Below are 55,156 nucleotides of genomic sequence, written 5' to 3' on the forward strand. Positions count from 1 at the left end.
GAAGAACACGCAACCGAGCGTCGCGCGCAACGGCGCCGGTGGCAGGTCCTGCATGGCAATGGCCAGGGGAGGCGCGCCCGCGGAGGTGATCGTGCCCATGAGACCCGAAGCGACGCCCGCCGCGGCACTCGCCCTGGGGGTGACGCTCACGACCCAGCCACGCACGCTCAGCCCCACGCCGGCGAGGATCAGCAGCGCGAACAGGATGGAGAGCGTCGGCCCGGAGAGCACTTGCAGCACCGCGGTCGCGAGCGCCGCACCGACGGCGCGCCCCGCCAGCGTGTAGCCGGCGGTGCCCCATTCGATGGCACTGAACTCGCGCAGTCCGGCCAGCAGGGCGAGCGGGCAGCCCAGGGCGAGGATGGGGCCGGGAACGAGTTCGGGGAAGAGCAGCAGCGCCACCGGCGCGCAGAACATCGAGAAACCGAGCCCGCCCACGCCTTGCAGGCAGGCGCCGCCGAAGACGAGCGCGCCCATGGCCGCGTACCGGCCCGCCTCCATGCCGGCCGGCCACAGCGCCGCGAGTGCCATCCCGTCGCTCACCACGTCACCGCAATGTCGCCCAGCACGAAGGTCTGGCAGGCCATGCGGAAGCCCTGCGCGAGCTGTTCGTCCGAGAGGTGCTTGCGCTCCTTGGCCTTGACCGCATCGGTGTTCTCGATGCCCAGCACGATGCGGCACTTGCACGTGCCGCAGACACCGCCTCCGCATTTGAAGGGAATGCCGCCCTGTTCGCGCAGGGACACGCGCAGCAGGTTGCTGTTGTGGGCTGCGCTCACCCGCCGCTCGTTCTGCGGCACGAAGGTGACGTGGACGCGCGCTGGCGTGGGCGCGGGCGGCGGGGCCTCGTCGGCGAGCGGCTGGCGCACCAGGGTCGCGTCGAGGTCCCCGAAGCGGATCAGCGCCTCGAGCTCCGCGCGTGCGGCCTCCAGTGTCTTGAAGGTGGGCAGGAACTTGGCCGGCACGCTGTTCACGGCGCCGTCCGGCCCGTCTTCCACGATGCGCACGCGCGCCGCACCCTGCACCTCGGCGATGAGGAAGCGCGCACGCACGCGGCCGCAGAACTGGTAGTCGTATTGCTCGCGCGCGGACAGGCCGACGCCGGGCTCGCTGCGGTACTGCCCGGGCTTGCTCGTGAGGATGGCGTACATGGTGATCGCTCCTCAGGCGGCAACCGCCGGCGCTTCCTGGACCAGCTCGATGTCGTGCTGCAGCCAGAGCTGGCACACCAGGCGAAAGCCCTGTTCCAGCCGCTCGCCGAGCTGCTTCTTTTCCTTCCAGTTCGGCGGGGGCAGGTGCTCGGCGCCGGCCAGCACCTTGCATGCGCAGGTCGCGCACTTGCCCATGCCGCACTGGTAGCTCAAGTGGGGATACGGGAATTGCCGGATGCCGGCCCGCACCACCAGGTTGGTGTTGGGCAGGACCTCCTCGCGGAAGACCTGGCCGTGCTTGTGAAAGGTGACGAGAGGCATGGGCGTGCGGTTGAAGTTTCAGCGTCTTGGATATAGTATACCGGCTGTTCCAAATATCGCTCCGCTCGCAAGAGAGTAGCACTAAGCGTTTACCCGATCTTGAGCGTGATCAATCGTTGGGATACCGTATACCAACTTCGACGCCAACGACGTCCCTTTCCTCCAGGAGAACCTGAATGCCCGACCTCATGAATCGCGACCAGTTCCGCACCGCCCTCGAGCGTGCCATCCAGGGCAAGAGCGCCAACAAGTCGCCTTTCAGCATTGCCTGGGCGACGGGCAAGCTCAGCCGCGCCCACCTGGCCCGCTGGGCCGAGAACCACTACCACTACGTCGGCCCCTTCGCGGACTACCTGGGCTACATCTACGCCCGCACGCCGGACCACATGACCGAGGCGAAGGACTTCCTGCTCTCGAACATGTACGAGGAAGAGATCGGCGGTGACCGCCATACCGACCTCCTGATCCGCTTCGCCGAGGCGTGCGGCACGACGCGCGCCCGTGTCAGCGACCCGGACAACATGTCCGCCACGACGCGCGGCCTGCAAAGCTGGTGCTACGCAGTGGCCATGCGCGAAGACCCGGTGGTGGCCGTCGCCGGCCTGGTCGTCGGCCTGGAGTCGCAGGTGCCCTCCATCTATCGCAAGCAGACGCCCACGCTGCGCGACAAGTACAAGTTCACCGACGAGGAAGTCGAGTTCTTCGACCTGCACATCGTCTCCGACGAAATCCACGGCGAGCGCGGCTACCAGATCGTGCTCCAGCACGCGACCACGCCGGAAATGCAGCAGCGCTGCCTGAAGATCTGCGAAGTCGGCGCCCAGATGCGCCTGCTCTACACCACCGCGCTGTACAACGACTACGTCGCCCAGGACATCCCGCTGTCGGAGTTGATGGCCGCCGAAGCGAAGGTCGCGCAGCCCGCCGTCGCCACCGCCTGAAGACCGGGTCATCCGTGAGCGATCACCGCAACTACATCGGCGGCGAGTGGAGCGCCGCCGCCTCCGGCGCGAGCTTCGAGCGGCACAACCCGGCCGACCAGCGCGAAACCGTGGGGCGCTTCGCGGCCTCGGGACCGGACGAAGCACGGGCAGCGATCCACGCAGCGCACGCTGCCTTCCCGGCGTGGCGGGCGATGGCGCCCGGCAAACGCGCGCAGGTGCTGAACCGCGCGGCCGCGCACCTCGATGCGCACGCCGCCGACATCGCGCGCGACCTCACGCGCGAGATGGGCAAGCCACTGAACCTCGCGCAGGACGAGATCACCCGGACCGCACAGACGCTGCGCTTCTATGCCGTGGAGGGGCAGACCCACACCGGGGAGACCTACCCCAACGACGATCCCGACATGGTCGTCTACACGCAGCGCGAGCCCCTGGGCGTGGTGACCGTGATCTCGCCCTGGAACTTCCCGGCGTCCATTCCTGCGCGCAAGATCGCGCCCGCGCTCATCACGGGCAACACGGTGGTGTTCAAGCCGTCCTCGGACGCGCCGCTCACCGGCGTGCATCTCGCGCAGGCGCTGGTCGCCGGCGGCGCGCCGGCGGGTGTGTTCAACATGGTGACGGGCCGTGCCGGCGACGTCGGTGCCGCGCTCACGTCGGCGCCCGAAGTGCGCGCCGTCACCTTCACGGGCTCGACCGCCGCAGGGGAACAGATCCATCGCACCGCCGCGTTCACCACGCGCACGCAGATGGAGCTCGGTGGCAAGAACCCGCTGATCGTCATGGAGGACGCCGACCTGGACCAGGCCGTGGACCTCGCGATCAAGGGCGGCTTCTCGCTCACGGGCCAGGCTTGCACCGGCACCAGCCGCATCCTGCTGATGAAGCAGGTGCGCGCATCCTTCCTGGACAAGCTGGTGGCGAAGATGTCCGCGCTGAAGATCGGCAACGGGCTGCAGGCCGGCATCGACCTCGGGCCGCTCGCGACGCAGAAGCAGTACGACACCGTGCTGCGCTACATCGCCATCGGGCAGCAGGAAGCGAAGCTGCTGGCCGGAGGACGCACGCTGACGGGCGCCGGCCACGAGCACGGCCTCTTCGTCGAGCCCGCCATCTTCACCGACGTGTCGCCGCGAGCGCGCATCGCGCAGGAAGAGATCTTCGGGCCGGTGCTGTCGGTGATCGACGTGGACAGCTACCAGCACGCGATCGACATCGCGAACGACACGCCTTACGGGCTGTCGGCCGCGATCGCGACGCGCAACCCGCGCTACGTGCATGCGTTCTGCCGCGACATCCAGTCGGGCACCGTGAAGGTGAACCGCACGACCACCGGCAATCTCGGCAACGCGCCTTTCGGGGGCTACAAGGCCTCGAGCAGCTCGGGCTTCCGCGAATCGGGCCGCGTCGGCCTCGACTTCTTCACCCAGACCAAGACCGTCTACCGCGCGTTCTGAGCGCAGGAACCCCCCCATGAAGAAAGCCATCAAGCTGGAGCTGGCGGAAGCCAGGCACATGGCGCAGGCGGCGCTGCGCCAGGCGGAAGCCATCGGTGTGCGCGAGACGGTCTGCATCGTCGATGACGGCGGCTACCCGCTAGTGCTCGAGCGCATGGACGGCGCGCGCATCACCGGCCCGCAGATCGCCTGGAACAAGGCCTTCACCGCGAGCGGGCACAAGCGCTCGACGCACCTCTTCACGCGCGCGCCCGATGGGCCGGCGCTGCCCGGCAACGAAGCCTTCGGGATCCAGCTGAGTTTCGAGGGCCGCTTCGCTGCTTTCGTCGGCGGCTACCCGATCGTGGTGAACGGCGAAGTCGTCGGCGGCATCGGCCTGAGCGGCGGCAATGGCGAGCAGGACACCCAGTGCGGCGTGGCGGGCTTGCAGGCGTTGCGCGACCTGCTGCAGTCGCAGGGCTTCGACGTGCTCGTGCAGGCCGACATCAAGAAATGAGCTACCGCGTCTGCGTGCAGGACAGCGGCGCCAGCTTCGTGGTGGCGGCGGGCGAGCCCTTGCTCGAAGCCGCCCTGCGCCAGGGCGTACGGCTGCCGCACGAGTGCACGTTCGGCGGTTGCGGCACGTGCCGCATCAAGCTCGTGGAGGGACAGGTCCGCTACGAGGAGATGCCGCTGGCCTTGTCGCCGCAGGAGGCGCAGGCGGGCCATGCCCTCGCGTGCCAGGCACGCGCGTGCAGCGACCTCGTGATCAGCCTGCAGCGCGCCGACGATGCACCCGCCGCCGAGCGCCGGCGCGCCGTCGTGCGCGCGGTCCGTCGCTGGACGCCGGATGTGGTGAACCTGCAGCTCGAGGTCGAAGCGGATCGCCTCGACTACCGGCCCGGGCAGTACATGAACGTGCTGCTGGACGACGGCACGCATCGCAGCTTCTCGATGGCATCCGCTCCTGCCGGCAATCGCGTCGACTTCCACGTCCGGCGCATCGCGGGCGGGCGCTTCACGGACGAGGGGCTGCGCCGGCTCGCGCAGGGCGACCGCCTGGACGTCGAGATCCCGCTCGGGAATTTCCGGCTGCACGCGGAAGACTACCGGCCCATCGTCATGGCGGCGACCGGCACGGGACTTGCTCCCATCAAGAGCATGCTGGAAACCTTGATGGACGACGACGACTGTCCGCCCGTCTCGCTGTACTGGGGCGTGCGCACCGAAGCGGACCTCTATCTCGCCGACGAGATCCGCACCTGGGGCGAGCGCCTGTACGAATTCGATTTCGTTCCGGTGCTGTCGCGCGCGGGCGCGGACTGGCGTGGCCGGCGCGGCCACGTGCAGGACGCCGTGGCGCAGGACTTCGGCGACCTGTCGGAGCATGCGCTGTACCTGTGCGGCTCGCCGGCCATGATCGCCGACGCCAAGCAGAGATTCCTCGCGCTCGGTGCCGACCTCGATCATCTGTACGTGGACGGTTTCACGTTCCAGCACGAGGCTGCAACGTGAGCCATCGCCGGCGAGACATCGCGCTGCGCGCAGCTATTGGGGATAGCCGCGATGCCACGACGGGTGTGCGACATGCATTCTCTCTTCCCGCTCGCAAGCGAAGTGCCGAGATTCCGGTCCCGGCGCGTTCGTCATTTCACCAACAAGGAGTGCCGATGTTTTCCCTTCTGCAAAAGCTTCGTATCCCCGCGATGGGCGCAGTGATCCGGCGCAGCATGGTCGCCATGCTGGCCTTCGGTATGGCTGCCGGCGCGCTCGCGCAGGGCAGCCCCGTGAAGGTGCGCTACGAGGAAGTCGTGCGCTCGGTGCTGTACCTGCCGGCGTACGTGGCCTTGAGCCAGGGCTACTTCAAGGACGCCGGGCTCGACGTCAGCATGAGGACCTCGCAGGGCACCGACAAGGGGATGTCGGCGTTGCTTTCGGGCAGCGCGGACATCGTGCTGATCGGCCCTGAGGCGTCGATCTACGTCGCCAACAGCGAATCGCCCGTGAAGCCGAAGATCTTCTGCGGCCTGACGGCAACCGACGGCTTCCTGCTGATGTCCCGCAACAAGCCCGCCGGCGCCTTCGACTGGAACCAGCTGAAGGGCAAGAGCGTGATGGCGTTCCGCCCCGGCTCCAACCCCGACGTGTTCCTGCAGAGCGCCATTCGCAAGCACGGCGTGAATCCGAAGAGCGACCTGAAGATGGTCAGCAACATCGGCCCGGCCGCGCGCACCGGCGCCTGGCTCGCGGGCCAGAACGACTACGCGATCTTCCTGGAGCCTGAAGCCACCGTCATCGAGAAGGAAGGCAAAGGCTACGTGGTCGCCTCGGTCGGTCGCGAAGTGGGACCGGTCGACTACACCGTCTTCACGGCCACCGACGCCTTTCTCAAGCAGAACCCGAAGGTGGCGCAGGCCTGGACGGACGCGGTGGTGCGCGCCCAGAAGTACGTTGCCACGGCACCGGCTCCCGAGCTCGCGAAGAACATCGCCAGTTTCTTCCCGGGCATGAGCCAGGCCGAACTGGTCGCCGCGGTGGAGCGTTATCGCGGCATCGGACTGTGGAAGTCCAACCCCAAGGTGGAGAAGCAGGCCATCGACAGCCTGCAGGACATGCTGATCGCCAGCGGCGTGCTGGAAGCGGGCAAGCGTGTCGCCTACGAGGCCGTGGTCGACAACAGCTTCGTCGGCAAGGCACAGTGATGGCCGCGGTGCTCCAGGAGTTTCCCGCTGCGCAACCCGCGCGCGTGGAGTTGCGTGACGTCTCGCTGCGCTATTTCACGCCCGCTGGCGAAACGCAGGCGCTCGACCGGATCAACCTGCGCCTGGGCGCGGGCGAGTTCGTCAGCCTCATCGGCCAGTCCGGCTGCGGCAAGAGCACGCTGCTGTCGCTGGTGGCCGGCATCCTGAGGCCGTCGTCGGGGCAGGTGTGCGTCGACGGGGCGCCCGTCGCAGGACCCACGCCGCGCGTGGGCTACATGCTGCAGCAGGACTACCTGTTCGAGTGGCGCACGATCCTGGACAACGCCGTGCTGGGCGCGCAGATCCAGGGCCGCGACCTGAAGCTCGCGCGCGAACGCGCGGTCCACCTGCTGCACAAGTGCGGCATGGGCGCCTTCCTGCATCACTACCCGCGCCAGCTCTCCGGCGGCATGCGGCAGCGCGTCGCGTTGGCGCGCACGCTCGTCACCGAGCCGGACGTCGTCCTGCTGGACGAACCGTTCTCGGCGCTGGACTCCCAGACGCGGCTGGCCATCGCCGACGAAGTGGTGGACGTGCTGCGGACCGAGGGCAAGTCGGTGCTGCTGGTCACGCACGACATCGGCGAGGCCATCGCCATGACGGATCGCGTCGTGGTCCTGTCCCGCCGGCCCGGCCGCATCAAGAGCGAGCATCACATGGTGTTCGGGGGCGGGCGCCGACCCACCCCGCTGGAAGCGCGGGCGCGGCCCGAATTCAACGACTTCTTCCGCACGCTCTGGGACGAGCTGGACGTGCACGTGGAGGGCTAGCCATGGCGAACATCCTTTCCGTCGCTGCCGTCGGCGATCGCGTCGTCGACCCCGTCACGGTCGCGACCGCCTCGCCGAGTCCCGAGTACCTGGCGTGGCGTGCGGGAGAGCGGCGCCGCCGTCGCGCGATCGCGGCCACGCGTTTGCTGCTGCTCGCGGTGTTCCTGGCCGTGTGGGAGGTGCTGGCCCGCACGCACCTGGTCAACCCGATGCTCACCAGCTATCCCAGTGCCCTGTGGCCGGCGTTCCTCGACCTCCTGCGCAATGGCGACCTGGTCGGCCACACGTGGGCCACGCTCAAGGCGACGCTCATCGGCTTCGCATTGAGCATGGCCATCGGGACCTCGGTGGCCGCGGCCCTGTGGTGGTCCGGGTTCGCGCAAAAGGTGCTGGATCCGTTCCTGGTGATCGCCAATGCCATGCCCAAGATCGCGTTCGTTCCGATCTTCTACATCTGGCTCGGCTCGGAGTATTCGGTGTACGGCATGGCGGTGGCCATCGCGGTGTTCGTCACCATCATGGTGATCTACGAGGGCTTCCAGGGCATCGATCCCAACAAGGTCAAGCTGGCGACGACCTTCGGCGCGAGCCGCGCACAGGTGCTGCGCCTGGTCGTGCTGCCCGGGAGCGTGCCCACCCTGATCGCTGCACTGAAGATGAACATCGGCCTGGCCCTCGTCGGCGTGATCGTGGGCGAGTTCCAGTCGGCCAACGCCGGCCTCGGCTTCCTGATCCTCAACGGCAGCCAGGTGTTCAAGCTGAACATCGTGATGACGGCGATCGTGGTGCTCGGAGCGATGTCGGGACTGATGTACCTGGTGATCGCGCGCCTGGAGGCGGCCCTGGCGCGCCGCTATGCCTGAAGGAGCCGCCATGGAATTCCCGCAGTGGGTGGTGGATCGCGTGGTGGCCCGGCAAGGCTGCCTGCACCCGTACGAACGCTTCGATGCCGCGCGCACCGCGTTCGTCGTCGTCGACTTGCAGAACTACTACACGCAGCCCGGCTACCTGGGCGAATGCGCCGCTGCGCGAGCCACCTTCCCGGCGGTGAATCGCCTGGCCGACGCGTTGCGGCAAGCCGGCGGCCACGTGGTCTGGGTGCAGACCAGCGCCGACGGCGCGCAGGACTTCTGGTCGCACCATCACGCGACCATGCTGACGCCGGAGCGCAGCGCGCGGCGCCTGCGCGAGCTGGCCAGCAGCCATCCCGGCTTCCAGATCGCGCCAGGGTTGCACGTGGCACCGGGCGACGTACGGGTCACGAAGCGCTGCTACAGCGCGCTGGTACCCGGATCGTCATCGCTCGATGCGGTGCTGCGCGAGCGCGGCGTCACGCATGTGCTGGTTGGAGGGACCGTCACCAACGTCTGCTGCGAATCGACGGCGCGCGACGCAATGATGATGGACTACGCAACCGTGATGGTGCACGACGCGCTCTCCGCCGTGACACCGCAGGAGCACGAGCACAGCCTGCAGAACTGGATGTTGTTCTTCGGCGATGTGCTCGGCTCGGAGGAGATCGTGCGGCGCATCCAGCCGGCGCGGGTGGCGGTGGGCATGTGAGCAGCGGGACGGCAGGGGAGTGGAGCTTGGTGGTCCGTGCATCCGCTGGCGGCGGCCTGGACCTTGGTTGATTCGATGTGAAGGAGAGATGGTGAAAGCAATGAACAAGTGGATGGGCGCGCTGGCCGCCCTGGCTGCGCTCGCGGTGGCGACCCCGGCGCTCGCCGACTATCCGGAGAAGCCCGTGCGCGTCATCGTGACCACGGTGCCCGGGCCGCTGGACGCGTTCGCGCGCGCGGTGGTCAAGCAGATGTCGGAGAAGCTCAAGCAGCCCTTCATCATCGACAACCGCGCCGGGGCCGGCGGCAACGTGGGCGCCGACATGGTGGCGAAGGCGCCGGCGGACGGCTACACGCTGCTGTTCGCGCTCGACACGACCTTGACGGTCAATCCCTCGCTGTACGACAAGATGCCCTTCGACGGGAGCAAGGACCTGGCGATCATCAGCGTGCCGGTCACCTACAGCCAGATGCTGGCCGTGGGCCCGAACGTGAAGGCGAACTCCCTGCCCGAGTTCGTGCAGCTGGCCAAGACGCAGCACCTGTCGTATGCCTCCGGCGGCAACGGCTCGCCAAGCCACCTCACCATGGCCGCCTTCCTCGCCAACGCCGGGCTGGACATGACGCACGTGCCGTACAAGGGCACGGGCGCCTCCGTGGTCGACGTCATGGGCGGCCAGGTGGACAGCGTGTTCGCCGTCGTGAGCGGGATCTGGCCGCAGGCGAAGGCAGGCAAGCTGAAGGCGCTTGCGGTGTCGGGCAACGCGCGGTCGCCCTCGGCGCCCGACGTTCCCACCGTGGCCGAGCTCGGCTATCCCGGTTTCAATGCCAGCTTCGCCTACGTGCTCGCCGCGCCGGCGGGCACGCCCAAGGAAATCCTGCAGCTGCTCGCCCGCGAGGCGCAGGCGGCCATGAACAGCAAGGAGGTCATGGACCTGGACCGGCAGGCGGACTACACGCCGACGGGCCTGTCGCCCGAAGCTTCGGCCGCCTGGATCCGCGACATGCGCAAGCGCTGGGCCGAGGTGATCACCAAGGCGAAGATCACGGCGAATTGACCGAACGGGACGAAGCGGGGGCCCGGGGCCGGCGCACGACGCCGGCCTTTTCGTTTCCGGCGCGCAGACAATCGGGTCGGTGTCGAAAGACGCCGCCCTGGGACGACATTGCCAGGACGCCGCATGGTGCGGCATCCTGAACGCAAGGAGCACGTCATGGAATACCTCTTGTTGATCCACAGCGAAACCAGCGGCAACGCCGAGGCCGTCCCGGAAGCGGCGCGCCAGCAGATGCTGTCCGCCTACCGCGCCTATACGGAGGCGCTGCAGGGGGCCGGCGTCATGCGCGGCAGCAACCGGCTGCGGCCGGCTTCGAGCGGCACGGTCGTGCGGATGCGCGACGGCAAGACCGAAGTGCAGAACGGGCCCTTCATCGAGACGCGCGAGGAACTGGGCGGCTACTACCTGATCGACGTGCCGAACCTGGACGCGGCCCTGTCCTGGGCCGCGCGTTGTCCGGGCGCGAGCCACGGGACGATGGAAGTCCGCCCCGTCTGGCCGATGGACTCGTACTGAGCGCGATGCAGTCCGGCGCGCCCGCCGCCCTGGCTGCCGAAGCCGCGGCGCGCCGCAGCTACGGCAAGCTGGTCGCCTTCCTCTCCGCCCGCACGCGCGACGTCGCCGGCGCAGAGGATGCCCTGTCGGAAGCCTTCATGGCTGCGCTGGTCGACTGGCCCGTGCACGGCATTCCATCGACTCCGGAAGCCTGGCTGCTCACCGTCGCGCGCCGCCGCCAGGTCGATCGCGTGCGGGCCAGCGTGCGTGGCGAAGCCGCGGCCGAGCACCTGCTGCTGCTCGAGGAACTCGCCGATCCGCCCGACGACAGCGGCATCCCCGACGAGCGCCTGCGCCTCATGTTCGCGTGCGCGCATACGGCGATCGACGCCGCGGTGCGCGCGCCGCTCATGCTGCAGACGGTGCTCGGCTTCGATGCGGCCACGATAGCGTCCGCGTTCCTGGTGGCGCCGGCCGCCATGGGTCAACGGCTCGTGCGCGCGAAGGCGAAGATCCGCGAGGCGGGCATTCCTTTCGAGGTGCCGCCGCGCAGCGCCTGGGCCGAGCGCGTGGACGCCGTGCTGGCCGCGATCTACGCCGTCTACGCGGAAGGCTGGAGCGACGCGGGCGCCGACCCGGCGCGCCGCAACCTCGCGGAGGAGGCGATCTGGCTGGGCCGCCTGCTCGTGCAGCTGCTGCCGCAGGAGCCCGAGGCGCTGGGGCTGCTCGCGCTGATGCTTTACGCGCAGGCGCGCCTGCCGGCACGCCGCAGCGCGTCGGGCGATTACGTGCCGCTCGCGGAACAGGAGGTCGCGCTGTGGGACGCCGCGTTGCTCGACGAAGCCGAGGCGCTGCTGCTGCAAGCCAATGCACTCGGCCGGCGCGGGCGCTACCAGCTGGAGGCCGCGCTGCAGTCCGCGCATGCCGAGCGCCGCCACGGTGTGCGTCCGGATCCACAGGCGATCCTGCTGCTCTATGCCGCGCTGGAGGAGCTCACCGCGTCGCCCGTCGCCGCGCTCAATCGGGCGGTCGCGCTCGCGGACGTGCGCGGACCGGCCGCAGCGCTCGAGGCGCTGGACCAGGTGGCCGCATCGGCGCCGTTCGCCCAGTACCAGCCGTATTGGGCTGCGCGTGCCCACCTGCTTGCGCGCTGCCAGCGGCGCGACGAGGCGGCCGAAGCGTATCGGCGCGCGATCGGGCTCGAGCGCGACCCGGCGGTGCGCAGCTTCCTGCAGGCGCGCGCGGCGCAGCTCTAGGCCACCGGCGCAGCTCTCGGCCGCGCAGTCTCCTGGTCGGCGAGGTCGGCGAGGTCGGCGAGGTCGGCAGGTGCCAGCGCGTTCATCAGCGCAGGCACCTGCGCCGACAGCTCCCGCGCCAGGTACCCGACGCGACCGATGCGGCGCGCGAGCGCTTCCCCGGCCCGCGCGTGCAGCGCCACGCCCCACACCGCGGCCTGCTCCGGCGCTGCGCCTCGCGCGGCCAGCCCTGCGATGATTCCCGACAGCACGTCCCCCGATCCCGACGTGCCCAGCCCCGGTGCTTCGGCCCGGTGCAGCCAGGCGCGCCCGTCGGCCGTGGCGATGCAGGTGGTCGGGCCCTTCAACGCGAGCACCGCGTTCCAGGCTGCGGCCTCCCGCACGGCGATGTCGCGGGGTTGCGCCTGCAGGTCTTCCTTGTCGCGGCCGGTGAGGTGGGCCATCTCGCCGGCATGCGGCGTCAGCAGCACGGGCTGCGCGAAGCGGCGCAGGCTGCGCACCACGTCCATGGCCAGCGCATCGAGCAGCACGGTGCTGGCGCGAAAGAGCGGCAGGAGCGCTTCCACGAAGCGCGGCGTGCCCACCTCGCCGATCATGCCGGGGCCCACCAGCAGGCAGGCGGTGGCCGAGGCGAGCGCCTGCAGCGCAGGCAAGCCCGCGATCGTGGGGCTGCCGTCGCTGCCTTCCGGCAGCGCGATGACGCGCGCCTCCGGCATCGCCAGCGCCACGCCCTGGGCCACGGACGCCGGCGTGGCGATCACCAGCTTGCCTGCGCCCGCGCGCAAGGCCGCCGTCGCGGCGAGCACCGCGGCGCCGGGCATCTCGCGGCTGCCCGCCACCACCAGCACGCGCCCGCGGCTTTCCTTGTCGCCGTCGGCGTCGGGCACCGGCAGCGGCCAGGCGCGCAACAGCGCGTCGTCAACCTCGCCTTCCCGCGACGCGGCGTTCATGGCTTGGCCGCGACCGCCGCGTCGGGCTCGGCGGTGACGGGGGCGCCCTGCTGCAGCAGCGGCGCGATGAAATTCACCAGGTCGGGCACCAGCGTTTGCGCGGCAGGGTCGAGCCGGTACGAGGTGACCCCGCAGTTCGGCACGTCGCCCATGCGGTCGATCGCGAGGATCTGTTCCTCGTCCAGGTTCTCCAGCAGGTAGCGCATGCAGTTGACGATCACCTGGTGCGCGACCACCAGCACACGCTGGCCGGCGTATTCCCGCGCCATCATCTCGGTGAGGCTGCGCAGGCGCAGGATCACGTCGCACCAGCTCTCGCCGCCAGGCGGGCGGAAGTAGAACTTGCCGACGTGGCTGCGCTGTTCGTGCAGCTCGGGATATTTCTCGCGGATGCCGTGGCGCGTCAGCCGGTCGAGGATGCCGAATTCCTTTTCGCGCAGGCGTTCATCGACCCGCAGCCGCAGGAGCTCACCGGCCCATCCGGCTTCCTGCACGATCAGCCGCGCCGTCTCGCGCGCACGCACGTAGGGCGAACACAGGAGGACCTGCGGCCGCTGGGGCGCCGGCAGCCGGGCGAACCAGCGGCCGAGGGCGCGCGACTGCTCCTCGCCCAGCCGGGACAGCGGTGTGTCGATGTCGCGGAACTCCACGTCGATCAGCACCTGGCCCGCGGCCTCGGCCGCATCGCGCGCGACATTGCCGGCGCTCTGGCCATGGCGCACGATCCACAGGAGGGAGGGCCACTGCAGGTTCATTGGTTCGTCCACGCCAGAGTCTGGGGCCTGCGCGTCCGCCGGCCTGTGGAGCGAGCTTGTAGTCGCGTGTAGGCAATTGCCTTAGTGGCGTCGGCCCCACGCTGCGGGCCGGACCGGTGGCGGCGATGGCCCAGCTGGCGTAACCTTCACCCGGACGGCCCCAGGCCGCTCGTAGTTGGAGAGAACCCCCTTCATGCGCCTTCTTGCCTGCTCCCTGCTGCTCGCCGCCGCGCCCGTGTTCGCCCAGGACATCCTGGTTGGGCAATCCGCCCCGCTCACCGGCGGCAACGCGGAACTGGGGAACGACATCCGCAACGGCGCGCTGGCGTACTTCAAGAAGGTGAACGACGCGGGCGGGCTGCCGCAGGGTCGCATCAAGCTGGTGACGCTGGACGACCGCAACGACGCAAAGGTGGCGGCCGAGAACACGCAGAAGCTGGTGAACGAGCAGAACGTGGTCGCGCTGTTCGGCTACGCCTCGTCCACCCTGAGCGTCCCGTCCATGCCGACGGTGCTGGAAGGCAAGGTGCCGTTCTTCGCGCCGTTCACCGGCGCCGACACCATCCGCAAGCAGAACGAGTACGTCTACACGATCCGCGCCACCTACGCGGACGAGATCGAGAAGATCGTCAATTTCTGGGGCAACCTGGGTTCGACCCGGGTCACGGTGCTGCACTACGACGACGCCGTGGGCAGGCAGAACTTCGAAACGGTGGCCGCCGTGCTGAAGAAGTTCAACCGGCAGCCGGTGTCCGTCGCCATCCAGCGGAACGCCGACGTCACCGATGCGAATTTCAAGGCCGTCGTCGCCTCCGACCCCAACGTGCTGGTCGTGACGACGCTGTACGCGCCCGCGGCGCAGATGATCAAGAAGCTCAAGGCCGCGAATCGCGCGACCATGATCACCAGCCTGTCGTTCGCCGGTGCGAGCCAGCTGGCCAAGGCGCTCGGACCGGACGCCTCCGGCGTCTCCGTCGCCATCGACGTGCCGACGCCGCGCACGCAAAGCGTCGCCGTGATCCGTGAATGCACCGATGCGTGGAACGCCGCCGGCTACAAGGAGCCGATGTCGGTGACGGCGGTCGAGTCCTGCATCGCCGCCAAGGTGCTGGTCGAGGGCATGAAGCGCTCGGGCAAGGAGCTCACGCGTGCGTCGCTGCACCGGTCGCTCGCGACGCTGGGCCGCTACGACGCGGGCGGCTACGTCGTCGACTTCAGGCCGGGCTTCCACCACGGCGGCAGCTACGTCGCCATGGCGCTGCTCAAGCCGAACGGCGAAGTCCGAGAGTGAGCTGCGCGCGTCCCAGCGCGCGTAGGTGACTTCCGGAAACAGCTGCGCTTCGTACTCGCGCAGCACGCTCAGACCATCCGCACGATCTTGCGCTTCTTCCACGCGAGCGTGTAGTACAGCGCCTGGCCGATCAGCATCGCCGTGAACGTGATGGGATAGGCCATCCAGATGCCCTGCAGGCCGCGCCAGTGGCTCAAGGCCCAGGCAGAGGGCACTTCGATCGCGACGATGCAGCAGATCGAGATGGCCGTAGGCACCAGCACCGCGCCGCTCGCACGCATCACGCCGCTGAGCACGGATGCGAAGCCGAACACCAGGCTGCTCCACAACATGATGTGCAACAGCCCCTGCGCCAGCTCGATCACGGGAGCGCTGGTGATGAACAGGCCCATGATGTGGCGCGAGAACAGGTAGCCCAGGACCACCAGGGTGCCCGTGATCACGAGGTTCATCTTCAGGCCGGTGCGCGTGATGGCGCGCAGCCGGTCGGCGTGGCCGCGGCCGATCGCCTGCGCGCCCAGGATCGAAGCCGTGATCGCGATGGACAGCGCCGGGAACTGCACGTAGTTCACCACCTGGTTCACGGCGCCATAGGCCGCCGTCGCGCTGGAGCCGTACGCGTTCACCATGGAGAGCAGGGCGATCTCGGCCACGGAGATCACGATCATCTGCACGCCGGTGGGCAGGCCGATCTTCACCACCAGCTTGAGCAGCCGCGGATCGATGCGCAGCGACTGCAGCAGCTCGCGATCGGGCGCGAGCGCGTGGCGCTTGTGGCGCAGGTAGAAGACGAGGAACAGCAGCGCGCAGGCGAACGAGGCGATCGACGCGGCGGCCGCGCTGGTCACGCCCAGTTGCGGCAGGCCGGCCCAGCCGCGGATGAAGGCCGGCGTGAGCACGCACGACACCGCGGTGGAAATCCCCAGCGCCCACAGCGGCGTGACCGTGTCGCCGACGCCGCGCAGCAACTGCGTGAAGAGGATGAAGACCAGCAGTCCCGGCATGGCAAGCATCATCACGCGCGCATACCCGAGCGCGGCCGGCATCACGTCGGCCGGTGTGCCGAGCGCCCGCAGCATCGGGCCGGTGAACACGCCGCCGAACAGCGCAACAAGCGCACCGAGCACCAGGCCCAGCGCGATGGCGGTGCCCGCGATGGCCTTCACCTTGTGCGGTTCGCGCGCGCCCCAGGCCTGTCCGATCAGCACGGACGCGCCGGCGCCGATGCCGATCACCAGCGAGATGAAGAAGAACACCAGCGGGAACAGGCCCGCGACGGCGGCCAGGGCCCGCGTGCCCAGCATCTGCCCCACGAAGATGTTGTTCAGGGTGCCGGAGAGCCCTTGCAGGAAGTTCGCCAGGATCATGGGGCCGAGGAAGAACAGGAAGGTCTTCCACAGCGGCCGCTGCATCGCGGGGGCCGAAAGGGCGGCGTTCGGGGTTGCGGTCTGTTCCATGCTCGCCACATCTTGCCTGACCGGCCCCCGGCGTCCAGCGGCACGGGCCGCGCCCGGGCGCTCCTCGTCGCCTACAGCGGGGCTCAGCCCAGCGCGGGCTCGTCGGGCAGTTCGTTCGGGTTCGCCGCGCCCGGCGCAGCGGGGAAGTGGCGCACGAGCTCCGCTCCGACGGCGTCGATCGCCTGCACCAGTCCCTCTTCGAAGCGGCCCGCGGCGAACGCATCGGCCATGCTGCGCGTGATCTGCCGCCACTGCTCCGGCGGGACGTGGCGGCTCAGCCCGCGGTCGGCCACGACTTCGATCGCGCGATCCGCCAGCAGCAGGTAGATCAGCACGCCGTTGTTCTGCTCGGTGTCCCAGGTGCCCAGTTTGCCGAACATGGCGATCGCCCGTTCGCGCGGACTGGCGCCGCGCCACAGGTAGCCCAGGGGCAGTCCGGCCTCGACGTAAATGCGGATCTCGCCCGTGTGCTGCCGCTCGCTCGCGGCCACGTGCTCGGCGAGGCGCCGCAGTGACTCGCCGGGCAGGGCGCGCCGCGTGTCGGCCTCGTCCAGCCAGCGGTGCTTGAAGATGCGGGACCAGCGGCTGGCCATCACCAGTTCCCCGAGGCGCCGCCGCCGCCGAAATTGCCGCCGCCGCCGGAGCTGAAGCCGCCGCCACCGCCACCGCCACCGCCGCCCCAGCCGCCGCCGCCGCGTCCACCGCCAAAGCCGCCCGGAAAGATCACCGGCCCGCCCCAGCCGCTGCGCCGCCCGCCGAAGGGGCCGCCGCCGAAAGGACCGCCGCCCCCGCCGGTGAAGAACGCGAGCAGCAGCCCGAACAGGCCCGCGATGACGGCCATGACCAGGCTGGACGTGAACAGCAGGGTGAGGAAGCCCACGCCGCCGGCCGTCACGACTCCGCCCAGCTTGCGCCCGAAGATGCCGGCCAGGATGCGCGCGGCGATCGGCGCGGCGAAGAACAGGAAGATGACGATGTTGAACCAGTTCACGCCCTGGTCGGGCCGTCCGTGCGGCTGCGACGTCTGCGGCTTGGGCGCGGGCAGCGGCTCGCCGTTGATGCGCGCGATCAGCTGGTCGACGCCGGCCTGAAGTCCGCCCGCGAAGTCGCCCGCTCGGAACTTCGGTGTGATCGCATCGTCGATGACCTGCTTGGCCGCGAGGTCGGGCACCGCGCCCTCGAGGGTCTTCGCCACCTCGATGCGCACCTGGCGATCGTCCTTCGCGACGATGATCACGATGCCGTCGCCGACGTCCTTGCGGCCGATCTTCCACGCGTTGGCGACGCGGTTCGCGTAGCTGGCGATGTCTTCCGGGTGCGTGGTCGGCACCATCAGGATCACGATCTGCGTGCCCTTGCTCTGCTCGAAGCTGGCGAGCTTCTCCTCCAGCCCCTTGCGCTGGATCGGATCGAGCGTGTTCGTCTGGTCGATCACGCGGGCCGTGAGTTCCGGAACGGGCAGCACGCCTTGCGCCGCCGCGCCCAGGCAGGCGAGCAGCGCGAGGACGGCGAAGAGGAGGCGCTTCAACATCGCTTCGTCAACGCGGCCGGGAGGAGATCAACTCAGCGCGACGCTGCCGGCGCTGCCGGTGCCGCGGGCTTGCTGAAGTCCACCTTGGGCGGCGCAGAGATCTCCGCCTCGTTCTGCACCGTGAAGTTCGGCTTGGGCTGGTAGTGGAAGACCATCGCCGTCAGGTTGGTCGGGAAGCTGCGCGCCAGCACGTTGTACTCCTGCACGGCCTGGATGTAGCGGTTGCGCGCGACGGTGATGCGGTTCTCGGTGCCTTCCAGCTGCACGCGCAGGTCGCGGAAGGACTGGTTGGACTTCAGGTCGGGGTAGCGCTCGCTCACCGCCAGCAGCCGCGACAGCGCGCTGGAGAGCTCGCCCTGGGCCTGCTGGAATTTCTGGAAGGCCTGCGGGTCGTTCAGCGTCTCCGGCGTGACCTGGATGGACGTGGCTTTCGCCCGCGCCTCGATCACCTTGGTCAGCGTGTCCTGTTCGAAGTTGGCCTCGCCCTTCACGGTCGCGACGAGGTTGGGCACCAGGTCCGCACGGCGCTGGTACTGGTTCAGGACTTCGGCCCAGGCGGACTTGGTCTGTTCGTCCAGCCGCTGGAAGTCGTTGTAGCCGCAGCCCGTGAGGGATGCGAGCAGGGCCAGGATCAGCAGCCACTTCTTCATGTCGGTTCCTTGCTTCGTCTCGGCAGGTGGGGGGACGGTAGCATATGTGGATGCGGCCGGACCCGGTTCAAGTCATGCATGCGGCCACTCGACCTGCGGCTGGTGCAGCCGCCGGGCCGCAGCTGCTGATCGCGGGGGCGACCGGCGTGCTGGGCAATGAAGTGCTGCGGCGGCTGGTGGGCTCGTCCCGCTTTGCCCTCACCCAGGTGCTCGCGCGCGAGCCGATCACCGAAGGCCTGCGCGGCGTGCGCACCTTGCTCGTGGCTGACGACGTCCCGGCGCACTGGCCGCCGGCCCGCGCCGACGTCGCGGTGGTGCTGTTCGATCCGCCGCGCATGTTCTACCAGCGCGAGCGCGCGCTGTGGACGCCGGCGCCCGCGCAGCTGCCCGCGCTCGCGCACTGGCTGCGGCGCAGCGGCGTGCGCACGCTCGCCATCGTGCTGCCGCATGCGCCCGGGCGCCTGCCCGACGCGTTGAAGCGAGGACTCGCCAGCCTCGACGAGCAGGCGGTGGCGGCCCAGGGCTTCGAGCGCCTGCTGATCCTGCGCTCCGCGCAGAAGCCGCAGGACGTGCGCCAGGCGCATCCCCTGGCGCGGCTGGCGCACTGGATGCTGGGGGTCTTCAAGTACATGGTGCCCTCCAGCGAGCAGCCGGTGCGCGCGGCCAAGGTGGCGGAGCTGCTGTCCGCGGCCCTGCGCATCGCGCCGCCCGGCATCCACGTCGCCGCGCCGGAGCTGGTGTGGCAAGCGGCGCAACAGGACGTGATCACGGTGGCCCGGCGCTGGCTGGGCTGAAAACGCTGGGGCACAATGGTTGCCGGTCCCATGCGCAAGTCCAAACTCCAGGCCGCCAACCTCGAAGGCGACGCCGACGACATCGAAGCGGCTTTCTACGATGCCCTCCAACGCGGGGACATCGACCGCCTCATGGCCTGCTGGGCCGACGAGGACGAGATCATCTGCATCCATCCCGGCGGCCCGCGCGTGGTCGGCGCCACCGCGATCCGCGCCACCTTCGAATCCATGTTCGCCGACGGCGGCACGGTGCGCGCCTGGCCCGAGCGGGCCCGCAAGATCGTCGCCGTCGGCAGCAGCGTGCACAACGTGCTCGAACGCGTCGAGGTGCTGGCGCCGGCGGGCGCCACGGTGGCCTGGGTGATCGCCACCAACGTGTACCACCGCACGGCGCAGGGCTGGCGCCTGGTCGCCCACCACGCCAGCCCCGGCACCACGAGCGAGATCCAGGAAGTCTCGGATGCGCCCTCGGTCCTCCACTAGCGAATTCATGCGCAACTACCGGGCGCCCTGGTGGCTGCCCGGGGGCAATCTCCAGACCATCTGGCCCGCACTGGTCGCGCGCCGCACGCGCGGCCCGGTCCCGCCCTACCGGCGCGAGCGCTGGGCCACGCCCGACGGCGACTTCGTGGACCTGGACTTCCTCGATCGCGAGGTCTCGCCGCGCCGGCCCATGGTCGTGCTGTTCCACGGACTCGAAGGCTCGTCGCGCAGCCACTACTCCGAAGCCTTCGCCGACGTCGCCTGGCGCGGCAAGCTGAGCTTCGTGGTGCCGCACTTCCGCGGCTGCAGCGGCGAGATGAACCTCGCGCCGCGCGCCTACCACTCGGGCGACCACGAGGAGATCGACTTCATCCTGCGCGGACTGCGCGCCCGCCACGAGGGCCCGGTGCTCGGAGTCGGCGTGTCCCTGGGCGGCAATGCCCTGCTGCGCTGGGCGGCGGAGAACGGCGAGGACGCCGGCCGCGTGGCCGCGGCCGTGGCGGCGGTGTGCTCGCCGCTGGACCTGGCGGCCGGCGGGCACCACATCGGCCGCGGCTTCAACCGCATGGTCTACACCACCATGTTCCTGCGCACCATGAAGCCCAAGGCGCTCGCCAAATGGGCGCAGCACCCGGGGCTGTTCGATCGCGAGGCGCTGCTGCGCGCGCGCGACCTCTACGAGTTCGACAACATCTTCACCGCGCCGGTGCACGGGTTCACCAGCACCGAGGACTACTGGTCGCGCGCCTCGGCCAAGCCGCACCTGCCGCGGGTGCGCATCCCGGCGCTGGCGCTCAATGCGCTGAACGATCCCTTCGTGCCGGCGAGCAGCCTGCCGCGGCCCGAAGACGTGTCGGCGTCCACCACGCTGTGGCAGCCGCTGCATGGCGGCCACGTGGGATTCCCGGCCGGCGCGCCGCCGGGCCATGTGCTGGCGATGCCGGAGGCGGTGACTGCGTGGCTGCTGCGGGCGGCGGGCATTGCCACCGAAGTGCCCGAGCAATGGCCGGAGCACCCGATGACGGTGCCGGCTGCGCTCTGATGCGCGCAGGCTCCTAGCGCCGCACCGAGACGGGCTTGTAGCCGTTGGCCGGCGCGGTGCCGGCCTTCTTCGCCGGAGCTGCGGGTGGCGCCAGCGGTGCCGCGGCCGGCTCCGGCCGCCAGCGCGGAACCCAGGTCGTGCCGGCCGTGGGCGTGCCGGTCGTGGCTTGGGCGACCGGCGAGAACGCCGCCGCGATGGCCTGCGACGGCGGCACAGGCGCCAGCGCCATGGACGCTGCGCCCATGGGAGCGGGCGCCGTGCCCGGCGCGTTGCCGGCGGCCGGCGGCCAGGACGCGTCGATGCCGCGCGGCGTGCCGATCGGCGTCGTGGCCTTGGCCTGCCGCACCGCGTCCATGTCCTCGGCGCTCGGGTACTGGCCCAGCAGCTCGAAGTCGAACACGCGCCGTGCGATCGGCGCGGCGGCCGAGGCGCCGAAGCCGCCGTTCTCCACGATCATCGCCACCGCGATCTTGGGATCGTCGGCGGGCGCGTAGGCGATGAACAGCGCGTGGTCGCGATGGCGCTCGTCCACCTGCGAGGCGTTGTACTTGGCGTTCTGCGCGATGGTGACCACCTGCGCCGTGCCGGTCTTGCCGCCGCTGGTGTAGGCCGCGCCCTTGAAGGCCGCGGCGGACGTGCCTTCGATGTTCACGCCCACCATCGCGTGCAGCACCGTCGCGATGTTCTCGGGCTTCACGGCGAGCTTGCTCACCTCCTGCGGCGGGACCGGCTTCACTTCCTTCGACGTGACGTCCACCACTTCCTTGACCAGGTGCGGCTTCATGCGCACGCCGCTGTTCACCAGCGTGCTGAGCGCGCTGGCGAGCTGCAGGATGGTGAAGCTGTTGTAGCCCTGGCCGATGCCCAGCGAGATGGTCTCGCCCGCGTACCACTTCTGCTGCTCGGCGCGCTTGTAGGCCTTGCGCTTCCACTCGGTGGAGGGCAGCAGCCCCCGCGACTCGCCCTGGATGTCGATGCCCGTCAGCTCGCCGAAGCCGAAGTGCGACATGTACTCGTGGATCGTGTCCACGCCCAGGTCGTTGGCCAGCATGTAGTAGTAGGTGTCGCAGGACAGCACGATCGAGCGGTACATGTCGATCACGCCGTGGCCGCCCTCCTTGTCGTCCCGGAACTTGTGGTTGCCGAACCAGAAGTAGCCCGGGTCGTTGATGGCCTGCTGCGGCGTGCGCTTGCCGGTCTCCAGCGCCGCGAGCGCCATGTAGGGCTTGTAGGTGGAGCCGGGCGGGTAGGTGCCGCGCAGCGCGCGATTGAGCAGCGGCTTGTCGATGGACTCGTTCAGCGCCTGCCAGTTTTCCTGGTCGATGCCGTCCACGAACAGGTTGGGGTCGAAGGTCGGCTTGCTCACGAAGGCCAGCACTTCGCCGGTCTTGGGCGCGATGGCCACCATGGCGCCGCGCCGGTCGCCGTACAGGTCCTCGACCATCTTCTGCAGCTTGATGTCGATGGACAGCTTCACCGTGTTGCCCGGCGTCGCGGGCGTCGACGCCAGCTTGCGGACCGCGCGGCCGCCGGCGGAGGTCTCGACCTGCTCGACGCCGGTGATGCCATGCAGCTGCTGCTCGTAGCTCTGTTCGACGCCCAGCTTGCCGATGTATTCGGTGCCGCGGTAGTTGGACTGCTCGTCTTCCGGCCAGTCCTCCATCTGTTTCTTCTCGGTCGTATTGATGCGGCCGATGTAGCCGATGGCGTGGCTCGCCAGCTCGCCCCAGGGATAGTTGCGGAACAGGCGCGCCTTGATCTCCACGCCGGGGAAGCGGAAGCGCTGCACGGTGAAGCGCGCCACCTCTTCGTCGGTGAGCTTGGTGCGGATCGGCAGCGAGTCGATCGACTTGCTTTCCTCCAGCAGCTTCTTGAAGCGGCGGCGGTCCCGCGGCTGGATCTCGATGACCTTCGCCAGGTCGTCGATCACCGTCTCCAGCGGCGCGTTCAGGCTCGCGGGCGTGATCTCCAGCGTGTAGGCGGAATAGTTGGTGGCCAGCACGATGCCGTTGCGGTCCACGATCAGGCCGCGGTTCGGCACGATGGGGACGATGGCGGTGCGGTTCGCCTCCGCCTGCTCGTCGAGGTCCTGGTGCCGCACGATCTGCAGGTAGACCAGCCGCGAGATCAGCAGGACGAAGCACACCAGCACCGCCACGCTGGCGGCCAGCACGCGCCCGCGAAAGCGGGAGAGGTCGGCTTCGACGTTGCGGAGTTCGGTCACGGGGCTCGGGGAAGGGGCTAGGGGCTAGGGGCTACGGGCTAGGGATGAGGGGGCAGCGGTTAGGGCGTGGGCATTCGTGGATGGTTCCCTGATCCCTAGCACCTGGCCCCTGATCCCTTCCGTTGTAGCGACTGCGCCGCTACAACGGCCTATTTTCGTCGGGATCCGGTGCCCTGCGCTGCGGGATCAGCAGCAGCACGCTCACCACCGGCCAGAGCAAGGCTTCCAGCACGGGCGCGAGCAGGAACAGGAAACCGGGGAAGGCGCCGCCGGCCAGCATGCGGATGGCCAGTTCGATGGCGTGGGCGGCGGCGAACAGCGGCAGCACCTGCACGGCCTGCGAGGGCACCGTGAACCACAGCAGGCGGCGGTGGATGGTGATCGCGAAGTAGGTCAGGGTGGTGTAGGCCAGCGCATGCTGCCCCAGCAGCGAGGTCTGGTGCACGTCCACCGCCAGCCCGAACAGGAAGGCGACCACCACGCCGATGCGCAGCGGCTGGTGCACGCTCCAGAACACCAGCACGACGGCCAGCAGGTCGGGCATCCACGCCAGCCGCCCGAGCGGCAGCATGTCGAACATCAGCGCCACGATCAGCGAGAACCAGATGAACAGCGGATTGGCGGGGAGCAGCAGGGGCTGCCCGGGGCGCATGATCATGGGCAGGCGCTCCTCACTTGCGGCCGGCGGCCCGCTTCTGCGGGGGCACGGCGTCGTCCGGCGCCGGCCGCGGCGGGATCTGGTTCAGCAGCGACTTCAGCACCATCACGTGGCGCACGCCGGCCACCTGCGACTGGGGCACGCACACGATGCGGGCGAAAGCCGAGTCCGGACGGCGGTCCACCTTGCTGACCTTCGCGACCGGGATCCCCGGGGGGTAGACGCCATCGATGCCGCTGGTGGTGAGCAGGTCCCCGGGCTGGACGTCGGCGTTGGCGGCCATGTAGCGCAGCTCCAGCCCGCCGCTGCCGAAGCGGCCCGCATCGCCGTACACGATGCCGCGGGCGCCGGTGCGCGTATTGAGCACCGGGATCGCCTGGTCACTGTCGGTGACGAGGGTGACTTCGCTGATCAGCGGATGCACGCGGGTCACCTGGCCCAGCACGCCCGACTCGTCGATCACCGGCGAGCCGGCGCTGATGCCTTGGGCGAGCCCCTTGTCGATGATCACCTTGCGCGAGTACGGGTCGGCCGCGTCGTACAGCACCTCGGCGGCCGTGGACGGGGTGTTCAGGCGCTCGCGCAGTCCCAGCAGCTTGCGCAACTGCGTGTTCTCGTTCAGCAGCTGTTCGACCTGGCCCGCGCGCTGCGACTGCAGGATCAGCTTGCGCCGGGCCTGCTCCTCGTTGTTCAGGGCGGTGTTGAGGGACACGAAGTAGTCCTGCACGGTGCGCACCACCAGCACCGGCCGCATCGCGAGCCATTGCACGGGGAAGAGCACGGTGGCGACGGCGGCGCGGATCGGCTGCGTGATGCGGAAGCGCGCGTCCGCCACCATGAGGAACAGCGCCAGCGCGCTGCACACCATCAGCTTGGAGAGGGCGGACGGGCCCTGCTTGAAGAATGGCGGTGGGGTACGGTCGAGGGTGCCTAAGGGCATGACGAATGACTTCGCTTCGCTTCAACGACGAACCGGAAGGATCGCCATATTGTCATCCCTGCCGTCGCAGGAGTGTCATCCCGCGCCGCAGACGGCGCGAGCCCTTCGTCATTCGGACGTGAAGATCGAACCCAGCCGTTCCATGCGTTCCAGCGCGATGCCGCAGCCACGCACGACGCAGGTCAGGGGATCTTCGGCCACCAGCACGGGCAGGCCGGTTTCCTCCGCCAGCAGGCGGTCCAGGTCGCGCAGCAGCGCGCCGCCGCCGGTGAGCATCATCCCGCGCTCGGCGATGTCGGCGCCGAGTTCCGGCGGGGTCTGTTCCAGCGCGTTCTTGACGGCGGACACGATGTTGTTCAGGGGATCGGTCAGCGCTTCCAGGATTTCGTTGGAGCTGATCGTGAAGCTGCGCGGCACGCCCTCGGAGAGGTTGCGGCCCTTCACTTCCATTTCCTTCACCTCGCTGCCGGGGAAGGCGGAGCCGATCTGCTTCTTGATGCCTTCGGCGGTGGGCTCGCCGATCAGCATGCCGTAGTTGCGGCGGATGTAGCTGATGATCGCCTCGTCGAACTTGTCGCCGCCGACGCGCACCGAGCCCTTGTAGACCATGCCGCCCAGGGAGATCACGCCGACCTCGGTGGTGCCGCCGCCGATGTCGACGACCATGGAGCCGGAAGCTTCGGACACCGGCAGGCCCGCGCCGATCGCGGCGGCCATCGGTTCCTCGATCAGGTACACCTCGCTCGCGCCGGCGCCCAGTGCCGATTCGCGGATGGCCCGGCGCTCGACCTGGGTCGAGCCGCAGGGCACGCAGATGATGATGCGCGGGCTGGGCTTCAGGACGGACCGCGGGTGGACCATCTTGATGAACTGCTTGAGCATCTGCTCGGTGACCGTGAAGTCCGCGATCACCCCGTCCTTCATCGGGCGGATGGCCTCGATGTTGCCCGGCACCTTGCCCAGCATGGCCTTGGCTTCGTGGCCGACCGCCTGGATCGTCTTCTTTCCCTGCGGTCCCCCTTCGTGGCGGATCGCCACCACCGACGGCTCATCGAGCACGATGCCCTTGTCGCGCACGAAGATCAGGGTGTTGGCCGTGCCGAGGTCGATGGCCAGGTCGGTGGAGAGATAGCGTCGGAAGGCTCCGAACATTTGGGGAAATCCTCGTTTCTTCTGCGAAAGCGGCCGCTTTGCGCGGCCGCTGCACACGGGCGGAGCTCCGCTCGCCGAAGGCGGGATAATACCCCATCCCCTGTGCCGTCCCCCCTGTGAGCGAGGCCCCCGCGGCCCGCCTGTGGCTTGGGCGCAATGACTTATTTCACCATGTCCCTCAACACGCAAGACATCGCCCGGATCGCCCACCTGGCGCGCCTGGAACTCCAGCCGCAGGAGAGCGAGCGGATGCTCGCCCAGATCAACGCCTTCTTCGAGATCGTGGAGAAGATGCGTGCCGTCGATACCGCCGGCGTCGAGCCCCTGACCCACCCCGTGGCCGCCGTGCAGGATGTCGCGCTGCGCCTGCGCGAGGACGTCGCCAGCAGGGACATTGACCGCGAAGCGAACCAGCGCAGCGCCCCCGCGGTGGAACTCGGACTGTTCCTGGTCCCGAAGGTGATCGAGTGAGCGCCGACCTGCACGATCTCTCCGTCGCGGAGCTCGCGAAGAAGCTGCAGGGCAGGCAGGTCTCCGCGAGCGAAGCGGCGCAACATTTCCTTGCACGCTCGCGGCAGCACGCAACACTTGGCGCCTTCCTCGCCCTGGACGAAGAGGCGACCCTGGCGCAGGCCCGGGCCGCGGACGCGCGCATCGCCTCGGGCGACCGCGCGCCGCTGCTGGGGGTGCCCGTCGCACACAAGGACATCTTCGTCACGCGCGACTTTCCCAGCACCGCGGGCTCGAAGATGCTGCAGGACTACCGCTCGCCCTTCGACGCCACCGTCGTGCGCAAGCTGGCCGAGGCCGGCGCCGTGACCCTCGGCAAGCTCAATTGCGACGAGTTCGCGATGGGCTCGTCGAACGAGAACTCCGCCTACGGCCCGGTGAAGAATCCGTGGGACCCGAGCCGCATCCCCGGCGGGTCCTCCGGGGGCAGCGCCGCAGCGGTGGCGGCCCGGCTGGCTCCGGCCGCCACGGGCACCGACACCGGCGGCTCGATCCGCCAGCCCGCGTCCTTCTGTGGCATCACGGGGATCAAGCCCACCTATGGCCGCGCCTCGCGCTACGGCATGATCGCGTACGCGTCCTCGCTGGACCAGGCGGGCCCGATGGCGCGCAGCGCCGAGGATTGCGCCTTGCTGCTGTCCGCGATGTGCGGGCCGGACCCCGATTGCGACTCGACTTCGCTGGACCTCCCGGCGGAAGACTTTACCCGCGCGCTCGGCGGCTCCATGGAGGGCCTGCGCATCGGCGTGCCGAAGGAATTCTTCGCCGAAGGCGTCGCCGCGGACGTCCGAGCGGCGATCGAGGGCGCCTTGCGCGAATACGAGAAGCTGGGCGCGCGGCGTGTGGAGATCTCGCTGCCGCGCACCGAGCTCGCCATCCCCGTGTACTACATCATCGCGCCGGCGGAAGCCAGCTCCAACCTCTCGCGCTTCGATGGCGTGAAGTTCGGGTACCGCGCGAAGAAGTACGGCGACCTGCTGGACATGTACCGCAAGACCCGCGCGGAAGGCTTCGGCGAGGAGGTCAAGGCGCGCATCATGATCGGCACCTACGTGCTCTCGCACGGGTACTACGACGCGTACTACCTGCAGGCGCAGAAGGTGCGTCGCATGATCGCCGACGATTTCCAGCGCGCATTCCAGCAGTGCGACGTGATCGCGGGACCGGTCGCTCCGAGCGTCGCCTGGAAGCTAGGGGGCCACGGCGGCGACCCGCTCGCGGACTACCTGGCCGACATCTTCACGCTGCCCGGCTCGCTGGCGGGACTGCCCGGCATGAGCATCCCCGTCGGCTTCGGCGAGGGCGGCATGCCGGTCGGGCTGCAGTTGATCGGCAACTATTTCCAGGAAGGCAGGCTGCTGAACGCCGCGCACGGCTTCCAGCAGGCGACCGATTTCCACCTCTGCAAGCCGGAGGGCTTCTGACATGGCCGGCAAACTGATCCAAGGCTACGAAGTCGTCATCGGCTTCGAGACGCACGCGCAGCTTTCCACCGAAAGCAAGATCTTCAGCCGCGCGCCGACACAGTTCGGCGCTGAACCCAACACCCAGGCTTCGCCCGTGGACCTGGCGCTGCCCGGCACCTTGCCCGTGATGAACCGCGGCGCGGTGGAGCGCGCCATCCGCTTCGGCCTGGCGATCGGCGCGCACGTGGCGCCCCGCAGCATCTTCGCGCGCAAGAACTACTTCTATCCGGACCTGCCCAAGGGCTACCAGATCTCGCAATACGAGATCCCGGTGGTGCAGGGGGGCAGCGTCGAGTTCTTCCTCGGCGAGGAGAAGAAGTCGGTGCGGCTGGTGCGCGCGCACCTGGAGGAGGACGCCGGCAAGTCGCTGCACGAGGACTTCGTGGGCCTGAGCGGCATCGACCTCAATCGCGCCGGCACGCCTTTGCTGGAGATCGTCACCGAGCCCGACATGCGCTCGTCGGACGAGGCCGTGGCCTACGCCCGCGAACTGCACAAGATCGTCACCTGGATCGGCATCTGCGACGGCAACATGCAGGAAGGCAGCTTCCGCTGCGACGCCAACGTGTCGGTGCGCAAGCCGGGCGGGCCGCTGGGCACGCGCCGCGAGATCAAGAACCTGAACTCCTTCAAGTTCATGAAGGAGGCCATCGACTTCGAGGTGCGCTGGCAGATCGAGCAGATCGAGGACGGCCACGCCATCGAGCAGGCGACCGTGCTGTTCGACCCCGACACCGGCGAGACGCGCGCCATGCGGACCAAGGAAGACGCCGCCGACTACCGTTACTTTCCCGACCCGGACCTGCCGCCGCTGGTCGTCGCGCCCGAGTGGGTCGAGCGCGTGCGCGGCGAGATGCCCGAGTTGCCGCGCGTGATGGCGGCGCGCTTCGTCAGCGACTATGGGCTGCCGGAGTACGACGCCACCACGCTCACCCAGAGCAAGGCGATGGCCGCCTACTTCGAGACGGCCGCGAAGGCGAGCGGACAGGCCAAGCTGGCCAGCAACTGGATCATGGGCGAGGTCTCGCGCCGGCTCAATGCGCAGGAGATCGCCATCGAGCAGGCGCCGGTCAGCGCGGCCACGCTGGCGAAGCTGATCCAGCGCATCGCCGATGGCACGGTTTCCAACAATGCGGCGCGGCAGGTGTTCGACGCCCTGTGGACTGCGCAGGGCAGCGATGTCGACGCCGTGATCGACGCCAAGGGCCTCAAGCAGGTGAACGACAGCGGCGCGCTCGAGCAGATCGTCGACGACGTGATCGCGGCGAATCCGGCCAACGTGGAGCAGGTCCGCGCCGGCAAGGACAAGGCCTTCAACGCGCTGGTGGGGCAGGCGATGAAGGCGAGCAAAGGCAAGGCGAATCCGCAGCAGGTCGGCGACTTGCTGCGCAAGAAGCTGGGGCTGTAGGGAAACCGCTGCGCCGGTCCTAGGCAGCCGGAGGGCGCGAGCGGCGCGTTCCGGCGGCCAGGCGGCATCACGGCTGGATCAGGCGCCGCACGGCGCAATCACGGGCGTCCGCGCAGCGGGGCTCTGGCGGAACCGGCAGCTTTCGTCGCGCCGCGCCCCAGACCGGCCGCCCTTTCCGCACCTGGAACTGCGGCCACCACTGCCATTCCGGCCACCGCCGTCCCTCCGTTTTATTCGCGATCGAGCGCCGCTGCTGCTCGCTGAACGCACTGGCGCCGACCGCCCGCTCTCCCCGTCCGACCGCCCATTGGCAGACCTGTGCTAGTACTTTTCCATTGGTCGCGCTGCCTCGCCCGACCATCGGGATGTAACAACATGTGCTTAACGTAACCATTATGTTTGCGTCACCGGAAGCAGACGTCCCGCAACCGGTACAGCACAAGCGAGGTCTGTCATGAACAAGCGGTCTCCCGGATTTTCACTGATCGAGATGCTGGTGGCGATTGCGCTGGTGGTCGTCCTGACGACCGTCGCCATCCCTTCGTTCAGCTCGATGCTCACCAACACGCGCATGGCCGGTGAGCTCAATACCTTGTTGAGCGCCCTGAACCTGGCCCGCAGCGAGGCCAGCAAACGGGGACTGCGCGTATCGGTCTGCCCCATGTCGGGCACGGCGTGCGCGAACACCACCGACTGGACGGCCGGCTGGCAGGTGATCCAGCCGGACACCAACACGCAGATCAACATCGCGCCGGCGCTGGCCCATGGCGAGACCCTGGTCAGCACCGTGAACACCTACCCGGTGTTCACCGCCTTCGGCTACACGTCCTTCAACGGCACGCTGTCCATCCACGACCGCAACAACACGCCCAGCCTCTACCGCTGCATCGTGTTCAACGCGGGCTCCTGGTCGGCGCAGCAGGGGGCGTCCTGCCCATGAAGGCGCAGCGCGGCTTCTCGCTGCTCGAGGTCCTGGTGTCCATGCTGGTCATCATGTTCGGCTTGCTCGGGATCGCCAACATGCAGATGCTGGCGGTCAGCAACACGGAGACGGGCCGGTACAACTCGATGGCGGCCATGTTCGCCTCCGACATGGCCGCACGGATGCAGGGCAACAAGGCCTATTGGGGCGCGCCGGCCAATTCCATCACGGTCAGCGGGACCACCGTGACCAACGGGCCGACCTCGACGAGCAAGAACTGCGCGTCGGTCACCTGCAGCGGCTCGGAGCTCGCTTACTACGACCTCAAGAACTGGGGCGCGTCCCTGGTCGGGAGCGTCAGCGGAACGGTCGCAACGCAAGGCTTGCCCGGTGGCAATGCCTCCATCGCGTGCAACACGACGTCCTCGCCGACCGTCTGCACGCTGACCATCAACTGGACCGAAAAGAACATCGGCCTGACGACGGCGACGGTCGCTGCGAGCAGCCCCACCGGCGCGTTGGCGACCGGCACGTCGAGCACGCACAGCCACCAGACCCTGGTGTCGATCCAGCAATGAAATACCAGCAGGGCATGAGTCTCATCGAGTTGATGGTCTCCGCGGCCATCGCGCTCGTGCTCGTGCTCGGCGTGGGTACGGTGTTCCTCGCGATGAAGCAGACGTTCAACCTGCGGCAGAACATGGGATCGACGCAAAGCAACCAGCGCATCGCCATGCAGTTCCTGAGCGCCGCCATCCGCAACGCGGGGGCGACTCCCAATCCGCTCACGCAGGCCGCTCCGGCGACGCCGCTTTCCGGCACGGGCACCAATGCGGGCGCCGATACCCTGACCGTCCAGTTCTGGGCCGACGCGTCCGGCGCCGCCCAAGGCTGCGCCTCCACGCTGACGGCCAATCATTCCTACACGGACGTCTTCAGCGTGACGGGTGGTTATCTGTCGTGCACCGAAACCGACAACACGGTCTCGCCGCCGACCTCGACCACCGTGAGGCTGATCGGAGGCGCGGCCGGTTCCGGCAATCGCCTGACCGGCCTGAACATCGTGTATGGCATCGACGGCAATGGCGTCGGGTCGACCAGCCGCTACGTCAATGCGGGAGCCGTCACCGACTGGACGACGGTCAGGACGGTGACTTTCACGCTGCTGTTCGACGCACCGCTCGCCAACAAGGAGAACCAGACGGCGACTTCCTTGAGCGTGAGCCAGACCGTTCCTTTCATGATCGGCCTGTGACATGAACAAGCGCCATCAGGGCTTCGTGCTGATCGTCTGCCTGATCCTGCTGGTCGTGATGACGATGCTCGGCATCTTCATGTTCAACGGCCTGACCCAGGACCAGAAGATGGGTGCCAACTTCCGGGAGAAGAGCCGCGCGGTCGAGGCAGCGCAAACCGGGCTCACTTCGGTCGGGTACTGGCTGGGCCAGGGCAACAACGCCTATCTCGGGCCGAACAACTGGGTTTCGGGCGTCACATGCGCCGCCAACGGCCCCACGCCCGCCACCTCGCCCGTGGTTTGCAACGCAGCCCTGGCGACGCCGGCCACCTTGCCGTGGACCTCGTACACCAGCTATGTGCCGGCCGGCATGTCCGTCGCGGCCAGCGGACAGAACACGTACACCAGCAACACCAGCGTCCATACCTACTTCATGGGGGCGACCAGCACCAACCCGCCTTCGGCCCTCTACCAGGTCACGGCGGCAGGGAAGGGCGGCAACGACGCCGCCACCGCGGTGCTGAGGGCGGTCTACAAGGTGCAGGCGACTTCGATCGACCTGGGCGGCGGGTGAAACATGTCCGCGCCATCGATGCAAGCGAGGAGACGGAGCATGCGAATGTCTAGCGTAGTGAGGAAATCGGCCTTCCTGGTGATCGCCGTGGCGGTGCATTCGCTGGCGTTCGGCCTGAACATTTCCGATGACTTCACCCAGGGCGCCGTCAACGATTCGCCGGGCAGCGGCAACGGCATGGACTGGCAGCCGATGGGGACGGCCTGCCTGACGTCAGGAACCAGCACCAACAATTCGACCACCGTCGCCACCACCAACAGCAAGTACAGCAACATCCCTGCTTGCAACACGATCTCGGGCTCGGGCATCAGCACGCCCGAGGCGGTCGGCAGCGGCGCCTTGCGGCTGACCAATGCGGCAACCACCCAGGTGGGCGCCATCGTTTCGAACGGAACCTTCCCGAGCAACCAGGGCATCCAGGTCACCTTCACGACCTACACCTACCAGGGATCGACGGGGACGTCGCCGGGTGGCGACGGAATGGGCTTCTTCCTGCAGGATGCCTCCGTCCCGCTCACGCTGCCTTACGTGGGCGCGAACATCACCGACACGACGACGTCCAGCATCGGTCCTGCCGGCGGCAGCCTCGGCTACGCCTGCTCGCTGCGCAAGGACAGCAATACCAACGGCGTCACCGGCGGGTATCTCGGCCTGGGCATGGACGAATTCGGGAACTTCACGAACGGCGGGGTCGAGTACTACTCCGACGTGGCTGCAACATCCCCCCAGAGCCCGCGGGCCAACCCGGGGCGGATGGCGAACACGATTGCGCTGCGCGGCGCGGGGAACGTGAGCTGGTACTACCTGAACAACCAGTGGCCCAGCCTGTACCCCTCGACCACCAGCAGCAGCGACCAGATGACGATCATGCACAACACCTGCCGGACAGGTGTGCTGCAGCAGAACACGACTTTTTCGATCACAGGCACCTCGGCCCTCTCGTGGAGCAGCAGCAACAGCTATCTGACCGTCACCTTGCCTTCCAACCACGGGTTCGCGGTAGGGGACATCGTCAACATCGCCAGCCCGGTGATGGCAAACGGGTTGAAATCCGGCGGCAACTGGATCATCGGTTCGTACGACGTGAAGGCTGTCCCCACCTCGAAGTCGTTCAGTGTCTACTTCCCTGACGGGAGCACGAGCATCACGGCCCCGGGCGGCACGCCCTTGAACACGGTCACGGCGAACCTGACGTACACGACGTCGGCGCTGTCCTGGTCCGGTGGCGTCCTGACGATCACGGTGGGGACGAACGTCGGCTTCAAAGTCGGTGATACCGTCAACATCGCCAGTTCGTCATCGACCGCTCCCCCCAAGGTCAACTCGCAGTCGATCGTCGGGTCCTACGTGGTGACGGGGGTGAGCGGAAAGACTTTCACTGTCGCCTACCCGAACGGCTCCACCACGTACGCCAACGCGTCGAACGGCAAGGTGACCGTCAAGGTGATGGACTATCCGTACCTTGCCGGCAGTGCCGTCACGCTCCCGGCGACGACGCCCATGTGGTCGAACGCGGCGACCCGTTCCGCTGCCCAGCCGATCACGTACAAGCTTTCGATTTCTCCGGGCGGCCTGCTGAACTTCCTGTACAGCTTCAATGGCGGGGCGTTCCAGCCGGTGCTGACCAACGCCCCGATCACGGCTTCCAACGGAACCCTGCCCGCCAACTTCCGGTTCGGTTTCCTGAGCTCGACCGGCAACAACACCAGCATCCACGAAATCACCTGCTTCGCCGCGCAACCCACCGAGTCGGGCAGCAGCGCGGCCGCCAACACGGTGCAATCGGGCCAGGTGAGGACGGGCACGCAGGTCTACCTGGCTTCGTACAACCCCAACACCTGGACGGGCTCCCTGGTTTCCGAGGCCATCGTGAACACCAATGGGGTGCTCAGCGTCTCGAGTACCGCCCAATGGGATGCGGATTGCGTGCTCACCGGCGGCGGCTGCTCCAGCATGGGCACCGTGAACGGAGTGCCGACCAATACGGTGACGGTGGAGGCGCCGACGTCGCGCAACATCCTCACCTGGAACGGTTCCACCGGCGTGCCCTTCCAGTGGGCCAACCTCACCTCCGCGCAACAGACCGTCCTGAATTCGACGGACAGCGCCGGCAGCAACCGGCTGTCCTGGATGCGCGGCGTGCGAACGCAGGAACAGGTGAGCTCGGGAGCGTTCCGCACGCGCGCCGGCGTGCTGGGCGACATCATCGACTCCAGCCCCACCTGGGTCGGGCCGCCGTCCAAGAACTACGGGGCCAGCTTCGTCGACGCGTTGACGAACACGACGGGCCCGGAGAGCTCCTATCTCACCTTCAAGAGCAGCCTGGCCACCCGCCTGAACGTCGTCTATTCAGGGAGCAACGACGGCATCCTCCACGGGTTCCGCTCGGGCGCGAACAGTTCGGACGGTACCTACGATTCCACGTACAACGACGGCTACGAAGTCCTGGGTTTCGTGCCGGCTGGGGTCCTGTCGAACAGCACGGTCGCCACGCTGACCGATCCGCTCTATTCGCACAGTTTCTTCGTCGACGCAGCGCCTGGCTACGGTGACGTCTACTACGCCGGCGCCTGGCACACGTGGCTGGTCGGGGGCAAGGGCCCGGGCGGGGCGGAGATCTATGCGCTGGACGTCACGGACCCGAGCGGCATCGTCACGTCGAGTCTCTCCTTTTCCGAAGGCCACGCCGCGAGCCTGGTGAAGGGCGACTGGACGCCGTCGTCGCTGACTTCGTGCGTCAACGCGACCACCAACTGCGGCAACAACCTGGGCAACACCTATGGCATCCCGCTGGTGCGCCGGCTGCACAACGGCAAGTGGGCCATCATCTTCGGCAACGGGATCGGCAGCACCAACGGCCACGCGGGCGTCTACATCGGCGTCATCAGCCCCACCGACGGCTCCGTCAGTTTCATCTGGCTCGACACCGGCAGCGGCGGCACCGGCACGAGCGCCAACGGCATCGCCAGCGTGGCGTCGGCGGACCTGGATGGGGACTTCGTCATCGACTACCTGTACGCCGGCGACCTGCAAGGCAACGTCTGGCGGTTCGACCTGACCAGCAGCGATCCGACCGTGTGGGCCGCTTCCAAGTTCGGGCAGCCGTCTGCCACGCCCCTGTTCGTCGCCAAGGACAGCAGCGGCAACCGGCAGCCCATCACCTCTTCGCTTGCCGTCACCGCGAATCTCACCGGCAGCGCCCAGCGCGTCATCCTCGGCTTCGGAACCGGCCGCGCCACGCCTTTCACCAGTTCGTCGGCGACGAGCTATCAATCGGGTACGCAGTCGGTGTATGGCATCTGGGACTGGGACATGACCGCGTGGAATGCCCTGCCGAACACCAAGACCAACTACGCGACCCTGGCGACCGTGACCACCTCGCCGTACCGGACCTTCACCCGGACGGACCTCGCCACCAGCACGGTCGCGACGCAGACTGCGTCTTCGCGCACCGCCGCGCAGGCGATCGTCTGCTGGAACGGCAGCACGGCGTGCACCTCCGGCAATACGCAGTACGGCTGGAAATTCGACTTGCCCGACACGGGCGAGCAGGTGATCTACAACCCGGTGTTCTCGGGCGGCGAACTCCTGCTCAACACGATCGTTCCGCCGCAGAACGCCGTCGGGCAATGCATCCTGTCACTGCCGACCGGCTGGACGATGGCCTTCAACATGGCCTCGGGGGGCGGGCAGCCGCAGAACGTGTTCCCGGACTCCTCCGGCAGCCTGGTGGTGGCCAGCGGCGCGAGCAGCGTCGTGGGGCTGAAGCTCGGTGCGGTGGGAACGCCTTACATCGTTGCGATCGGGAGCCAGCAATACGTGATCAGTTCCGACGTCACAGGCGGTCCGGCCAACATCAACCAGCTGAACACGCAAGGCGGCGTGACGGTGAAACCGGTGTCATGGGAGCAACTCAGGTGAGCACGAGAATGAACAGGGTCCGGGGCTTCAGCCTCATCGAACTGATGGTGGTGGTCGCCGTGATCGGCCTGCTCGCGTCGATCGCGTTGCCGAGCTACACGCGCTACGTGCTGCGGTCGCATCGGTCTTCCGCCATCACGGGCGTTCTCGACGTGGCGAGCCGCCAGGCGCGCTACTACACGACCAACAACACCTACACCACCAGCATGACGGCGCTCGGTTACCCGGTCGACCCGATGCCGCTGACCGACTCGAGCAACCGCTACTACGACTTGAGCGTGGCCTCGGCGAGCGCCACGGCCTTCACCGTGAGGGCCGTCCCGGTCAATGCCCAGACGAAGGACACGTGCGGCACCTACACCTACACCGACCTGGGCGTGAAGAGCATCACTTCGGGCACGCTCGGCGACTGCTGGAAGCAGTGACCCGGCAGCGTCAGCCGGCGCCGTAGCGCTCGCGGTAGGCGAGCACCTTCGCGTGGTGCGCGCCCAGTTCCGAGCCGCGGGTCGCGAGGTACTGCAGCAGGTCGTCGAGCTTCGCGATGGCGCACACCTGCAGTTGCAGCTTGTCGCGCACGTACTGCACGGCCGACCAGGGCACGTCCTGGCCGTTCTCCGTCGCCTTCTCCTGCCGGTCCAGCGCGATCGCCACCGCGTGCGGCCTGGCGCCCGCGGCCTCGATCAGGGCGATCGACTCCCGGGCCGCCGTGCCCGCGGACATCACGTCGTCCACGATCAGCACGCGCCCCTGCACCGGCGCGCCCACCAGCGAGCCGCCTTCCCCGTGGTCCTTGGCTTCCTTGCGGTTGTACGCGTAGGGCACGTTGCGGCCCAGGCGCGCCAGTTCGATGGCCACGGCCGCGGCCAGCGGGATGCCCTTGTACGCCGGGCCGAACAGCATGTCGAACTCGATGCCGGAGCCGAGGATGCGCTGTGCATAGAATTGCGCCAGCCGCCCCAGCTTCTCGCCGTCGTCGAACAGGCCCGCATTGAAGAAGTAGGGCGAGAGGCGCCCGGCCTTGGTCTTGAATTCGCCGAAGCGAAGGACCCCCGAGCGCACCGCGAACTCCACGAAATCCTGCGCCAGCCGGTCCTGGCCCGTCACCGCTACCATGGGAAAGTCCTTGTTCAAACTGACCAGCCTCAACCTGAACGGCATCCGTTCCGCCGCCAGCAAGGGCGTGGAGGCCTGGGTCGCGCAAACCAGTCCGGATTGTATTTGCGTGCAGGAAGTGAAGGCCCAGCACGACGACGTGCACGGCAAGCATGACCGCCTCGCGGACCTGCGCGGCCACTTCCACTTCGCGCAGAAGAAGGGTTACTCCGGCGTGGGCGCCTTCACGCGCCACGAGCCCAGCGACGTGATCGTCGGCTTCGGCGACGAGGAATTCGACGCCGAGGGCCGTTACGTGGAGCTGCGCTTCGACACGCCCCAGCGCAAGCTGTCGATCATCAGCTGCTACTTCCCCTCGGGCTCCTCGGGCGAAGACCGGCAGCAGGCCAAGTTCCGCTTCCTCGACGTGGTCGATCCGCACCTCGCGGCCCTCAAGAACACGCGCGAATTCATCCTGTGCGGCGACATCAACATCGCCCACCAGGAGCGCGATCTGAAGAACTGGAAGAGCAACCGGAAGAACAGCGGCTTCCTGCCCGAGGAGCGGGCCTGGATGAGCCGGCTGCTGGCCGAAACCGGACTGGTGGACGTGTACCGGCACCTTCACCCCGAGACCACCGAGGACTGCTACACGTGGTGGAGCAACCGCGGCCAGGCCTGGGCGAAGAACGTGGGCTGGCGGCTGGACTACCAGATCGCGACCGCGGGCGTCGCCGAGAAGGCGCGCGACGCGGCGATCTACAAGACCACGCGCTTCAGCGATCACGCGCCGCTGACGATCCAGTACGACATCGCCCTGTGAGGTACCGCGCTCGCAGGGGCGGTTCGTTGCAGACCAGGCGAGGCACCCGCATCAGCACACCGTCTCTTTCCCGTTCGAAGCCACCAATGAGGCCATGACCTACGTCGAAGCAGCCCGCGCAAAGGGCAAGGTCGTTCTCAGGCTCGCGTGAGCCTCGTTTCCCGTTCCCAAAGGAGTGCACCAATGACTGCGGACGATTTCAACAGTGCAGGGGTGGGACGCCTGCCCGGCTACCTCGGAGTTCGCGTGCTGTCGGTGAACGGACGCGAGCTGCATGCCGAACTGGCCGTGCGGCCGGAGCTGATGGCTCCCAACGGCTACCTGCATGCCGGCAGCCTGGTCACGCTGGCCGATACCTCCTGCGGCTACGGCTGCCGCGCCAACCTGCCCGAAGGCGCCAACGGATTCACCACGATCGAACTGAAGTCCAATCATCTCGGCACCACCGTCGACGGCACGATCGACTGCCGCGCGACTGCGGTGCACCTCGGCAGGACCACGCAGGTCTGGGATGCCGTGGTCACGCATCGTGAAACGGGCAGGACGCTGGCGCTCTTCCGCTGCACGCAGATGGTGCTGTATCCCAGGTAGTCTCGCAACGCGGTCGGGGCGGATTGCGCAGACGGCCGGTGAAGCGGGCATCTCCAAGGATGCGCGCTTCAGCGGTCACGCACCGCTGACCATGAAATATGACCGGGGCCTGTAGCGCCGGCGCGCCGGCATACGCAAACAACCTAGTCCGGGTTTGGGGCACCGCGCTAGCATGCGTCCTCGGCCCCCAAGACGCACAACGACCTGGGGCGCACCGCTTCACAAGAGCCGCACTTGGGGCGCCTCGCCTCACAAGAGCCGCTTTTCATGTCCATGGACGCTGCAGTCGAACGCCCTGAACCAGTCTTCAACGAACCGGATGCCGCGCTGGAACTCGCCGCCGGCCTCGGCAGGCTCGGCGCGTGGAGCCTGGATCTGCGAGACAACACGCAGGTCTGGTCGGAACAGCTCTATCACCTGCTGGAAGTGCCGCCAGGCACCCCGGTGCCGCTCGACTTCGGCCTGACGCTGGTCGCCCCGGAACACCAGGGCATCGTTCGCGCCGCGATCGAACGCTGCGCCACCCACGGCTTCCCTTACGACCTGCAGGTCCAGGCAGTCACCGGCCGCGGCCGCCAGCTCTGGGTCCGCCTGATCGGCCGCGCCGAGTACGACGGGGACGGCGCGATCATCGGTTTGCGCGGGGCCTTCCAGGACATCTCCATGCTGGCGCAGGCGCAAGAGGAAAAGCGCCTGCTCGCCGAACGCCTGAGCGTCACCCTCGAAAGCATGACCGAGGGCTTCTATGTGGTCGATCGCGAGTGGCGCGTCACCTACGCGAATTCCGAAGCGGCCCGGGTGATGAGGCTCGCGCGCAGCGAGGCGCTCGGCAAGCACCTCTGGATGGAGATCTTCCCGCAGGCGATCGACACGGTCTTCCACACCGAGCTGGAGAGAGCCGTCCAGACCGGCCGCTCGGTGCAGTTGGAAGAGTACTACCGGCCCCTCGATCTCTGGGTGTTCGTCCGCGCCTATCCATCCAGCTTCGGCCTGGCGGTGGCGTTCACCGACATTTCCAAGCGGCGACGGGCCGAGGACGAGGTGCGGCGGCTCAACGCGGAACTGGAAGAGCGGGTCCTGGAGCGAACAGCGAAACTGCGGGCAGCGAACGCGGAGCTGGAGAATTTCGCGCACGCGGTCGCCCATGACCTGCGCACGCCGTTGTGCGCAGGAAGGTCCTTCGCCCACGCGCTGCAAGCGACCGACGGAGACCGGCTCGGCGCGGATGGACAGCACTACCTGCGGCAGATCCATGCATCGCTGCAGTTCATGGACGACATGACGCAGAAGCTGCTGGACCTGGCGAAGCTTTCCAGGTCCGCGATCCAGCTGGAGGCCGTGGACCTGTCGGCCATCGCCCACGCGATCCTGGATGGCCACAGGCAGCATGAGCCAGGCCGGCACGTGGACGTGCGGATCGAACCCGGACTCACCGCCCACGCCGACCGCGTCCTGGTCACGCAGGTGCTGCTCAACCTGATCGGGAACGCGTGGAAGTTCACCCGCCATTCGAACCAGCCACGGATCGAGTTGGGGGCGAAGAGCGGCCCGGCCGGACAGCGCACGTTCTTCGTCAGGGACAACGGGCCCGGGTTCGACATGGCGTACGCCAGCCGGCTGTTCGCGCCGTTCGTTCGCCTGCATACGGACCCCGCTTTCGAGGGCACCGGCATCGGGCTGGCGACGGTCAGGAAGATCGTTGAATTGCACGGCGGTGCCGCATGGGCAGAAGCCGGGATCGATGCCGGAGCATGCTTCCACTTCACTTTGCCTGCGGTCAGAAGGTTGCCTGGAGCCAAGGGGAGCAGAAACAGCGGCCAGGCCAGGCGCCGCGCTGCCTGAGGCCGAGCAGCGCCACGTCGCGGCATCAGCGCAAGGTCGCGCCCTGCGCCTGCGCCTGCGCCTGCGCCAGCCCAACCGAAGGGCCATCGCCGCGTGGCCGGCAGTACATTCGGACCAAATCTATAATGCGCGGTGGCTCCAGGAGCCCGCCCCGCCGCGCCCTGCGCGCTCGTCTTTTTCCGCCGCCCGGCCCCTCCGATGTCATCCCATGCCCACCGCGGCGATTTCGCCGTCAACACCGCCCTCTTGCGCATCACGCTGATGGCCGCCGTCATCGGTGCCTTGAGCACAGGGGCAGCCTACGTGCTGCTGGACCTCATCCGGCTGTTCACCAACCTGTTCTTCTTCCAGCAGTTCTCGATCGAGAACCGCTCCCCCGCTGACCATGCCCTGGGCGCGTGGGTGATCGTCGTCCCCGTCATCGGCGGCCTCATCGTCGGGCTGATGGCGCGCTACGGCTCGGACAAGATCCGCGGCCACGGCATCCCGGAAGCGATCGAGGCCATCCTGTTCGGCAAGAGCCGCATGTCGGCCAAGGTCGCCGTGCTCAAGCCCCTCTCCTCCGGCATCGTGATCGGCAGCGGTGGCCCGTTCGGCGCCGAGGGCCCGATCATCATGACCGGCGGCGCCATCGGCTCGCTGCTCGCACAGCACTTCCACATGACCGCTGCGGAACGCAAGGCGCTGCTCGTGGCGGGCGCCACCGCCGGCATGACCGCGGTGTTCGGCACGCCCGTGGCCGCGGTGCTGCTGGCGGTGGAGCTGCTGCTGTTCGAGCTGCGTCCGCGCAGCCTGTTACCGGTCGCGATCGCCTGCGCGGTGGCTGGCTTCTGCCGGCCTCTGCTGATGGGATCGGGCCCGCTGTTCCCGCTGCAGACGGCCGACCCGTCGCCGCTGACGCTGCTGTGGTGCGTCGCGGCCGGCATCTGCTCCGGCGCCCTCGCGTCCCTGCTTTCGTTCGCGCTCTACCGCGTCGAGGACCTGTTCGCGAAGACGCCGGTGCACTGGATGTGGTGGCCCGCCATGGGCGGCCTCGCGGTCGGCATCGGCGGCTACCTGCAGCCGCGCGCGCTGGGCGTGGGCTACGACGTGATCGGCGACCTGCTGCACAACCACCTGGCGCTCGGCGTCGTGGTGGCGCTGCTGGCGGTGAAGGCGGTGATCTGGGTGATCGCGCTGGGCTCGGGCACTTCCGGCGGCGTGCTGGCACCCCTGCTCATGATCGGCGCCGGGCTCGGCGTGGCGCTGGGGCACGTGTTTCCGGGCGCCGACCCGGTGCTGTTTGCGCTGGTGTGCATGGCCGCCACGCTGGGCGGGACGATGCGCGCGCCGCTGACCGCGACCGTGTTCGCCTTCGGGCTCACGCACGATGCGAACGCGCTGCTGCCGCTGCTGGCCACCTCCGCGACTGCGTACGGTTTCACCGTGCTCACGATGAAGCGGTCGATCCTGACCGAGAAGATCGCCCGCCGCGGCTATCACATCTACCGCGAGTACGGCATCGATCCGCTGGAGCGCCACTTCGTCGAGGAAGTCATGAGCCTGCCGGTGTCGATAGCCGCAGCACGCACGGTCGACGAGGCGATGCGCGACTACTTCGGCCCGCAGCAGGCGCACCGGGCGTTCCCGGTGGTGCAGGACGGCCGTCTGCTGGGCATGGTCGATCGCGCTTCGCTGGAGGCATGGCACGCCGCCGCATCGGGCGGGCGCGCCATCGGCGACCTCTGTGCGAGCGTGCCCGTGCAGCGCGCCGTGCTGGGCGAGAACTGCCGGTCCGTGGCGACGCGCATGGCGCGGCTGCGGCTCGAACGCCTGCCGGTCGTGCGCGATGCCGGCTCGATGGAGCTTGTGGGCATCATCGCGCGCAGCGACCTCATCAAGCCTTCGGTCGTGCACTTCGAGGAAGAGGAAAAGCGCGAGCGCCTGCTGGGCCTGCCCTGGCGCTCGGAGCCCTGAAGCGGCTCAGGCTGCGGGCGTCGGCGTAGTCGCCGGTGTCGCAGCCCGGGCGGCGGCTGCCACCGCCTTGCCCTGCTGCAGCTTCGCCAGCTGCGCCGCCGCCAGCGCGGGATAGAGCGGGCGCGCCAGCCAGCGCGCCAGCAGGCTCGCGGCCAGCGCCGTCGCCATCAGGCTCAGCACCATGGCGTGGCCGTCCACCATCTCCATCACGATGATGAACGCGGTCATCGGCGCCTGCGTGACCGCCGCGAGGAAGCCGCACATGCCCAGCGCGATGAGTGCCGGGGTGTCCGCGCCCCATCCCATCATCAGCGACACGTCGGCGCCGATGCCGGCGCCGATGGCGAGCGAGGGCGCGAACAGGCCGCCCGGCACGCCCGACCACAGCGCCAGCCAGGTCGCCACGATGCGCAGCGTCACGTAGAGCAGCGGCATGTCGGCGTGGCCTTCCAGCAGCTGGCGCGTCGACGAGTAGCCGGCGCCGAACGTGGAGCCGTGGCTCACCAGCCCCACGACCGCGATGCCGAGGCCGCAGGCGGCGGCGAACGGGACGGGGTGCTGCGCGCGCCAGCGGCTCACGCGGTCGCTCGTGCCGACCAGCGAGGCGTGCAGCAGGCGCGAGAAGAAGCCGCCCAGCAGCCCGCTGCCCAGCACCACCAGGACGGCGGGAGCGGCGAAGGACCAGTCCAGCGCCGGGACGCGAATGACGCCGAAGTAGGTGGAATTGCCGAACACCGACACGGCGATCAGGCCGGCGAGCACGATGGCGGCGATCACCAGGCCGCTGCTGCGCGTCTCGATCTTGCGCGTGAGCTCCTCGATCGCGAACATGATGCCGGCCAGCGGCGCATTGAAGGCGGCGGCGATGCCCGCTGCGCCCCCGGCGACCAGCAGCGCGTGCGGATTGATGCTGGCGCGCCGCGGCAGCCAGCGCCTTGCGTGCAGCATCACGCCGGCGGCCACCTGCACCGAAGGGCCTTCCCGGCCGATCGCGAGCCCGCCCAGCAAGCCCGCGGCCGTCAGCACGACCTTCGCGATGGCCAGGCGCAGCGACACGAAGCGGCGCCGCGCGGCGGGCTCGACCGAGTCGTTCAGGGCCACCATCACCTGCGGGATGCCCGACCCGGCGGCGCCAGGGAAGAAGCGCACCGTCACCCACACGATGGCGGCGCAGAGTGCCGGCGTCTCCACCAGGGGCAGCCAGGGCCAGCGCTGGGTCCAGCTGTTGAAGAAGCCGGAGGCGTGGTTGCACAGCACGGTGAAGCCGACGACGCACGCCCCGGATAGCGCGGCGAACGCCAGCACGATCGCCCGGGCGACCCACTCGTGGGAATTCGCCAGGTCCCCCCGGATTGCCGCCAGGACGTCAGGCTGGCGATGATGAGCTTCGTCCGGGTGCATGTCGGGGGGCTGTGTATTTGTCCAAAACCAGATGGTAAGGCAAGCGGTTGACCCAAATCAGTGTCGCGCCTTGCGGAACAGGTAGCGTCATCGCATGAGCAGCGTGGTGCGACCATGAATTTCGACCCTTCCGTGCGGGCCGGGGAGTGGCTGCGCCGGCTGGAATCCTTCCTCGACCGCTTCGTGCTGCCATACAACGGCGCCTGGCATGCGGCGGCCGCGCGCGGCGAGCCGGCCGGGTTCGTGGACTCCCTGCGCAGCCTGGCGCGCGAAGAGGGTTTGTGGAACCTGTGCCTGCCGGCGCTGCCGCCGGGCGCGCCGGGCACGGCGCTCTCCAACCTCGATTACGCGCCGCTGGCCGAGGCCATGGGCCGGCTGCCCTGGGCCGCCGAGGTGTTCAACTGCAACGCGCCGGACAGCGGCAACATGGAACTGCTGCTGCGGCACGCGTCGCCAGCCCAGCGCAGCGCATGGCTGGAGCCGCTGCTGGCCGGCGCCATCCGCTCGGCCTTCGCGATGTCGGAGCCCGACGTCGCGTCTTCCGACCCAACCAACCTCCAGACGCTCGTGAGGCGCGACGGGCCTGACCTGGAGCTGAACGGACGCAAGTGGTTCGTGACCGGGGCCGCGCATCCCGACTGCCGCCTGCTGCTCGTGGTGGCGCGCAATGCGGACGCGGGCGACGACACGCACCACGCGCACAGCATCGTGCTGGTGCCGGCCGATGCGCCGGGGCTGGAGGTCGTGCGCAACATCCCGGTGGTGCACCATCTCGCGCCCGAAGGGCACTGCGAAATCGTGCTGCGCGGCGTGCGCGTGCCGGCCAGTCACCTGCTGGGCGAGTGGGGCGAAGGCTTCGCGCTCGCGCAGGCGCGCCTGGGCCCCGGGCGCGTGCACCACTGCATGCGCAGCATCGGCCAGTGCGAATTGGCGCTGGCGCTGGCCTGCGAACGCGCGCTGGAACGGCGCGCCTTCGGCCATCCGCTGGCGCAGCAAGCGAACGTGCAGGAGTGGCTGGCCGACTCGCGCATCGAGATCGACCAGGCGCGGCTGCTGGTGCTGCGCACCGCGTGGGCGCTGGACCAGCCGCAACCCGCGGCGGACCTGCGCGAGCAGGTCGCGGCGATCAAGGTGGTGGCGGCGCGCCTGCAGAACCGCGTGCTCGATCGCGCCATCCAGGTGTTCGGGGCGATGGGGCTGTCGCCCGACACGCCGCTGGCGGCGCTGTGGACCTGGGGCCGGGCGCTGCGCATCATGGACGGGCCCGACGAGGTGCACCTGCGCACCGTGGCGCGAGGCGAACTGCGGCGCGCCGCGCAGCAGCTCGGGCGCTGGACCGACTACTTCACCACGCCGCAGCAGCTCGCTGCGCCGCCGCGCATTCGCTAGGCGCCGGCTGCGCGCCTCTCGATGGCGCAGGAGGAGGAAGAGCCGAGAGATCCAGCAAGGGACTCGTCGGGCAGCACGCCCACGTTCTTCAACCGGGTTTGCCGTCCAGGCGCGGGCGGGTCAGCACGCCGAAGTAGCGCACGGCATACAGCGCGAAGCCGGCGGACCAGAGCAGGGCGGAGCACAGCACCGCCGTGAGCAGCGCGGAAGGCAGCGCGAGCGGCACGAGCACACGCGCGACGGCGGCTGCGGCCACCAGCAGGTAAGCCGCGGTGTCCCAGCGGTCCGCACGCAGCGGCCGCGCCGTATGGCCGCGCGCCGTGCGCGTCATCATGCCGATGACGAGTCCGCCGATGGCGCCGACCGTGAGCGCGTGCGTGGCCGCGGACGCCGGCAACACGCCGGCGGCCGCGCAGGCGCGCAGCGCGAGGTGCACCGGAATCCACGCGTAGGCGAGGTGCAGCACCCACACGAGCGGCGTGTGCACCGTGGTCCAGGGATGCCACAGCAGCCAGCGCGCGAGGTGGGCGATCGCGGCGAGCGCCGCGATGGCAAGCACCAGCCACGCCGGCGCCTGCAGCGCATCGGCCGCGAGCAGCGCCAGCACCGACCCGAGAGCGAGCTTCTCGATCCACGCGCGCCGCTGCGCACCCGCGCCCGGTACGCCGTTGTTGGTGAACATGGGAATCACGCGGCCGCCCATCACGCACAGGATGAACAGCATCACGTCCAGCGCGACCTGGATCGCAGCCCACGCGGGCAGGGCCAGCACGCCGAGCTGGCCCAGGTGCACGGCCAGGCTCGCGAGGCCGAGCAGGACCAGCAGCGCGATGAAGAAGTAGTTGCGGCGATTGCCCGCGCGCACGAACGGCACGGCCAGTGCGGCTGCCGCGGCGAGCGGGAACGCCGTGTTCGCCAGCGCCGACGCCCAGCCCCAGGGTGTCAGCACCAGCACGCGGGCGGCGAACCAGAGCGCCGCCAGCGCGGCCAGCCTGCCGCCGGTGGGCGTGGGCTGCCCGGTCCACGCCTGGCCGGCGGTGAAGAGGAAGCCCACCACCACCGCCAGCGCGAAGCCGAACAACATCTCGTGCGCATGCCATAGCGGCCCGGGCAGGTAGGGCGCGGCGAGGTGACCGGTGAACTGCAAGGCCCACAGCAGGATGGAACCCGCCGCGAAGACGCTGGCCAGCAGGTAGAAGGGACGAAAGCCGAGTTGCCACAACGCGAAGCCGCGCGGGGCGGCGCTGCGTGGAGGCTGCTGGATCTGCAGGATTTGCTTCATGGAATGCGAGATGGTGTCACGGCAAGGCGTGCCGGCGCCGCCAGGCGAACGCTGCGCCCACGACGGTGAGGGCGAAGAGCGCAAGCGCCAAGGCGTTGAGAAGGCCCCCGGTGCGCCGCGCATCGAAGTCGACGAGCCCGGCGCCCAGGCGCAGCAGCAGCGACAGGTGCAGCACCGCGAGCGGGGCATAGAACACCGGGCCGAACTGCAGCTTGATGCGGGCGATGGCCGGCAGGATCACCGGCGCGTGGCCCAGGATCATGCTGGCGAGGAAGCCCAGGCCCAGCGCATGCAGCGCGAGGTCGCGCGCGGGCGCGCCGAGCGCCGTCGCGACCCACGCCACGCCGCCGGCCGCGAGCCACGCGTAGCCTGCAAGAAGGCAGGCCGCCATGTAGCGCGGGAGCCCGTCGGCGCGCACGGTGCGGCGGGCGATGTCGAAGGTGAAGAGCCAGGCCGCGAGCGCGGCGAGCGCAGCGCCGAACAGCACGCCGCCGCCTTGCAGCCACACCGCCGACAGCGCAGCGCCCAGCGTGAGCAGGGCCAGCACGAACGCCAGCGCCGGCTGGGCGGCGGGACGCCGGCGCATCAGGCGCGTCATCTCGAGGCGTTCGGCGGCGACGGTCATCACGAGGAAGGCGAACCACCACGGCAGCACCGCGCCGGTTGCGGCGCCGGTGGCGAACAGCAGGTTGCCCGCACACCAGGCGCAGGCACTTGCGAGCAGCAGCACCGTGTGAGGCGCGCGCTGGCGCCGCAGCAGCAGCACGTTGACCGCGACGAAGGCCACGGCCGCCGCAACGAGTGCCAGGCTCGCCGCTGCATGCGCGCCTTGCAGCAACAACAGGCCGCCGGCCCCGGACAACAGGGGGGCCGCGAAAGCCAGGCGCCGCCGCGCCGCGACGGCACGCTCGACGCCAATCACCGTGCCCAGGAAGCCGCACATCATCAGGGCCGCGTGCGCCAATGCAGCGCGGCCCAGCCAGGCGCCCTCGCTGGCGACGATGCCGAGGCGGAACAGGCCACCGGCGATGCCGGCGAGCAGCGACGCTGCCACGCACGCGAACAGCAGCGTGCCCGTCACGCGCCGCGCGCTCACCAGCCCATGAAGGCGCGGGCGCGGCCGCTCATGCGCTCCGGTGTCCATGGCGGCTCCCAGACGACTTCGACGTGGATCTTCAGGTCGGGCGGCATGGCGTCGTCGAGCGCGTTCTCCACGTCATCGACGATCACGTCGGTGACCGGGCAGGCGGCCGAGGTCATGGTGATGCGCACGTCCATGCGGCCGTCCGCAATCGCCACGCCGTACACCAGGCCAACGTCCACGATGTTGAGTGCGACCTCGGGGTCGACCACCTGCTCCAGCGCCTGCACGATCGTGGGCAGCAGGTCCTGCGGCCCTTCGTAGGGGAAGCGGAGTTCGATCATGCGTGCTTCCTCGCGGGCTTGTGACCCGGCTCGAAAAACAGGATCTGCGCCAGCTGGTGCCGGTTGCTCACCACGTCGGCCAGCGTGTAGCGATCCAGCACCGCCTCGAAGGCCGTCACCGCCTCGCGCAGCACCCCGCGCAGCCGGCAGCCGCGCGAAAGCGTGCAGTGGCCGCCGCCTTCCTCGAAGCACTCGGCCACGGCCGCCACGCCTTCGGTGGCGCGCACGACCTGGCCGAGCACGATGCGCTCCGGCGGCATCCCCAGTTCCAGGCCACCGCCCTTGCCGCGCACGTTCTTCAGCCAGCCCTGCTGCCCCAGGAAGTGCACGACCTTCACGAGGTGGTGTTCCGAGATGCCGTAGGCCTTCGCGATCTGTGCGATCGTGGCACGCTGCTCCGGCCCGGTGGCCATGTACATCAGCACGCGCAGGCTGTAGTCGGTGAAGGCGGTGAGTTTCATCGGGCTCAGCGGCCGGCGGTCGCCACCCCTGCTGCCGGGACGGTGGCCCGTGCCTTGCGGCCGACGAGGAGGCGCAGCGCATAGATCGCCAGGTACAGCGCTCCGATGGAGAACACGATGTCGCCCGGCACGCGCAGCCAGACCAGCGTCTCCATCACATGCGAGTGGATGATCTCGGCGGAGCGCGCATACCAGAGGCCTTGCGTGATGCTGGCCCAGGCCTGGTAGATGCCGGCGGGCACCAGCGACAGGAACACCATCATGGCCAGGCCGATGTTGAGGCCCCAGAACGCGGGCTTGAGCAGGCCGTCGGCGTGCAGCGAGCGGGCGTACAGGCCGCGCAGGCAGAACAGCATCAGGCCGATGCCCAGCATTCCGTACACACCGAAGAGGGCGGCGTGGCCGTGGGCCGCGGTCATGTTCAGGCCCTGCACGTAGTAGAGCGAGGCGGGCGGGTTGATCGCGAAGCCCAGGAGGCCGGCGCCGACGGTGTTCCAGAAGCCCACCGCGACGAAGCACAGCACGGGCCACTTGTACGCGGCGAGCCACGGCACGCCTTGCGAACGCTTCCAGTTCTGCAGCGCTTCCAGGCCGATCAGCGTGAGCGGCACCACTTCGAGTGCGGAGAACACGGCGCCGACGGCGATCACCGAGGTCGGCGTGCCGGTCCAGTACAGGTGGTGCAGCGTGCCCAGGATGCCGCCGAACAGGAAGACGATGGTCTCGGCGACGATGGCGCGGTTGGCGCTCGATGCGCGCACCAGCCCCAGCCTGGTGAAGATCAGGGCGATCACGGCGGTGGCGAACACTTCGAAGAAGCCCTCGACCCACAGGTGCACCAGCCACCAGCGCCAGTACTCCACCATCGAGTAGTGCGTGGTCTGGCCCCAGGTCAGCGAGGTCGCGTAGAAGCCGCCGATGCAGGTGGCCGACAGGAACACCATTGCGATCAGGCCGCGGCTTTCCGAAGGCGTCTTCAGCGCCGGCCACAGCGCGCGGCCGAGGAGCAGCGCCCACAGCAACAGGCCGACGAACAGCAGGTACTGCCACACGCGGCCCATGCTGGTGAACTCGAGACCCTGGTTGCCCAGCCAGAAGCTGAAGTCGGTGCCCGCGCGCTGCAGGTTGCCGAGCCAGCCGCACGCCGTGGAGCCGACGACGATCACGAGCAGCGCGTAGAACAGGAAGTCGACGCCGAGTCGCTGGAACTTCGGTTCCTTGCCGCCCAGCAGCGGTGCGATGTACAGGCCGGTGGCGAGCCACGCGGTAGCGATCCAGAAGATGCCCACCTGCGTGTGCGCCGTGCGGCTCACGACGTAGGGCAGCACTTCGGCCAGCGGAATGCCGAAGAAGGACTGGCCTTCGACGGCGTAGTGCGCGGTGATGGCCCCCATGCCGATCTGCAGCAGCAACAGGCCGATCACCACGAAGAAGTACTTGCGCACGGCCTTCATGGAAGGCGTGGCAGCGAGCCCGAACAGCGGGTCGGTCTTGGGCGGCTGCGCTTCTTCCTCGTGCTTGCCGGCACCGTGCAGCCACAGCATGGCGGCGATGGCGGCGAGCAGCAGGATGATCGAGGCCATCGACCACATCGCGGCCGAGGTCGTCATCGTGTTGCCCACAAGCGGCTCGTGCGGCCAGTTGCTGGTGTACGAGAGGCCGGTTTCGCCGGGACGGTCGGTCGCGGCGGCCCAGGCGGTCCAGAAGAAGAAGGCCGTGAGCGCCTCGCGGTCGGCGGGCGACTGCACTTCGTCCTCGGTCATGGCGTATTGCACGCGCAGGCCGGCCAGCGCGGGGTCCTTGCCGAACAGCGCCGCGTAGTGGTCTGCGGTGGCGCGGATCGCCTGCGCGCGCAGGTCGCTCACGGTGATCGTGCCGCTCGCGGCGTCATACGTGTTGCGGCGCATTTCCTCCTGCACGGCGCCCTGCACGGCGCCGCGCTCGGTGGCCGTCAGCGTGTCGGGGTGCAGCGAGAGCGACTTCGCGCGCAGCTTCTGCAGCGCAACGGTCTCGCGGTGCAGCCAGTCCGCGGACCAGTCCGGCGCGACGTAGGCACCGTGGCCCCAGACGGTGCCTTGCTGCTGGCCGCCGCTGGCGAGCCAGACCTGCTGGCCGCGCTGGACCTGCGCGCCGGTGTACAGCGTCTGTCCGCTCGCGGTCACGACGGCGTTGGGAATGGGCGGCGCGGTCAGGTAGATCTGCCAGCCCAGATAGGCGAGGGCGCCGAACGACAGCACGAAGATCAGTGCCAGCCAGCGCCAGAGGGTTTGCGTGTTTTTCATCACTCTCGTCCCTTGCGTTTGAAGATGCATTTGAGATGCATCTAATGTCGCGGCGCGACGCCCGCAGGGATTTGACGGAAATCAAGGTTCGCGTGGGATGCTGCTGCCGGCGTGGTCCGCCGGCGGCTGCGACTCTTGCGACTCTTGCGGCCGCACCGGGTCCAGTCCCTCGCGCTCCCAGCCTTCGCCGAACAGCTCCAACGGATGCTGGGTGCGCTCCGTGCCGTTGCCGCAGATCATCGCGTCAGCCGCGCAGTAGCGGTCGCAGCCCCAGCACGTGCGCTCCGGATGCGCGGGGTAGATCGGGAACTTCCTGGCCATGCGGCGCAGTCTGGGCGCCGCCTGCCGGCGTGGCCTTGCGCCATGTCAAGGCCACGCGCTTGCCTGCCGCGCGAGGTGTTGAGGTGCATCAAGCCCGTTGCCGGCCCTGCCACTTAAGGTGCGGCATCGATACACCTCTAAAAGGAGAAGACGATGAGAGGACTCCACCTGGCGCGCGGCCTGCGCGCGCTGCTCGCAGCCGCACTCTGCGTGCCCCTGCTGGCGCTGGCTGCGCCCAAGAACGAAGGCGACTTCGGCCCGCCGCGCGGCGAGCCGATCCACGCGGTGCTGACCAGCCCGCCGCACGTGCCGCCGGCAGTGAACCGCAACTACCCCGCGCGCGTGATCGTGGACCTGGAAGTCGTCGAGAAGACGATGCAGATCTCCGAAGGCGTCAACTACACCTTCTGGACCTTCGGCGGCACGGTGCCCGGCAGCTTCATCCGCGTGCGCCAGGGCGACACGGTGGAATTCCACCTGAAGAACCATCCGGGCAGCAAGATGCCGCACAACATCGACCTGCACGGCGTGACCGGTCCGGGCGGCGGTGCGGCCTCCAGCTTCACGGCGCCGGGGCACGAGTCGCGCTTCACCTTCAAGGCGCTCAACGAAGGCGTGTACGTGTACCACTGCGCCACGGCGCCCGTGGGCATGCACGTGGCCAACGGCATGTACGGCCTGATCCTGGTGGAGCCGCCCAACGGCCTGCCCAAGGTGGACCGCGAGTACTACGTGATGCAGGGCGACTTCTACACGACCGGCAAGTACCGCGAGAAGGGCCTGCAGCCCTTCGACATGGAAAAGGCCATCGACGAGAAGCCCACCTACGTGCTGTTCAACGGCGCCGAAGGCGCGCTGACCGGCGACAAGGCCATGACCGCGAAGGTGGGCGAGAAGGTGCGCCTGTTCGTCGGCAACGGCGGCCCCAACCTGGTCTCCAGCTTCCACGTGATCGGCGCCATCTTCGACCAGGTCCGCTTCGAAGGCGGCACCAACGTGCAGAAGAACGTGCAGACCACGCTCATCCCCGCCGGCGGCGCCGCGGTCGCGACCTTCACGGCGCGCGTGCCGGGCAGCTACGTGCTGGTGGACCACTCCATCTTCCGCGCGTTCAACAAGGGCGCACTCGCGATCCTGAAGGTGGACGGCCCCGAGAACAAGGGGATCTACTCCGGCAAGGAACTCGACGCCGTCTACCTCGGCGACCGCGCCGGCCCCAACCTGGCGGCCGTGACCGAGGCGAGTGCAGCCGCGGCTGCCGGAACGCTGACGCAGGACGACCAGATCAAGGCCGGCCAGGCGCTCTTCGCCGGCACCTGCTCGGTGTGCCACCAGTCGGACGGCAAGGGCATGCCCGGCGTGTTCCCGCCGCTCGCCAAGTCGGACTTCCTCGCTGCCGACCTCCAGCGCGCTGTGGGCATCGTGCTGCACGGCCTGTCGGGCAAGGTCAACGTCAACGGCCAGGAATACAACTCCGTGATGCCGCCGATGACGCAGCTGAACGACGACGAGGTTGCCAACATCCTGACCTACGTGGTGAACAGCTGGGGCAATGCGGGCGGCAAGGTGTCCAAGGAAGACGTGAAGAAGCAGCGCGCAGCCAAGCCCGTCGCCAAGGCGGCGGCGGAGTGAGGCAACGACCGTGCGCGCGCTGACTGTCCTCGCGCTGCTGGCGGCCCTCGCGGCGCCGGCGCAGGCGGCTCCCTACGTGGAGCTGCCGGGCGGCCGCTTCGAAAGCGTGCTGCCGCAAGGGCCGGTGCCGACCGTGTCGACGCCGGTGGACGTCCAGCCGTTCGCGATGCGCGCTACGCCGGTCACGGTGGCCGAATTCGCCGCCTTCGTGCGGGCGCATCCCGAGTGGCAGCGCGGCCAGGCGCCCGCGCTGCTGGCCGACGCGCGCTACCTGCTGCAGTGGCAGTCGCCGGACGCGCCCGGCCCCGCGCTCGCACCGGACACACCCGTGACCGAGGTGAGCTGGTTCGCTGCCCGCGCCTTCTGCGAAGAAGAGGGCGCGCGGCTGCCGACCTGGCTGGAGTGGGAGCTCGCCGCGGCGTCGGATGCGAAGCGCGCCGATGCGCGCCGCGATCCCGAGTGGGCGCGGCGCATCCTCGGCTGGTACGAGAAGCCGGGTGGCAGCGCCCTCGGCGCCGTCGGCGGCGAGGCGAATCTCTGGGGCGTGCGCGACCTGCACGGCCTCGTCTGGGAATGGGTGGACGACTTCAACGCCCTGTTCATCGCGGGCGACAGCCGCACCCAGGGCGATCCCGACACGCTGAAGTTCTGCGGCGCCGGCGCCATCAACATCATCGACCGCGAGAGCTATGCGGTGCTCATGCGCATCGCGCTGCTCTCGTCCCTCAGCGGCGCCGACAGCACCAGCACGCTGGGCTTCCGCTGCGTGCGTCCGCACGAAGGAAAACCATGAACGAATTCGTCACCACCCGCCGCGCCGCCTTGCTGTCGCTCGGCGCCCTCGCCGCGTTCGGCGCGCTGCCCGCCACGGGCGCGACGCCGCCCGGAGACTCGGTCTACCGGCTGGCCGCCACGCTGACGGACCAGGATGGCCGCGCCTTCGAGCTCGCGTCGCTGCAGGGGACGCCGGTGCTGGCCAGCATGTTCTACAGCTCCTGCGACATGGTGTGCCCCATGATCTTCGAGACCGTGCATGCCACGTTGGCTGCGCTGCCGGCGGCCGAACGCGCGGAGCTGCGCGTGCTGATGGTGAGCTTCGACCCGGCGCGCGACACGACCGCGGTGCTGAAGAAGACCGCGCAGGCGCGCAACTGCGACGCGCAGTGGCTGCTGGCCCGCGCGGACGAAGCGACTGCGCGCAAGGTGGCCGCAGTGCTCGGAGTGCAATACCGGCGGCTCGCCAACGGCGAGTTCAACCACTCGACCACCCTGGCCCTGCTCGATCGGCAGGGCCGCATTGCTGCACGCTCGGGCAAGCTCGGCCCCGCCCACCCGGCGCTGGTCAGCGCAGCGCGCAAGGTCGTTGCCACGGCGGCCTGAGCCGCCGCTCCGTTCCGCTGCGCCGGGCCGCTCTGCTGCCCCGGGCTCGTAGGCTGGCGGTGAGGCGCAGCCGAACCCCAGCTTTCGCCAGCGCCTTCACCACTCGACCAGGCTGAAGCCGACACTGAGCACCGTGCGCCTGAAGTTGTAGTCCAGCAGCGTATCGCCATAACCGGAGAACAGCTGCGTGTGCAGGCGCAGCCCGTTCGGCACGCCGATGCCGGTGTCGGCCAGCGTGCGGAACCACTCGAGCCGCACCGAGCCGTGGCCGCCGGTGCTGAGCGCATGCCGCCCGGTGAACATGAACAGGTTCGCGCGATTGGGCTGCCAGCGCGCCACCAGCTCGCCGCGGCCGATGTAGTTGCTGATGCCCGGGTTGTCGTCGTTGGCCCGGCTTTCGTTGATGCGGTCCCACAAGCGCGCGGAGATCTGCAGGTTGTCGCGCTCGAAGCCCCCCATCACGTACACGCGGTTCCAGCTGCGCGACAGCGGCAGCGACTGGCCGTTGGACTGGTGCACCAGCCCCACGCCCGCCAGCCGCATGCGCCAGGTACCGGGTTGCGCGGACTGCACCGGCGCAACGTAAAGCACCTCCGGCTCGTGGTCCGTGCTGCGGAAGGGGCGCGAGAGCTGCGGCGTGAACAGCTGCCAGTACGACTGCTGCGTGTACGCGAACCACAGTGAGTCCATGCCCTCGCCGCGGTAGGAAAAAATGCCTTGCGCGATCTTGGTCCGCAGGGACACCGACAGCCGCATCTCGGTCGTGCGGTAGTCGGTGGCCGTCGTCGCGTTGTTCAGCGGATTCTCCGAGGTCGGCTGCTGGTTGACTCGGTTGGCGCCCACGAGGTCCAGCGAAGTCGGGCGATAGCCGCGCAGTCCGAAGGTGCCGCAGTCGGCGCCGCGCTCCAGCTCCCAGAAGCGGGAGAGCTCGGAGTAGCGCGCGTCGTGGCAGCCTTCGGTGGCGGTCATCCGGAAGCCGCGGCGCGACTCCACCACGGCCGGCACCGGCGGCGCGACCGGCTGCTGGTCGGCCGGCGAGGGTGCGGGGCCCGGTGCCGCCGGCACCGCGGCAGGAGCGGGCCGCTGTCCCTTGGCCCACTGGTCGTAGCAGGCGAGCCGCTGGGCACTGTCGTCGATCGCGGTGCAGGCCTGCCAGGCTTCGGGTGTCTGTGCTTGCGCGAGGAGGGGCGTGGCGGCGATCAGGAAGGACAGGGCTCGGAGCATCGGGCGATGCTAGCCGGGCTCGGCGATTCCGTGGGGCGAGTTCCCCGCGTTCAGCGCTTGCGCAGGACGAACGCGCGGCTCGCCGTCTCGCCGTCGCGCGTCCAGGTGCCGCGGATCTCGCGGCCGCAACTGCCTTCCGCCACGTCGCCCAGCCAGGTGGCGGCGATGTGCTGGCCATCCGCGGACTCCTCGAGCGTGAAGCCGTCCTCGTCGAGGTCGCCCGCGACCTGCAGGTGCTGGCCCTCGCGTTCGAGCGTGCCGCGCAAGCTGCCGGGGTAGTCGGGGTTGGCACCGAGCTGCAGGATCGCGCCGTTCCAGGAGCCCTGCAGGTCGGCCTGCCACGTGCCCACCAGCAG

55 protein-coding genes and 1 pseudogene (2 of these 56 only partly in view) are annotated in these 55,156 nt (G+C 68.9%); 33 read left to right on the top strand and 23 right to left on the bottom strand.

All coding sequences use genetic code 11. From position 1 onward, the window contains the following. From JJB11_RS08105 to JJB11_RS08115, 3 genes are all read right to left on the bottom strand, one after another. On the bottom strand, positions 1–543 hold the 5' portion of the coding sequence (locus tag JJB11_RS08105; RefSeq protein ID WP_201964697.1) for a TSUP family transporter. It extends 228 nt beyond the left edge of the window; the window shows 543 of its 771 coding nt (coding positions 1–543); its start codon is at positions 541–543; its stop codon lies off the left edge, out of view. Next, the gene (locus JJB11_RS08110; protein WP_340643144.1) at positions 540–800 is read right to left on the bottom strand and encodes a 2Fe-2S iron-sulfur cluster-binding protein; all 261 of its coding nucleotides are present in this window, start codon (positions 798–800) and stop codon (positions 540–542) included. The genes JJB11_RS08105 and JJB11_RS08110 overlap by 4 nt, the downstream gene beginning before the upstream one ends. Positions 801–1,163: 363 nt before the next feature. After that, entirely contained in the window at positions 1,164–1,472 is a 309-nt protein-coding gene (locus tag JJB11_RS08115; protein ID WP_201168197.1) for a 2Fe-2S iron-sulfur cluster-binding protein, read from the bottom strand. Positions 1,473–1,648: 176 nt separating this feature from the next. Here JJB11_RS08115 and JJB11_RS08120 point away from each other — a divergent pair, with 176 nt between their 5' ends. From JJB11_RS08120 to JJB11_RS08170, 11 genes are all read left to right on the top strand, one after another. Then, entirely contained in the window at positions 1,649–2,413 is a 765-nt protein-coding gene (locus JJB11_RS08120) for an iron-containing redox enzyme family protein (protein WP_201168199.1), read from the top strand. A 14-nt stretch (positions 2,414–2,427) separates the two neighbouring features. Further along, entirely contained in the window at positions 2,428–3,873 is a 1,446-nt protein-coding gene (locus JJB11_RS08125) for an aldehyde dehydrogenase family protein (protein WP_201168202.1), read from the top strand. Positions 3,874–3,889: 16 nt separating this feature from the next. Then, positions 3,890–4,369 carry a GlcG/HbpS family heme-binding protein gene (locus tag JJB11_RS08130; RefSeq protein ID WP_201168205.1) on the top strand — a complete coding sequence of 160 codons (480 nt, stop codon included), beginning with the start codon at positions 3,890–3,892 and terminating at the stop codon, positions 4,367–4,369. Then, positions 4,366–5,367: a 2Fe-2S iron-sulfur cluster-binding protein gene (locus tag JJB11_RS08135; RefSeq protein WP_201168207.1), complete on the top strand. Its 1,002-nt coding sequence runs from the start codon at positions 4,366–4,368 to the stop codon at positions 5,365–5,367. Before JJB11_RS08130 ends, JJB11_RS08135 begins: the two co-directional genes overlap by 4 nt. A gap of 191 nt (positions 5,368–5,558) precedes the next feature. Further along, positions 5,559–6,554: an ABC transporter substrate-binding protein gene (locus JJB11_RS08140; protein WP_201169134.1), complete on the top strand. Its 996-nt coding sequence runs from the start codon at positions 5,559–5,561 to the stop codon at positions 6,552–6,554. Then, positions 6,554–7,363, top strand: coding sequence for an ABC transporter ATP-binding protein (locus JJB11_RS08145; protein ID WP_201168209.1), 810 nt, complete (start codon positions 6,554–6,556; stop codon positions 7,361–7,363). Before JJB11_RS08140 ends, JJB11_RS08145 begins: the two co-directional genes overlap by 1 nt. A 2-nt stretch (positions 7,364–7,365) precedes the next feature. Beyond that, positions 7,366–8,226, top strand: coding sequence for an ABC transporter permease (locus tag JJB11_RS08150; RefSeq protein WP_201168211.1), 861 nt, complete (start codon positions 7,366–7,368; stop codon positions 8,224–8,226). A gap of 10 nt (positions 8,227–8,236) precedes the next feature. Beyond that, positions 8,237–8,926: a cysteine hydrolase family protein gene (locus JJB11_RS08155; RefSeq protein ID WP_201168213.1), complete on the top strand. Its 690-nt coding sequence runs from the start codon at positions 8,237–8,239 to the stop codon at positions 8,924–8,926. 100 nt (positions 8,927–9,026) lie between these two features. After that, on the top strand, positions 9,027–9,983 hold the full coding sequence (locus tag JJB11_RS08160) for a Bug family tripartite tricarboxylate transporter substrate binding protein (protein ID WP_201168215.1): 957 nt from the start codon (positions 9,027–9,029) through the stop codon (positions 9,981–9,983). 156 nt (positions 9,984–10,139) lie between these two features. Beyond that, positions 10,140–10,499 (top strand): YciI family protein, encoded by a 360-nt coding sequence (locus JJB11_RS08165; protein ID WP_201168217.1) that lies wholly within the window; start codon positions 10,140–10,142, stop codon positions 10,497–10,499. A gap of 5 nt (positions 10,500–10,504) precedes the next feature. Continuing rightward, entirely contained in the window at positions 10,505–11,734 is a 1,230-nt protein-coding gene (locus JJB11_RS08170; RefSeq protein ID WP_201168219.1) for an RNA polymerase sigma factor, read from the top strand. Here the strand turns inward: JJB11_RS08170 and JJB11_RS08175 are convergent. Both JJB11_RS08175 and JJB11_RS08180 read right to left on the bottom strand, forming a co-directional pair. After that, positions 11,731–12,684, bottom strand: coding sequence for an NAD(P)H-hydrate dehydratase (locus tag JJB11_RS08175; protein ID WP_201168221.1), 954 nt, complete (start codon positions 12,682–12,684; stop codon positions 11,731–11,733). The genes JJB11_RS08170 and JJB11_RS08175 overlap by 4 nt on opposite strands. Next, a complete protein-coding gene (locus JJB11_RS08180; protein WP_201168224.1) occupies positions 12,681–13,439 on the bottom strand; it encodes a histidine phosphatase family protein in 759 nt (252 codons plus the stop codon). Before JJB11_RS08180 ends, JJB11_RS08175 begins: the two co-directional genes overlap by 4 nt. A 193-nt stretch (positions 13,440–13,632) precedes the next feature. Here JJB11_RS08180 and JJB11_RS08185 point away from each other — a divergent pair, with 193 nt between their 5' ends. Continuing rightward, positions 13,633–14,730: an ABC transporter substrate-binding protein gene (locus JJB11_RS08185; protein ID WP_201168226.1), complete on the top strand. Its 1,098-nt coding sequence runs from the start codon at positions 13,633–13,635 to the stop codon at positions 14,728–14,730. Between the two features lie 68 nt (positions 14,731–14,798). Here JJB11_RS08185 and JJB11_RS08190 read toward each other — a convergent pair whose 3' ends face one another. From JJB11_RS08190 to JJB11_RS08205, 4 genes are all read right to left on the bottom strand, one after another. Continuing rightward, on the bottom strand, positions 14,799–16,187 hold the full coding sequence (locus tag JJB11_RS08190; RefSeq protein ID WP_201168228.1) for an MATE family efflux transporter: 1,389 nt from the start codon (positions 16,185–16,187) through the stop codon (positions 14,799–14,801). A gap of 83 nt (positions 16,188–16,270) precedes the next feature. Then, positions 16,271–16,780, bottom strand: a complete 510-nt coding sequence (locus tag JJB11_RS08195) for a TPM domain-containing protein (RefSeq protein WP_201168243.1) — start codon at positions 16,778–16,780, stop codon at positions 16,271–16,273. After that, positions 16,780–17,718, bottom strand: coding sequence for a TPM domain-containing protein (locus JJB11_RS08200; protein ID WP_201168245.1), 939 nt, complete (start codon positions 17,716–17,718; stop codon positions 16,780–16,782). The genes JJB11_RS08195 and JJB11_RS08200 overlap by 1 nt, the downstream gene beginning before the upstream one ends. Positions 17,719–17,750: 32 nt before the next feature. Beyond that, positions 17,751–18,368 carry a LemA family protein gene (locus tag JJB11_RS08205; RefSeq protein WP_201168247.1) on the bottom strand — a complete coding sequence of 206 codons (618 nt, stop codon included), beginning with the start codon at positions 18,366–18,368 and terminating at the stop codon, positions 17,751–17,753. Positions 18,369–18,418: 50 nt separating this feature from the next. Here JJB11_RS08205 and JJB11_RS08210 point away from each other — a divergent pair, with 50 nt between their 5' ends. The 3 genes from JJB11_RS08210 to JJB11_RS08220 are packed head-to-tail and all read left to right on the top strand — an operon-like array spanning position 18,419 to position 20,687. After that, on the top strand, positions 18,419–19,162 hold the full coding sequence (locus tag JJB11_RS08210; RefSeq protein WP_201168249.1) for a Rossmann-fold NAD(P)-binding domain-containing protein: 744 nt from the start codon (positions 18,419–18,421) through the stop codon (positions 19,160–19,162). A gap of 30 nt (positions 19,163–19,192) precedes the next feature. Next, positions 19,193–19,645: a YybH family protein gene (locus JJB11_RS08215; protein WP_201168251.1), complete on the top strand. Its 453-nt coding sequence runs from the start codon at positions 19,193–19,195 to the stop codon at positions 19,643–19,645. Next, the gene (locus JJB11_RS08220) at positions 19,623–20,687 is read left to right on the top strand and encodes a YheT family hydrolase (RefSeq protein WP_201964701.1); all 1,065 of its coding nucleotides are present in this window, start codon (positions 19,623–19,625) and stop codon (positions 20,685–20,687) included. Before JJB11_RS08215 ends, JJB11_RS08220 begins: the two co-directional genes overlap by 23 nt. Positions 20,688–20,700: 13 nt before the next feature. Here the strand turns inward: JJB11_RS08220 and mrdA are convergent, their stop codons facing one another. The 4 genes from mrdA to JJB11_RS08240 all read right to left on the bottom strand — a co-directional run bounded on the left by mrdA (position 20,701) and on the right by JJB11_RS08240 (position 25,661). Next, positions 20,701–22,911, bottom strand: a complete 2,211-nt coding sequence (mrdA, locus tag JJB11_RS08225; protein WP_201168254.1) for a penicillin-binding protein 2 — start codon at positions 22,909–22,911, stop codon at positions 20,701–20,703. Between the two features lie 139 nt (positions 22,912–23,050). After that, positions 23,051–23,569 (bottom strand): rod shape-determining protein MreD, encoded by a 519-nt coding sequence (gene mreD / locus JJB11_RS08230; protein WP_201168257.1) that lies wholly within the window; start codon positions 23,567–23,569, stop codon positions 23,051–23,053. A 13-nt stretch (positions 23,570–23,582) separates the two neighbouring features. Continuing rightward, positions 23,583–24,509 carry a rod shape-determining protein MreC gene (mreC, locus tag JJB11_RS08235; RefSeq protein WP_201168259.1) on the bottom strand — a complete coding sequence of 309 codons (927 nt, stop codon included), beginning with the start codon at positions 24,507–24,509 and terminating at the stop codon, positions 23,583–23,585. A 108-nt stretch (positions 24,510–24,617) separates the two neighbouring features. Beyond that, entirely contained in the window at positions 24,618–25,661 is a 1,044-nt protein-coding gene (locus JJB11_RS08240) for a rod shape-determining protein (RefSeq protein WP_187076857.1), read from the bottom strand. Between the two features lie 171 nt (positions 25,662–25,832). On the opposite strand from JJB11_RS08240, the gene gatC reads away from it, so the two are divergent. The 9 genes from gatC to JJB11_RS08285 all read left to right on the top strand — a co-directional run bounded on the left by gatC (position 25,833) and on the right by JJB11_RS08285 (position 36,124). Beyond that, positions 25,833–26,132 carry an Asp-tRNA(Asn)/Glu-tRNA(Gln) amidotransferase subunit GatC gene (gene gatC, locus JJB11_RS08245; RefSeq protein ID WP_201169139.1) on the top strand — a complete coding sequence of 100 codons (300 nt, stop codon included), beginning with the start codon at positions 25,833–25,835 and terminating at the stop codon, positions 26,130–26,132. Further along, positions 26,129–27,595, top strand: a complete 1,467-nt coding sequence (gene gatA / locus JJB11_RS08250; protein ID WP_340643139.1) for an Asp-tRNA(Asn)/Glu-tRNA(Gln) amidotransferase subunit GatA — start codon at positions 26,129–26,131, stop codon at positions 27,593–27,595. The genes gatC and gatA overlap by 4 nt, the downstream gene beginning before the upstream one ends. Position 27,596: 1 nt before the next feature. Further along, the gene (gene gatB, locus JJB11_RS08255; protein WP_201168261.1) at positions 27,597–29,045 is read left to right on the top strand and encodes an Asp-tRNA(Asn)/Glu-tRNA(Gln) amidotransferase subunit GatB; all 1,449 of its coding nucleotides are present in this window, start codon (positions 27,597–27,599) and stop codon (positions 29,043–29,045) included. A 454-nt stretch (positions 29,046–29,499) separates the two neighbouring features. Beyond that, complete coding sequence (locus JJB11_RS08260; protein WP_201168263.1) at positions 29,500–29,985, top strand: GspH/FimT family pseudopilin; 486 nt, start codon at positions 29,500–29,502, stop codon at positions 29,983–29,985. Further along, on the top strand, positions 29,982–30,545 hold the full coding sequence (pilV, locus tag JJB11_RS08265; RefSeq protein WP_201168272.1) for a type IV pilus modification protein PilV: 564 nt from the start codon (positions 29,982–29,984) through the stop codon (positions 30,543–30,545). Before JJB11_RS08260 ends, pilV begins: the two co-directional genes overlap by 4 nt. Further along, the gene (locus JJB11_RS08270) at positions 30,542–31,222 is read left to right on the top strand and encodes a PilW family protein (RefSeq protein WP_201168274.1); all 681 of its coding nucleotides are present in this window, start codon (positions 30,542–30,544) and stop codon (positions 31,220–31,222) included. The genes pilV and JJB11_RS08270 overlap by 4 nt, the downstream gene beginning before the upstream one ends. Before the next feature lies 1 nt (position 31,223). Then, the gene (locus tag JJB11_RS08275) at positions 31,224–31,778 is read left to right on the top strand and encodes a pilus assembly PilX family protein (protein ID WP_201168276.1); all 555 of its coding nucleotides are present in this window, start codon (positions 31,224–31,226) and stop codon (positions 31,776–31,778) included. A 45-nt stretch (positions 31,779–31,823) separates the two neighbouring features. After that, positions 31,824–35,699, top strand: coding sequence for a PilC/PilY family type IV pilus protein (locus JJB11_RS08280; protein WP_201168278.1), 3,876 nt, complete (start codon positions 31,824–31,826; stop codon positions 35,697–35,699). Between the two features lie 8 nt (positions 35,700–35,707). Continuing rightward, a complete protein-coding gene (locus JJB11_RS08285; RefSeq protein WP_201168280.1) occupies positions 35,708–36,124 on the top strand; it encodes a type IV pilin protein in 417 nt (138 codons plus the stop codon). 10 nt (positions 36,125–36,134) lie between these two features. Here the strand turns inward: JJB11_RS08285 and pyrE are convergent, their stop codons facing one another. Beyond that, a complete protein-coding gene (gene pyrE / locus JJB11_RS08290; protein WP_201168282.1) occupies positions 36,135–36,812 on the bottom strand; it encodes an orotate phosphoribosyltransferase in 678 nt (225 codons plus the stop codon). Positions 36,813–36,822: 10 nt separating this feature from the next. On the opposite strand from pyrE, the gene JJB11_RS08295 reads away from it, so the two are divergent. The 5 genes and pseudogenes from JJB11_RS08295 to JJB11_RS08315 all read left to right on the top strand — a co-directional run bounded on the left by JJB11_RS08295 (position 36,823) and on the right by JJB11_RS08315 (position 42,003). Further along, positions 36,823–37,614 (top strand): exodeoxyribonuclease III, encoded by a 792-nt coding sequence (locus JJB11_RS08295; RefSeq protein ID WP_242528873.1) that lies wholly within the window; start codon positions 36,823–36,825, stop codon positions 37,612–37,614. A gap of 76 nt (positions 37,615–37,690) precedes the next feature. Next, positions 37,691–37,765: pseudogene (locus JJB11_RS08300) on the top strand (hypothetical protein); the annotation flags it as partial. A gap of 32 nt (positions 37,766–37,797) precedes the next feature. Beyond that, a complete protein-coding gene (locus tag JJB11_RS08305) occupies positions 37,798–38,205 on the top strand; it encodes a PaaI family thioesterase (RefSeq protein ID WP_201168288.1) in 408 nt (135 codons plus the stop codon). A gap of 234 nt (positions 38,206–38,439) precedes the next feature. Then, a complete protein-coding gene (locus JJB11_RS08310; protein ID WP_201168301.1) occupies positions 38,440–40,047 on the top strand; it encodes a sensor histidine kinase in 1,608 nt (535 codons plus the stop codon). A gap of 198 nt (positions 40,048–40,245) precedes the next feature. Continuing rightward, on the top strand, positions 40,246–42,003 hold the full coding sequence (locus JJB11_RS08315; protein ID WP_201168303.1) for a chloride channel protein: 1,758 nt from the start codon (positions 40,246–40,248) through the stop codon (positions 42,001–42,003). Between the two features lie 6 nt (positions 42,004–42,009). Here JJB11_RS08315 and JJB11_RS08320 read toward each other — a convergent pair whose 3' ends face one another. Further along, positions 42,010–43,404, bottom strand: coding sequence for a chloride channel protein (locus tag JJB11_RS08320; RefSeq protein WP_201168305.1), 1,395 nt, complete (start codon positions 43,402–43,404; stop codon positions 42,010–42,012). A gap of 114 nt (positions 43,405–43,518) precedes the next feature. Between JJB11_RS08320 and JJB11_RS08325 the strand changes: the two genes are divergently transcribed. Continuing rightward, positions 43,519–44,793: an acyl-CoA dehydrogenase family protein gene (locus tag JJB11_RS08325; protein WP_201168318.1), complete on the top strand. Its 1,275-nt coding sequence runs from the start codon at positions 43,519–43,521 to the stop codon at positions 44,791–44,793. A gap of 88 nt (positions 44,794–44,881) precedes the next feature. Here the strand turns inward: JJB11_RS08325 and JJB11_RS08330 are convergent, their stop codons facing one another. The 6 genes from JJB11_RS08330 to JJB11_RS08355 form a co-directional block, all read right to left on the bottom strand. Continuing rightward, a complete protein-coding gene (locus JJB11_RS08330) occupies positions 44,882–46,075 on the bottom strand; it encodes an NnrS family protein (protein WP_201168323.1) in 1,194 nt (397 codons plus the stop codon). Between the two features lie 16 nt (positions 46,076–46,091). Then, entirely contained in the window at positions 46,092–47,219 is a 1,128-nt protein-coding gene (locus JJB11_RS08335; protein ID WP_201964703.1) for a hypothetical protein, read from the bottom strand. Beyond that, positions 47,168–47,500, bottom strand: a complete 333-nt coding sequence (locus tag JJB11_RS08340) for a metal-sulfur cluster assembly factor (protein WP_201168327.1) — start codon at positions 47,498–47,500, stop codon at positions 47,168–47,170. Before JJB11_RS08340 ends, JJB11_RS08335 begins: the two co-directional genes overlap by 52 nt. Then, positions 47,497–47,961 (bottom strand): Rrf2 family transcriptional regulator, encoded by a 465-nt coding sequence (locus JJB11_RS08345; protein ID WP_201168329.1) that lies wholly within the window; start codon positions 47,959–47,961, stop codon positions 47,497–47,499. Before JJB11_RS08345 ends, JJB11_RS08340 begins: the two co-directional genes overlap by 4 nt. A 5-nt stretch (positions 47,962–47,966) precedes the next feature. Beyond that, positions 47,967–50,243 carry a nitric-oxide reductase large subunit gene (locus tag JJB11_RS08350; protein WP_201168332.1) on the bottom strand — a complete coding sequence of 759 codons (2,277 nt, stop codon included), beginning with the start codon at positions 50,241–50,243 and terminating at the stop codon, positions 47,967–47,969. A gap of 81 nt (positions 50,244–50,324) precedes the next feature. Further along, a complete protein-coding gene (locus tag JJB11_RS08355; RefSeq protein WP_201168334.1) occupies positions 50,325–50,564 on the bottom strand; it encodes a DUF3079 domain-containing protein in 240 nt (79 codons plus the stop codon). A gap of 153 nt (positions 50,565–50,717) precedes the next feature. Here JJB11_RS08355 and nirK point away from each other — a divergent pair, with 153 nt between their 5' ends. The 3 genes from nirK to JJB11_RS08370 are packed head-to-tail and all read left to right on the top strand — an operon-like array spanning position 50,718 to position 53,576. Further along, positions 50,718–52,196, top strand: a complete 1,479-nt coding sequence (gene nirK / locus JJB11_RS08360) for a copper-containing nitrite reductase (protein ID WP_201168336.1) — start codon at positions 50,718–50,720, stop codon at positions 52,194–52,196. 10 nt (positions 52,197–52,206) lie between these two features. Beyond that, positions 52,207–52,989, top strand: coding sequence for an SUMF1/EgtB/PvdO family nonheme iron enzyme (locus JJB11_RS08365; RefSeq protein WP_201168338.1), 783 nt, complete (start codon positions 52,207–52,209; stop codon positions 52,987–52,989). After that, a complete protein-coding gene (locus JJB11_RS08370; RefSeq protein ID WP_201168340.1) occupies positions 52,986–53,576 on the top strand; it encodes an SCO family protein in 591 nt (196 codons plus the stop codon). The genes JJB11_RS08365 and JJB11_RS08370 overlap by 4 nt, the downstream gene beginning before the upstream one ends. Before the next feature lie 96 nt (positions 53,577–53,672). On the opposite strand, the gene JJB11_RS08375 is transcribed toward JJB11_RS08370, so the two are convergent. After that, positions 53,673–54,800 carry a phospholipase A gene (locus JJB11_RS08375; RefSeq protein ID WP_201168349.1) on the bottom strand — a complete coding sequence of 376 codons (1,128 nt, stop codon included), beginning with the start codon at positions 54,798–54,800 and terminating at the stop codon, positions 53,673–53,675. A gap of 50 nt (positions 54,801–54,850) precedes the next feature. After that, on the bottom strand, positions 54,851–55,156 hold the 3' portion of the coding sequence (locus JJB11_RS08380; protein WP_201168353.1) for a hypothetical protein. 96 nt of this gene lie beyond the right edge of the window; only the last 306 of its 402 coding nucleotides appear in the window; its start codon lies off the right edge, out of view — the gene reads right to left on this strand; the stop codon is at positions 54,851–54,853.

Origin of the sequence: Ramlibacter ginsenosidimutans (assembly GCF_016654015.1) — a bacterium.
GTDB lineage: Bacteria > Pseudomonadota > Gammaproteobacteria > Burkholderiales > Burkholderiaceae_C > Ramlibacter > Ramlibacter ginsenosidimutans.

Coding starts and splice junctions, on each gene's coding strand:
- JJB11_RS08115 (WP_201168197.1), bottom strand. CDS start 1,472: ATGCCTCTCGTCACCTTTCACAAGCACGGCCAGGTCTTCCGCGAGGAG.
- JJB11_RS08120 (WP_201168199.1), top strand. CDS start 1,649: ATGCCCGACCTCATGAATCGCGACCAGTTCCGCACCGCCCTCGAGCGT.
- JJB11_RS08130 (WP_201168205.1), top strand. CDS start 3,890: ATGAAGAAAGCCATCAAGCTGGAGCTGGCGGAAGCCAGGCACATGGCG.
- JJB11_RS08135 (WP_201168207.1), top strand. CDS start 4,366: ATGAGCTACCGCGTCTGCGTGCAGGACAGCGGCGCCAGCTTCGTGGTG.
- JJB11_RS08140 (WP_201169134.1), top strand. CDS start 5,559: ATGGGCGCAGTGATCCGGCGCAGCATGGTCGCCATGCTGGCCTTCGGT.
- JJB11_RS08145 (WP_201168209.1), top strand. CDS start 6,554: ATGGCCGCGGTGCTCCAGGAGTTTCCCGCTGCGCAACCCGCGCGCGTG.
- JJB11_RS08150 (WP_201168211.1), top strand. CDS start 7,366: ATGGCGAACATCCTTTCCGTCGCTGCCGTCGGCGATCGCGTCGTCGAC.
- JJB11_RS08155 (WP_201168213.1), top strand. CDS start 8,237: ATGGAATTCCCGCAGTGGGTGGTGGATCGCGTGGTGGCCCGGCAAGGC.
- JJB11_RS08160 (WP_201168215.1), top strand. CDS start 9,027: ATGAACAAGTGGATGGGCGCGCTGGCCGCCCTGGCTGCGCTCGCGGTG.
- JJB11_RS08165 (WP_201168217.1), top strand. CDS start 10,140: ATGGAATACCTCTTGTTGATCCACAGCGAAACCAGCGGCAACGCCGAG.
- JJB11_RS08170 (WP_201168219.1), top strand. CDS start 10,505: ATGCAGTCCGGCGCGCCCGCCGCCCTGGCTGCCGAAGCCGCGGCGCGC.
- JJB11_RS08175 (WP_201168221.1), bottom strand. CDS start 12,684: ATGAACGCCGCGTCGCGGGAAGGCGAGGTTGACGACGCGCTGTTGCGC.
- JJB11_RS08180 (WP_201168224.1), bottom strand. CDS start 13,439: ATGAACCTGCAGTGGCCCTCCCTCCTGTGGATCGTGCGCCATGGCCAG.
- JJB11_RS08185 (WP_201168226.1), top strand. CDS start 13,633: ATGCGCCTTCTTGCCTGCTCCCTGCTGCTCGCCGCCGCGCCCGTGTTC.
- JJB11_RS08190 (WP_201168228.1), bottom strand. CDS start 16,187: ATGGAACAGACCGCAACCCCGAACGCCGCCCTTTCGGCCCCCGCGATG.
- JJB11_RS08195 (WP_201168243.1), bottom strand. CDS start 16,780: ATGGCCAGCCGCTGGTCCCGCATCTTCAAGCACCGCTGGCTGGACGAG.
- JJB11_RS08200 (WP_201168245.1), bottom strand. CDS start 17,718: ATGTTGAAGCGCCTCCTCTTCGCCGTCCTCGCGCTGCTCGCCTGCCTG.
- JJB11_RS08205 (WP_201168247.1), bottom strand. CDS start 18,368: ATGAAGAAGTGGCTGCTGATCCTGGCCCTGCTCGCATCCCTCACGGGC.
- JJB11_RS08210 (WP_201168249.1), top strand. CDS start 18,419: ATGCGGCCGGACCCGGTTCAAGTCATGCATGCGGCCACTCGACCTGCG.
- JJB11_RS08215 (WP_201168251.1), top strand. CDS start 19,193: ATGCGCAAGTCCAAACTCCAGGCCGCCAACCTCGAAGGCGACGCCGAC.
- JJB11_RS08220 (WP_201964701.1), top strand. CDS start 19,623: ATGCGCCCTCGGTCCTCCACTAGCGAATTCATGCGCAACTACCGGGCG.
- mreD (WP_201168257.1), bottom strand. CDS start 23,569: ATGATCATGCGCCCCGGGCAGCCCCTGCTGCTCCCCGCCAATCCGCTG.
- mreC (WP_201168259.1), bottom strand. CDS start 24,509: ATGCCCTTAGGCACCCTCGACCGTACCCCACCGCCATTCTTCAAGCAG.
- JJB11_RS08240 (WP_187076857.1), bottom strand. CDS start 25,661: ATGTTCGGAGCCTTCCGACGCTATCTCTCCACCGACCTGGCCATCGAC.
- gatC (WP_201169139.1), top strand. CDS start 25,833: ATGTCCCTCAACACGCAAGACATCGCCCGGATCGCCCACCTGGCGCGC.
- gatB (WP_201168261.1), top strand. CDS start 27,597: ATGGCCGGCAAACTGATCCAAGGCTACGAAGTCGTCATCGGCTTCGAG.
- JJB11_RS08260 (WP_201168263.1), top strand. CDS start 29,500: ATGAACAAGCGGTCTCCCGGATTTTCACTGATCGAGATGCTGGTGGCG.
- pilV (WP_201168272.1), top strand. CDS start 29,982: ATGAAGGCGCAGCGCGGCTTCTCGCTGCTCGAGGTCCTGGTGTCCATG.
- JJB11_RS08270 (WP_201168274.1), top strand. CDS start 30,542: ATGAAATACCAGCAGGGCATGAGTCTCATCGAGTTGATGGTCTCCGCG.
- JJB11_RS08275 (WP_201168276.1), top strand. CDS start 31,224: ATGAACAAGCGCCATCAGGGCTTCGTGCTGATCGTCTGCCTGATCCTG.
- JJB11_RS08280 (WP_201168278.1), top strand. CDS start 31,824: ATGTCTAGCGTAGTGAGGAAATCGGCCTTCCTGGTGATCGCCGTGGCG.
- JJB11_RS08285 (WP_201168280.1), top strand. CDS start 35,708: ATGAACAGGGTCCGGGGCTTCAGCCTCATCGAACTGATGGTGGTGGTC.
- pyrE (WP_201168282.1), bottom strand. CDS start 36,812: ATGGTAGCGGTGACGGGCCAGGACCGGCTGGCGCAGGATTTCGTGGAG.
- JJB11_RS08305 (WP_201168288.1), top strand. CDS start 37,798: ATGACTGCGGACGATTTCAACAGTGCAGGGGTGGGACGCCTGCCCGGC.
- JJB11_RS08315 (WP_201168303.1), top strand. CDS start 40,246: ATGTCATCCCATGCCCACCGCGGCGATTTCGCCGTCAACACCGCCCTC.
- JJB11_RS08320 (WP_201168305.1), bottom strand. CDS start 43,404: ATGCACCCGGACGAAGCTCATCATCGCCAGCCTGACGTCCTGGCGGCA.
- JJB11_RS08325 (WP_201168318.1), top strand. CDS start 43,519: ATGAATTTCGACCCTTCCGTGCGGGCCGGGGAGTGGCTGCGCCGGCTG.
- JJB11_RS08330 (WP_201168323.1), bottom strand. CDS start 46,075: ATGAAGCAAATCCTGCAGATCCAGCAGCCTCCACGCAGCGCCGCCCCG.
- JJB11_RS08335 (WP_201964703.1), bottom strand. CDS start 47,219: ATGGACACCGGAGCGCATGAGCGGCCGCGCCCGCGCCTTCATGGGCTG.
- JJB11_RS08340 (WP_201168327.1), bottom strand. CDS start 47,500: ATGATCGAACTCCGCTTCCCCTACGAAGGGCCGCAGGACCTGCTGCCC.
- JJB11_RS08345 (WP_201168329.1), bottom strand. CDS start 47,961: ATGAAACTCACCGCCTTCACCGACTACAGCCTGCGCGTGCTGATGTAC.
- JJB11_RS08350 (WP_201168332.1), bottom strand. CDS start 50,243: ATGAAAAACACGCAAACCCTCTGGCGCTGGCTGGCACTGATCTTCGTG.
- JJB11_RS08355 (WP_201168334.1), bottom strand. CDS start 50,564: ATGGCCAGGAAGTTCCCGATCTACCCCGCGCATCCGGAGCGCACGTGC.
- nirK (WP_201168336.1), top strand. CDS start 50,718: ATGAGAGGACTCCACCTGGCGCGCGGCCTGCGCGCGCTGCTCGCAGCC.
- JJB11_RS08370 (WP_201168340.1), top strand. CDS start 52,986: ATGAACGAATTCGTCACCACCCGCCGCGCCGCCTTGCTGTCGCTCGGC.
- JJB11_RS08375 (WP_201168349.1), bottom strand. CDS start 54,800: ATGCTCCGAGCCCTGTCCTTCCTGATCGCCGCCACGCCCCTCCTCGCG.